Genomic DNA, 57,406 nt, shown 5'->3' on the forward strand with positions numbered 1-57,406 from the left:
CTGTAGGAGCGCGCTTGCGCGCGATGGGGGCTTGCCGCAACCCCGATCGCGCGCAAGCGCGCTCCTACAACAGCCGGGCTTCAGACGCGGTAAGGTAGGGCTCCCCCAAGGGAGCCCCGCCATGCCCAGCACCATCATCCCCTGCCTGCGCTACCGCGACGCCCATGCCGCGATTCGCTTCCTCTGCGATGCCTTCGGCTTCAGTGAGCATGCGGTCTACACCGATGAGACAAATCCCAACCTCGTCGTCCACGCCCAGCTCACCTACGGCGACGGCATGCTGATGCTCGGCTCGGTGATCGACGAAACGCCATTCGCGGAGCACATCGTGCAGCCCGACCAGATCGGCGGTCGCGAAACGCAGTGTCCTTGCGTCACCGTGGTGGACCTTAAGGCTCACTACGAACACGCCAAAGCTCACGGCGCGACGATCATCGACGACTACGAAGAGAAGGACTATGGCGGCGCGGGCTATTCTGCGCGCGACCCGGAAGGCCGTCTCTGGTACTTCGGCAGCTACGACCCGTGGTCGCCGCCCGCGGGCTAAGCCCAGCGGCGTCCGTGGTCGGCCATGTACAGGCGGATTTCGTCCTCGGCGATATCCGCCAGGGCGCGCAGGCCTTGCTTCTGCGTTGCGTCCAGCTGGCGTGGCACGCGGTCGACCACGCAAAGCGCGCCAACAGCCTGGCCATCGGGGCCACGCAAGGGGCAGCCCGCGTAAAATACGATGGGCTCATGCCCGGTAACCAGCGGGTTATCGCGAAAGCGCTCATCGGTGCGCGCGTCCTCCACGATCATGATGTCCTTGCCAAGGATCGCGTGGCCGCAGATCGCCCACTCGCGTGGGGTTTCCGTCATGGTCGTGCCGTGGTGGGACTTGAACCACTGGCGGCGCGACGTGAGCAGGGTGATGAGTGAGACCGGTGCGCCGGTAATGAGCCCGGCGAGCCAGGTAATCCGATCGAAGGCTGGCTCCGCTGGCGTATCCAGCAGCCCGGTTCGACCTACCGCGCGAAGGCGCGCCGCTTCGTCACTGGGCACCGGGTAGCCAGGCGTCCGCTCAGGGCGTAATTCGGCGGACATCGCCTGCAGCGGGTCCGCGGCAAGCGCTGTACGTTCTTCGAGCAGGGCGATGACCGCGCTCTGGCGCATGCGGCGGTGGCCACCCGGTGTCTTCCATGAGGCCAGGGCGCCACTTTCGATCCATTTCTGTGCCGTGCTGACAGATATGCCAAGCAATCGCGCGGCATCGCGCGTCGTCAGGGTCGGGTCATCCATGTGGGAGGTCGCGTGCTGGTAACTCAAGGCGGCGTACAGAGGCAGAAGGAAAGGAAACGCAAGCAATAGCAGATCGACGCTACCACAGCGGACGACGCAACGCGCTTGGCGACCGTTGCGTTTTTCGGTGGCGGTAGGGCTGCTCGTTGGATTCGCGACCGTGAGCCGGGCTATTTTGCCGGATACGCGTAACCTGGCTGCTAATCGAGGCCCAGGCGGGACGCAGAGCGACGCAGGTTTGCCCGGTCCATGCCCAGCTCGCGCGCCGCAGCGGCCCAGTTGCCGTCGTGGCGTGCCAGGGCGTCTTCGATACGCTGGCGTTCGTAGAGCTCCAGTGCCGCGCGCAGGGGCAGGGCGTCGGCCCCGCGTGGAGGCGTCTCCGGATGAGGTGCCGGCGGTGTCATCGGGCCGACCAGGTCCAGGTCACCGGTTTCGATGACAAGCACCTTGCCCCGGCCAACGCGGGCCAGGCCTTTCAGGCACGCGCGGCCGATCGTGTGTTCCAGTTCGCGGACATTGCCAGGCCATGACCAGGCAAGCAGCAACGCCTGTGCTTCATTCGCGAGGCGAACCCCCGGCAACCCCAGTCGCGCCCGGCTTTCTTCCAGGAAGCGACCAGCGAGGAGCAGGACATCGTTGCCACGCTCGCGCAGCGCAGGCACCACGAGCGGATACACGCTGAGGCGATGGTAGAAGTCTGCCCGGCACCGGCCAGCGCGCACTTCATCGGCAAGGTCGCGGTTGCTCGCGGCGATGATACGTACATCGACGCGGTGCTCGCGATCCGAGCCGACGCGTTGCAGTTGGCCGCTCTGCATGACCCGCAGCAACGCAGCCTGTGCGCCCAGGGAAAGATCGGCGACCTCATCGAGGAACAGCGTCCCGTGGTCGGCCAGTTCGAACTTGCCGCGACGATCCGTCGTAGCACCCGAGAACGCGCCACGCACATGGCCGAACAGCTCGCTTTCCAGTAGCTGCTCGGGCAGCGCCGCACAGTTCACCGCGATCAGTGGGCGGTCCGCTCGCGACGAGGCGGCATGGATCGCCTGGGCGACCAACTCCTTACCCGTGCCGGTTTCTCCGCGCACCAGCACCGTCAGGTCGCTATGTGCGACGGTGGCGATGTCTTCCGTGAGGTGACGGAACGCGGGACTGAGGCCGGTGAGCCGGCGCGCGGGCGCCTGGCCCGCCGCCAGGCGGAAGCCTTCGGCGCGCGAGCGTTCGCGCTCGGCCACGCGCTCGAGCCCGCGCATGCGATCGCTTGCCGCCACGGTGGCGCCTGCCAGGCTGGCAAAGGCGCGCAATGCTTCCAGGTCCGCCGCATCGAAGCGACCTGCTTCCAGGGCATCCAGCGTCACCAGGCCCCAGGGTTGGCCGCCCACCTGCAGCGGGCAACCCATGCAGTCGTGCACGTCGAGGTGGGGTTCGCCGGTGACCAGGCCATCGTAAGGGTCGGGGAGCGGGCTATCGGAAGGGAACAGGGTCGGGCCTTCCTGGGCGAGCAGTGCGCGGAAACGCGGGTAGTCATTCACGCGAAAGCGGCGGCCCAACGTATCCAGGCTCAGGCCATCCACGGCAAGCGGGACCAGTTCGTCCCCTTCGAGCCGGAGCAAGGCGCTAGCGTCGCAAGGCACCAGCTGGCGCATGGCCTCGAGAAGGCGCCTGAAGCGCTCGGCCTCCGGCACATCGCGCGCGAGGTCGTCGACCAGCGGAAGGAGTGAAGCGAGGATGGCGTTGGACGCAGTCATTCTGACTCCCGGCCAGGTCGAATCGACCCGAGGCTTATACGAGTCATTATGACCCGGTTGCCGGATAAGGTATTGATCCAGAAGGTCGCAGGCGGTTGGCACGTGTCGTGGATGGAAAAGGCCATCCCCAACGACAGTACAAGAAGGTCAGCCCATGCTCTCCACGGAACATAAAGCCATCATCCGCGCGACCGTGCCCCTGCTTGAGGCCGGCGGTGAGGCGCTCACCACCCATTTCTACGGGATCCTGCTCGACGAGAACCCTGAGGTGCGCCCCTACTTCAACCAGGCTAACCAGCTGACGGGTGAGCAGCCCCGCGCGCTCGCAAATGGCGTGTTGATGTATGCGAAGCACATCGATCACCTGGAGGCGCTGGGTGACCTGGTCAACGTCATCGTCAACAAACACGTCTCGTTGCGCATTCGCCGGGAGCATTACCCGATCGTCGGCGGCTGCCTGCTCCGTGCGATCCGCGAGGTTCTCGGCGCCGAGGTTGCCACCGATGCGGTCATCGATGCGTGGGCCGCAGCCTATGGCCAACTGGCAGACATCCTGGCCGGTGCCGAAGCCACGATATATGACGCGCAGGCAGATGCCCCTGGTGGCTGGCGCGATGGCCGTGCGTTCCGGCTGGTGGAGAAGACCTCCGAGAGCGAAGAGATCACGTCGTTCCGCTTCGAGCCGGTCGATGGCGGCGCGGTGTACACACACACGCCGGGCCAGTACATCGGGCTGCGCGTGATCGTGGATGGGCAGGACATGCGCCGCAACTACTCGCTCTCCGCCGCTGCCGACGGCAAGGGTTATCGCATCAGCGTGAAACGTCACCCCGGGGGCGCTGTCTCGAACTTCCTGCACGATCGCCTGCACGTTGGCGATACCCTGGAGCTGTTCCCGCCCGCGGGTCACTTTACGCTGGAAGAAAGCGAGCGTGACGTCGTACTGATCAGTGGCGGTGTCGGTATTACCCCGACCCTGGCGATGCTGGAGCAGGCGCTGGCCACGCAGCGCCCCATTCATTTCATCCATGCGGCCCGGCATGGCGGCGTGCATGCGTTCCGCGATGCGATCGACGCGTTAGCTGCGGATCACCCGAACCTCAAGCGTTACTACTGCTATGAAGCCCCGCGTGACGGTGACCCGGAGCCGCATGCGACCGGTTTCATCGACCGCGACCTCCTTGCCGCCTGGTTGCCGGCGGTCGATGCCATGGATGCTTATTTCCTCGGACCCAAGCCTTTTATGAAGAGCGTCCGCAACGCACTGCGCGACCTGGGCGTGCCGGAACACAGGGCGAAGTACGAGTTCTTCGGTCCTGCGTCCTCGCTCGACTGACCCGCCCCGCCTTGCCGGTGGTTGCCTCCAGGCCACCGGCGAGGCGATGATCTGCCCTCACGAAAAAACGGGGGGACCGAGCATGTCGTCGCATGGGCAGGATCAGCAACTCGAACGGCTGACGTTCTTTTCGGACGCGGTGTTCGCTATCGCGATCACGCTGCTGGTCATCGAGATCCAGGTTCCGGACCTGAAGGGCGGTGATGATGCCGCCTGGCTCGAGGCGCTCGGGCACCTGATACCGCACTTCCTCGGCTTCGTCCTGAGCTTCGTGGTGGTCGGTGCGCTATGGGCCGCGCACCATCGCGTCTTCGGCATGCTACAAAAGTACGGCCCCTCGCTCGTGTGGCGCAACCTGGCACTGCTGATGTCGGTGGCTTTCATGCCGTTCTCCTCGGCACTGATGAGCACGCATCCCACGGAGCGTATTCCCGAGATGTTCTACTCGCTCAACCTGTTTATCGCAGGGCTGCTGCAATGGCGGCTCTTCCGTACGGCGCTGCGTGCGCCGTTCCTGCACGAAGGCGTCGCTATCGCCGATATCACCGCGATGCGTCGCCGCACACTGGCGCTACCGCTGATGTCGACGCTGTCGTTCGCGCTTGCCTTCTGGATTCCAGGGATGAGCAACATCCCGCTTATCCTCATGCCGCTCGTCGTGGCGTGGTTTGCGCGCGGTGGGTTCCGGCGTCGCGACGTGCCCGCTCCGCAGGAAGGTTGAGATTTTTCTGCCTTGAAGCATTTTCTCAATTATTCCGAATTCCTACATAGAAACTCGAATTTTTGAGGAAAATTCCATATCCCCGTGTAGGGGTAATCCGACAAACTTTCTCTAGCGCTCGCGTAGACGGGCCCGGCTACGTGTCGCGCGGGGTGACCCGTGTCACCCCAGGCCGGCGGTCCATGGTGGGCCGTTGACTACGTAACTTTTGAGAAAGGTTGATTGGATGAACCTCAAGCTTATTTCTTCCGCCCTGCTGGTAGCAGGCCTGGCTGCTCCGGCGGCATTTGCTGAAACCGGCACCATTACCTTCACCGGTAAGATCACCAACGTGCCCTTCGCGCTGCACATGGAATCGTGCAGTGACCCGGTGGGGCTTGCGGTCCGGTTTCGTTTCGGCAGAGAGGCGGACGCCGAGCCGGGTCATCCCGGGTGGTTCAGCTTATCCGGCCCTGAAAACGTCGCGCTGGAGCTGGGGGACGAGAGCAAGGCGACCATCGCGCCTGGTCACGAACTGGAGAAGAGCGCGGTGCGTACCGGCGGCCGGTACGACTTCAACGTGCGCCTGCGCGAGACCCGGGACACGGTACGCGGTGGCACGTTCCGCCGTCCGATCACGGTTGAAGTGCGCTACCTCTGACAGCGCTATGATTCGGGATCTTCCCCGGCGTCATCGTGGTACCCCGTCATGCGTAATCCCCTCCAGGAACAGCTCCTCAAAGCCGGCCTCGTCAAGAAGGACAAGCTGGCCAAGGCCGTGCGCGAGCAGGCGAAGCAGCGTCAGGGCAAAGCGCCTGCCGCGCCGGCCGAGGATAAGGTCGATACCCGCCAGCTCCAGGCTGAGCGGGCCGAGCGCGATCGCGCGCTCGCGGCAGAGCGCAACGCCGAGGCTAAGGTGAAGGAGATTCGTGCCCAGGTCCGGCAGATCGTCGATCTGGTCAAGGTGAAGCGCGATGGCGATACGCCCTACCGCTTCAATGATGGCGAACGGATCACCAGCGTGCTGACCAGCGATGCGCAGCGAGCCCAGCTGGCGGTGGGCATGCTGGTCATCGTCCGTCACGGCGAGGGCTTCGAGATGATTCCCCGCCTGGCGGCCGACAAGATCTACACCCGGGCGCCCGACGTGATCGTGCTCGACCACGGCCGCAAGGAAGGCGACCCACTCCCGGCCGATGACGACGACGAGTTCTATAAACAGTTTGCCGTGCCTGACGACCTGATGTGGTGAGGGCGGCCCGATGACGATCCTGGTCACCGGCAGCGCGGGTCACCTGGGCGAGGCGCTGGTGCGCCAGCTGCGGGCCCAGGGACGCGAGGTCCGCGGCATCGACATCAAGCCGTCGGCCTTCACCGACCACGTGGGCTCGATCTCGGACGAAGCCTTTGTTCGCGACGCCATGGCCGGCGCCACCGGGGTGATCCACAGCGCCACCTTGCACAAGCCGCATGTCGCCACGCACAGCAAGCGCCAGTTTGTGGATACCAACGTGGCTGGCACGGTGGCCCTGTTGGAGGCGGCGCTGGCGAACGGCGTGGGCGCCTTCGTCTTCACCAGCACAACCAGTGCCTTTGGCGCGGCCCTCTCGCCCGCCCTTGGCCAGCCCGCCGCATGGATCGATGAGGACGTCGTTCCGATCCCGAAGAATATCTACGGCGCCACCAAGATCGCCGCCGAGAGCATGTGCGAACTGGTCGCCCGCAAGGATGGTTTGCCCGTGATCGTGCTACGAACGTCGCGCTTCTTTCCAGAAGATGACGACAGCGCCGGGGTTCGTGCCGAGTACAGCACACAAAACATGCAGGCGAACGAGTTGCTCTACCGCCGGACCGATATCGAAGACATCGTCGGCGCCCACCTGCTGGCCCTCGATAAGGCCCCAACGCTCCGCTTCGGCCGCTATGTCATCTCGTCCCCGCCGCCGTTCACCCGCGATGACGTCGGGGCGCTGCGCGCCGATGCCGCGGGAGTGGTGCGCCGGCTGTTTCCGGACGTCGATGCGCTATACGCCGACAAGGGTTGGAAGCTCCTGCCCTCGCTCGATCGCGTCTACGACAGCCGCCGGGCGGTCCGCGACCTGGGCTGGCAGCCGAAGCGCGATTTTGCCTTCGTCCTGGATTGCCTGCGCCGCGGCACAGAGTTCCGCAGCCCCATGGCCCTGGCAATCGGCGCCAAGGGCTACCACGATGAAGTGTTCGAAGACGGGCCTTACCCGGTTCACCGGTAGCCGTCCGCCAGCCACACAAAAAAGGCCCCCGCCGAAGCGGGGGCCTTTTCTTTCAGTGTTTTACGGCGCCGCCGGCTCGGGCCGCGGGGCCTCCAGCGACTTGTTGATGCGCAGGGCCAGCAGGGTGCAGACCACGCCCGAGAGCAGGTAGGCGCTGACCGCGATCAGGCCGAAGCGGTACGACAGGCCAAGCGCCACCAAGGGGGCGAAGGCCGCGCCGATCAGCCAGGCGAAGTCGGTGGTCAGGGCCGCACCGGTATAGCGGTAGCGCTTCTCGAAGTTAGACGTGACCGTGCCCGCCGCCTGGCCGTAGGACAGGCCGAGCAGGGCGAAGCCCAGCACCAGGAACGTATCCTGGGCGAAGCGGCCGCCATCGAGCAGGAACGGGGTCGCGACGGCAAACAGGCCGATGAGGATCGCCATGGTGCCCAGGGTGTTACGGCGCCCGAACTTGTCCGCGATGACACCCGAGGCCACCGTGGCCAGCACCGCGACGAGCGCGCCAATGATCTGTACGGTCAATACGTTATCAATGCTCTGCGAGTGGTCGATCGCGATCCAGCTAAGCGGGAACACCGTTACCAGGTGGAACAGCGCATAGCTGGCCAGGGCGGCGAAGGCACCGATAAACAGGTTGTAACCCTGCGCATGGACAAGGTCGATCGTGCCGATCGGCTCAAGCACCCACTCCTCCAGGGCCTGGGTGTATTCCTCGGTAACCACCAGGCGCAGGCGGGCGAACAGGGCGACCACGTTAATGGCGAAGGCCACGAAGAACGGGTAGCGCCAGCCCCAGTCGAGGAAATCCTCGCGGGAAAGCTGCGTATGGAGGAAGAGGAACAGGGATCCGGCGATCAGGAAGCCCACCGGCGCGCCGAGCTGGCCGAGCATGGCGAACCAGCCGCGGCGGTTCTTCGGGGCGTTCAGGGCCAGCAGGGAGGGCAGGCCATCCCACGAGCCGCCGAGCGCAATGCCCTGCAAGAACCGGAGCAGGCCGAGGATGAAGATGACGGTATAGCCGCCGGTCGTATTGGACGGCAGGAACGCGATGCAGACGGTCGAGGTGCCCAGCAGGAACAGCGAGGCCGTCAGTTTGGTGCTCCGGCCGAAATTACGCTGGATCGCCATGAAAAGCGTGGTACCAAACGGCCGGGCGATAAAGGCAAACGAGAAGATGGTGAAGGCCAGGAGGATGCCATCGACCTGGTTGAGGAACGGGAAGAAGACCGACGGAAACACCAATACGGAGGCGATGCCGTACGTGAAAAAGTCAAAGTATTCAGAGGCCCGGCCGATCACCACCCCCACGGCGATCTCATTGGGCGCCACCGGCGCATGGCTGGCCTGGTGCTGCCGGCGGACGTCGTTTTCAGCGACGTCGACGGCATGGTGAGGGGCGTGTGAAATGCTCGACATCGACCAACTCCCTAACTGTGCTTGGCTACAGCATACCCCCGGCGGGGGCGTCTGGCTTGGATCCCATGGGACAAAGTGTCCTATGGTCCTAACGTGAAATTCGGCGTATTTTTTCGGGTCCCCACGGTAGCTCCCACATGCGAATGTCCATGAAGATGTTGCGCGGATTGCTGATCCCCGCCCTGGCCCTGCTTTTGTCAGGCTGCGACGCCGTTCTTTTCTCCCCGTCCGGTGATGTCGCCCGGCAGCAGCGCGACCTGATCTTCATCTCCGTCGTCCTGATGCTGATCATCATCGTCCCGGTCATCTTCCTGATCCTGCACTTCGCCTGGAAGTACCGCGCCGGTAGCAAGGCCGCCGAGGCCGAGTACGATCCGGACTGGAACCACTCGACGGTGCTGGAGCTGATCGTCTGGTCGGCCCCGCTGATCATCATCATCGCCCTGGGCGCGATCACCTGGACCAGCACCCATAAGCTGGACCCGTACCGCCCGCTCGACCAGATCGGCCCGTCCCGCCCCGTCGCCGCCGGCACCAAGCCGCTGGTGGTCGAGGTCGTGGCGCTGGACTGGAAGTGGCTGTTCCTCTATCCGGAACAGGGCATTGCGACCGTCAACGAGATGGCCGCCCCGGTCGATCGCCCGATCGAATTCCACATCACCGCCTCGAACGTGATGAATGCCTTCTTCGTCCCCAGCCTGGCCGGCATGATCTACGCCATGCCGGGCATGGAGACCAAGCTCAACGCCGTGATGAACAAGACCGGCGATTTCGAGGGCATCTCGGCGAACTACAGCGGCGCCGGTTTCTCCGACATGCGCTTCCGCTTCCACAGCCTCTCGCAGGGCGATTTCGACGCCTGGGTGGCCAAGGCCAAGGCCAGCGGCGATGCGCTGCAGCGCGATGACTACCTGAAGCTGGAGCAGCCGAGCGAACGCGAGCCGGTGCACTACTACGGCTCGGTGGCGGGCGACCTGTACAACCGCATCCTCAACCGTTGCGTCGAAGCCAACCGCATGTGCACCAGTGACATGATGGCGCTGGACCAGGCCGGTGGGCAGGGCATCGTGGGCACGTACAACGTGACTTCGCTCGACGCCAAGACCCGCTCGCGCCTCGGCCTGAACGACGATGGTCGCCGCTACGTGGGCGCCCTGTGCGCCGCTCGCGGCACCACAGGTGAAGCCATGACGCCCGCCGGACGCCCGCTCTAAGCGGTCGCCCCCATCGATTTAAGCTTGCCGAGTCCGGTAATGAATACGCCCGATCTAGCCAAACTGATCTTCGGACGCCTCACCCTTGAGGCGATTCCGTACCACGAGCCCATCCTGCTCGCCACGTTCGCCGGCGTGGCGATCGGTGGCATCGCCTTACTGGCGGTCATCACCAAGTACAAGCTGTGGGGCTACCTCTGGAAAGAGTGGTTCACCAGCATCGATCACAAGAAGATCGGCATCATGTACATGGTGTTCGGCATCGTCATGCTGCTGCGTGGCTTCGCCGATGCGTTGATGATGCGTGCCCAGCAGGCCATTGCCTTCAACGGTAACCCCGGCTTCCTGCCACCGCACCACTACGACCAGATCTTCACCGCCCACGGCGTGATCATGATCTTCTTCGTGGCGATGCCGCTGGTTACGGGCCTGATGAACTACGTGGTGCCGCTGCAGATCGGCGCGCGCGACGTGGCCTTCCCGTTCCTGAATAACTTCAGCTTCTGGATGACGGTCGCCGGCGGCCTGCTGGTCATGGCCTCGCTGTTCGTGGGCGAATTCGCCCGCACCGGCTGGCTGGCCTACCCGCCGCTCTCCGGCCTGGCACAGAGTCCGGATGTCGGTGTCGACTACTACATATGGTCGCTACAGGTGGCCGGTGTGGGAACGACGCTCTCGGGCATCAACCTGATCGCGACCATCGTGAAGATGCGCGCGCCGGGCATGACCATGATGAAGATGCCTGTCTTCACCTGGACCTCGCTCTGCACCAACGTCCTGATCGTCGCTGCCTTCCCGGTCCTCACGGCCGTGCTGGTCCTGCTGGCGCTGGATCGTTACGCCGGTACCAACTTCTTCACGAACGACTTCGGCGGCAACGCCATGATGTACGTGAACCTGATCTGGATCTGGGGCCACCCCGAGGTCTACATCCTGGTGCTGCCGGTGTTTGGCGTGTTCTCCGAAGTGGTTTCCACCTTCAGCCAGAAGCGCCTGTTCGGCTACGCCTCCATGGTGTACGCGACCGTCGTGATCACCGTGCTGTCGTACCTGGTGTGGCTGCACCACTTCTTCACCATGGGTTCGGGCGCGAGCGTCAACTCGTTCTTCGGCATCACCACGATGATCATCTCGATCCCGACGGGCGCGAAGATCTTCAACTGGCTGTTCACGATGTACCGCGGCCGGATCAACTTCGACGTGCCGATGCTGTGGACCGTGGGTTTCATGGTCACGTTCGTGATCGGCGGCATGACCGGCGTGATGCTGGCGGTTCCGCCGGCCGACTTCCTGCTGCACAACAGCCTGTTCCTGATCGCGCATTTCCATAACGTGATCATTGGCGGCGTTATCTTCGGCCTGTTCGCCGGTATCAACTACTGGTTCCCGAAGGCGTTTGGCTTCCGCCTGGATGCGTTCTGGGGCAAATGCTCGTTCTGGTTCTGGCTGGTCGGCTTCTATGTCGCCTTCATGCCGCTGTACGTCTTGGGTTTCATGGGCGTTACCCGCCGCATGAACCACTTTGAAGATCCGTCGCTGCAGATCTGGTTCCAGATCGCCGCGCTCGGCGCGGTCCTCATCGCGCTTGGCATCGGTTCGTTCCTGGTGCAGATCTACGTCAGCATCAAGAACCGCGACAAGCTGCGCGATGTCACCGGCGATCCGTGGCATGGCCGCACGCTGGAGTGGGCGACCTCGTCGCCGCCGCCGGAATACAACTTCGCGTTCACCCCGGTCATCCATGAAGCGGATGCCTGGTGGGATATGAAGGAGCGCAACGCGGGCCGTCGCACGGAAGGTTACCTGCCGATCCACATGCCGAAGAACACGGCAGCTGGCTTCGTCATCGCCGCCTTTGCCTTCGTGTTCGGGTTCGCAATGATCTGGCACATGTTCCTGATCGCCGGCCTGTCGTTCCTTGGCATCCTGGTCAGCGCCATCACGCACACGTTCAACTACAAGCGCGACTACTACATCGACGCTGGCGTGGTGGAGCGTACCGAGACCGCCCGCACGGAAGAGCTTGCCGCCCATGTCTGATATGCACGCTACCCCGTCCGCGGCACTCGCGGAAAACCAGACGCAGTTCTGGATGACCAAGGACCACCATCCGGAAAACGGAACCCTGCTCGGGTTCTGGATCTACCTGATGAGTGACTGCCTGATCTTCGCCAGCCTGTTCGCCGTTTATGGCGTGCTGGGCCGCAGCTACGCCGGTGGCCCGTCGGGTGCGGATCTGTTCGAACTGCCGCTGGTGGCGCTCAACACCACCATGCTGCTGCTCTCCTCGATCACCTACGGCTTTGCCGTGCTGGAGATGCAGAAGAACCGCCGCGGCACGATGATGGCCTGGCTCATCATCACCGGCCTGTTCGGCCTCGCGTTCCTCGGCATTGAAATGTACGAGTTCGCGCACCTGATTCATGAAGGTGCCGGCCCGCAGCGCAGCGCGTTCCTCTCTTCGTTCTTCACCCTGGTCGGCACCCACGGCCTGCACGTCACCTTCGGTATCGTGTGGCTGGTCACGCTGCTGGTCCAGGTTGGCAAGCACGGGCTGACCGGCGCGAACAAACGCCGCATCATGTGCCTGTCCATGTTCTGGCACTTCCTCGACGTGGTCTGGATCGGTGTCTTCACCTTCGTTTACCTGATGGGAGTGCTGCCGTGAGCGCGCACGCTGAATCGCACGATCACCACGATCACGACCACCACGACGACGAAGTCGTCAGCCACAGCACGCTGGGCGGTTATCTTCTCGGCTTCTTCCTGGCCGTGGTGCTTACCGCCATTCCGTTCTGGCTTGTCATGGGCAAGGTCATCCCGGATACCCGCACGATCTCGGTGGTGCTGCTTTCGTTCGCGGCCATCCAGATCGTGGTGCACATGATCTACTTCCTGCACATGGATACGAAATCGCAGGGTGGCTGGAATATGCTGGCGCTGATCTTCACCCTGATCCTGGTGGTGATTACCCTGTCGGGTTCGATCTGGGTCATGTTCCACATGAACGCCAATATGATGCCGGGCATGTCCCATGACATGAGCCAGCAGGTGAAGAACCTGCCTTGAGCGCATCACGGGCAAATGACCACGAGACGCCGCGCCCTTCGCGCGGCGTCTTCGTTCTGGGCCTGCTCGCCCTGTTCGGCGCGGTGGTCTTCGCTGCGTTCGTGGCGCTGGGCACCTGGCAGGTCCACCGTCGTGCCTGGAAGCACGAGTTGATCGAGCGGGTCGATGCCCGCGTCCACGCCCAACCGGTGGATGCGCCCGGCCGCGGCCAGTGGGCTCTGGTTTCCGCGGAAAGCGATGAGTACCGCCGGGTCAAGCTGTCGGGCACGTTCCTGCAGGACAAAAGCGTGCGCGTGCGTGCCAGCACGGAACTGGGCCTGGGGTCGTGGCTGATGACGCCGTTGCGCCGTGATAACGGCGAGGTGGTGCTGGTCAACCGCGGCTTCGTCACGCCGAGCTGGTGTGCGGGCAAGGCGACCTGTCCCACGGGGCCGGCTGGCCACACGATGGTCACGGGCCTGCTCCGTATGACCGAGCCCAAAGGCGCGTTCCTGCAGAAGAATGACCCGGCAGGCGGGCGCTGGTTCTCGCGCGATGTGGCGGCGATCACCCTGGCCGGCGGCCTGGCCGATGCCGCGCCGTACTTCGTGGATGCCGACGCCGCGTCGGCGCCAGGCCGCACGGATGGGAGTGATGCCCCGGTGGGCGGCCTGACAGTCATTGCCTTCCCGGATAACCACCTCCAGTACGCGCTGACCTGGTACGCCCTGGCCTTGCTCACCCTGGTCGGTGCCTGGGTGGTCTGGCGCGACCAGCGCAAGCGCCGCTAAGCCGGCGTTTCAATTTTCGGCGCCCCGGACGTCTTAGGGAGATGCAGCCTCGCATCTCCCACAGCCGCACGCTCCATGACCTGCCCCTGGGCTGGTCGCCGCCCACCGCCGACATCGGTGGGCTACGCCTGATGATCGAGCATTTCCGCCGCCGTGCCACACAGCGGCACCGGTTCCCGCTCACGGAGAACCGCGTGCGCTACTTGTGGCGCACGCTGCGGGCACTGCCGCGGCAGGCCGCCTGGCTGCGGCTGGTGGGTCGTTCCCGCGATATGCGCGCGGCCGCCGAGGTGAATCCCGCGCTCTATGAGCGCTGGCAGCCGCACTACATTTCCCGTCGCTTCGACATGGTGGACCGCGCCCGGATTATCGAGGCGCACTACCGCTTCGTGTCTCGCGAGTTTCCGGAGCGGCTTCGGCTGCGCCTGCTTAAGGGCCATGACGTGCGCCTGGCGACGCTCCCTCTCGGCGATGGGCAGGTGGCTTATGTGCACGCCCGGGCCCCCGAGAGCGCGCAGTGCGGGGAGCTCGGCCTGTACCTGTTGAATGCGGACAAGGAAGTGATCTCGTCGTGCGCGCTGACCTTCGCCGGTGCGGAGGGCATCCTGGTCGGGGCGATGCGCGGTTCCTGGGCATACCTCGGGCGGGCGGCGATCACCGGCTTCACGCGCGCATCAGGTGGATTGCACCCGCGCGAGCTCTTGCTCGCCGTGGTTCGCGCCCTCGCCACGTATTACGGCGTGCCGCGTATTCGTGGCGTCTCGGTCGCGCAGCACCCGCAAGACCGCCGCGCCGGTGTCACCCTGGCCGCCTACGACCGTTTCTGGCGTCGGCATGGCGGCGTCGCGGGTGCGAGTGGCTGTTACGAGGTACCCGTGCAGGGCCTGCCCACCGGTCACACGGCTCGCGACGCGTTCCGGCGCGAGGCTTGCGAAGTGGTGCTCAAGTCGTTTCAGAAATCGTAGGAACCGGTGAGCAGCACCGTACGGCCCTGGCGGATCGGCACGAACGTATCGTCGAAATTGACCGCATAGAGCGTGCGGGCGAAGAGATTCTTCACGCCCAGGGTGAGCCGCCAGTGCTCACCGTAGCGAGTGACATTGGTTTCCACGCTGGCCTGGCCCGGGATACCGAAGTACTGGCCATTTTCCGCGCTGGTACGACCAAGGCTCCGGCTCCGGGCGAGGATGCCCGCGGCCACGCCCCAGCTTTGCAGTGGGCCGCCACCGAAGCGATAGCTACCCCATACGGCAGCCTGGTGTTTCGGCGAGCCGGTGGGCCGGGTGTCGTCGTGGTTGTGGATACGCGCCTCGGTCAGGCTGGCAAGGACATCGAAGCCCGGCGCGATGTTGCCGCTGAACTCCAGTTCCAGGCCGCGATTGGTCTGCCCTGGCCCCGGCGTGGCGAAGTAAGGGGGCTCGGGCGATACCAGGTCGATGCTGTGATCGACGTGGATCCGATAAACCGCAGCCGTTAGTCGCGCCCGCTGGTCGAAGAGATCGAACTTGCCGCCCACCTCCAACTGCCGCGAGGTCACCGCGGGTAGTGGCTGGCCATCCTTGCCCAGTAGCGGATCCGGCTGGAAGCCCACCGCGGTGTCCGCATACAACGACACGGTCGGCGCCAGTTTGTAGACCACGCCGAGCTTCGGTACCCAGCGCGATTTGCGCTGGCGGCGCGGCAAGCCATCTTCCCAGTGAGTATCCAGCTGGTAGGTGGTACGGCGTACGGCAGCGAGCACATTCCAGCGTTCGCCGATCGCGACCTGGTCCTGCAGATAGAGCCCGGCATTGGTCTGCCACGATCCACCGAGGTTCTGTACGGTGGTGACCGGCGCCACGAGCGAATTGAATTTCCCGGACATGCGTGTGCCCGTCACCAGGTTGAAGGCGATGGGGGTGGTGACGATCTGTGCATCACGATCGGTATCAGCCGATTCCAGCGTTTCGACGGTGCTGCCGCCGCCGCTGTCACCCGCATGCGTCCGGGCCACGTCGAAACCCAGCAGCACGGTGTGCGTGGTCTCACCATGGCTGAACGTCGTGCGCAGATCGTTCTGCCAGGTCCAGTAGCTTCCCTGGTAGCGGAAGCTCCGCGCTACCGGCGTCAGGTAACCCGCGAAACCTCCATTGACGTACGACCAGTTACGTCCATCGCTGCGCTGGCGCACGTACTGGCCCTGGCTATGGAAGCTCCAGTCGTTGCTGAAGTCGTGGTCGAACTCGAACACGGCTCGCGTGGTGCGGTACGTGGAATATTCGTCCGGTGTGTCGGGCAGGTCGCGATAGGGCGACGCCGTCGCCAGCGACGCGCCAAGGAGCACCGTGTGTTCAGGGCCGGGTACGCGGTTGTCCACGTACTCCAGGCCACCCATCACCCGGGTGTCCGTGCCCTGCCAGGCGAACGATGGCGCAAGGTAACCGCCCCGTCCGTTGCCATGCCCTTGTGGGGTGCGCTCACCGCTCTGACCGGCCGCGACGAGGCGATAGGTCCACGCGCCGTCATTCGACAGCTTGCCGGCGAGGTCCAGGCCCAGGCGCGCGCCATCGTATTCGCCCGCCGACCAGGTGAGCGTCCGTACGGTATCGGCTTGTGGCCGCTTCATCACGACGTTGATCGAGCCGCCGAAATTATTGTTCTGTGAGGCATCGCCGAGGATCGCTTCGGGGCCGCGCAAGACTTCGACCCGCTCGATGCCGATCAGCGGCGGCAGGTCGTCCGTGCGCGCGATGCCATTCGGCATGCCGTCCGTCATGCCATTGCCGGCATCAAACCCGCGGATCAGGAACAGCGGCGAGCCGCCGTACCCATCGACGTACTGGACACCTGCGACATAGCGGGCCACATCGCCAATGCTTACCGCCTGCTGCGAAGCGATGACCTCGCGGGTTACGACGCTGATCGACTGCGGGACATCGCTGAGGTTGGCTTCGGTGCGCGTGGCGGTGCGGGAGGTATCGGCCTTGAACCCATCATCTGCGAGGATGCCGCGGACATCCACCGTCGCCAACGGCGTGACGGCGTGCGGGTCGAAGGCGATATAGGGGTCGACCGGAGCGGGCACCGCATTGTCGGGCTGCTGCTTCTGGCGGACCACCACCGTGTGCGAGTCGTACGATTCGCGCTCGAGATCGGTACCTTCCAGCAGTTCGTCCAATGCGGCGTTGGGCGTGAGCAAGCCGCTTGCACCGGTGGAACGCCAGCTCGCGATACTGCCAGATGCGGTCAATACCTGGACGTTGGCCTGCTTACCCCAGGCGAGCAGGGCGGTCGCCATGGGCTGCGGGGCGATCGCAAACGGCAGCACGGAGCCGGACTCGCCGGCGGGCGATCCTTCCCCGGCCAGGGCAGGGTGGAGCGCTAGCATCAACGCAAGCGCGAGCGCGCCGGTGGTTACGCGCCGGCGCCCGCGAACGGTGTGCTGCAAGACCTGCGGCCCCACGACTTCGGGTTGGGTCAGCGCGGTTTTGGACCCCGCGCCATGGATGTTTGTCGCGTTAGCTCCAGGTGGTCGGCATACGTATCCACCCGGACGGGGAAGACGCGCGGCAAGGCCGCCACCCAACTGTCGATGGTATCGACCTGGACCGTGCCAGTAAACGTCAGGCGCGAAAGTACCGGGTCGGTCATGCGGACCGGGCGGCTACTGTACCGGTTCACATTCTCCAGTACCGACGACAGGGGCTCGTTGACGAACTCGAGCCGGTGTTCGCGCCAGGCGGTCGCAGTAACCGGGTCGATATCGAGGATCCGCATGGCCTTGGTCTCAGGGTCGAACGAGACTTCACGACCGGCGCCGAGTTCCACGGTGCCCCCATCACTCTGATCGGCCGAGGGCGATACGCGCACGCGGCCCTCGGTCACGGCGACGGTCACGCGGTCGCCGGTACGGCGCACGTTGAAGGCGGTACCCAGGTCACGGATACGCAGCGGACCCGCAGTCACCACGAAGGGTCGTTCGGCATGGGCGACCCGGAAGAAGGCTTCGCCGGCATCCAGGTCGATCGCGCGGATATCGTGGCCATAGCGGGCCGTGATCGACGTCGCGCCGCCCAGTTCGATACTGGAGCCATCGGGAAGATCGATATCCCTGTGCCCTGCGCGCTCGCTGGCATAGGCGCGCGGCGCTTCCGGACCATGCCGGTACGCCAGGAACAGCCCGCTGCCGATGACCACGACCGCGGCCAGGCCGGCGGCGAGGGCGAGCATGGTCCGTCGCGGCGCACGCCGGTTCGTGCTGGCGCGGGGCGCGAAGCGGGCGATGAGGTCGGCCCGCTGGTCGTCCTGCATCGCAGCTGCCGTTTCGGCCATCGCGCAGGCGCGGTCGAACGCTTCCGCGTGGCGCGGATCGGCTTCCAGCCAGGCGGTCCACTGGGCCAGGGCCTGGTCGGGGAGTGCCGGGTCGCGCAGGCGGGCCCACCATTCGGCGGCCGCGTGTTCGATCCGGTGGGCGGGGGCGAAGCTCGAAGGACTCATCAGAGGGTCTCCGCACGGTCACGGCGGTCGCGGCAATGCGCCAGGGCATGGCCAACGTGGTAGCGCACCATGCGCTCGCTCAGGTTCATTTCTTTGGCGACAGCCGCGAAATCGCGGCCATCGATCACATGCATCACGAACGCCCGGCTGGTCTTCGGGGGCAGCTCGTCCAGCGACACCCGCAAATCGCGCCACTGTTGCACGGCGGCGGCGTGCTGTTCGGGGATGGGCGTGACGTGCCAGTCATCGAGGTCGGGATCGACCGGGGCAGCGGCGCGTACGTTGCGCATCCGCAGGCGGTCGACGGCCAGGTTGGAAGCGGCGCGGAACAGAAACGCCCGGGGCGAGTCGATCTTCGTGGCGTCATCCAGGGTAAGCAGCTTCAGGTACACCTCCTGGGCAACTTCCTGGGCATCGGCGAGCGAATTCAGCCGGGCGCGCAGGAAGGCGACCAGGGCCGCGTTGTGCTCGCGGAAGAGGGCGACGACTTGATCGGCCCGTCGTCCGCGTGGCGCGCCAGTCGCCTCGGATGGATCCATCGTCTGGGGTACCGCGTTCATGAGGGGGTTCCGCGTATAGGGTCGCACGGTGCGGAACCGGCGTGCGTACGGGCAGGGACGCACGCCGGTATCCGCACCGGCGAACACCCTAGACGTCCCAGCCACGAAAAATTGAAATGGCCCCCTATTTGCCGGATTCGCCTTCGGCCGCTTGAGGGATGCGGACAGCCGGGCGGATCGGGATAGTTGGCGCCACGGCGCGCCCCGGGGCGGCGCGAACCTGGGGATACGCCATGAACTGCCGGAATGGGATGTTTGTCCTGTCGTGCCTGCTCGTGCCGGCGATCGTCGCGGCGCCGCCGCCGCCCCTGGCGCCGGAACACCCGGTGACCGATACCTATTTTGGCCGGATCGTGGTTGATCCCTACCGCTGGCTGGAAGATGCCAGTTCCCCCGACACCAGCGCCTGGCTTGAGGCGCAGGCCAGCCACGCACGTTCGACGCTGGATGGCTTGCCGGGCCGCGAGGCCTTCGCAGCTCGAGTTCGCGTCTTCAGCGACGCGGCACCGTTCTCCAACAGTTACGTCCGCCAGGCAGGTGGCAAGCTGTTTTTCGTCAAGCGCCTGCGCGGGCAAAGCCAGGGTGCACTGGTCGTGCGGCCGGCGCAGGGTGGCCGCGAGCGGACCTTGATCGATCTCGAAGCCATGGTCGGGAAAGGCCACCATGTTTCACTGATGGACTACCGGGTCAGCGAGGACGGCAAGGTCCTCGCCGCCGTCATGCAAGAGGGTGGCGCAGAAATCGGAACGGCACACTTCTATGACGTCACCACGGGCAAGGCGCGTGCGGAGACCGTGACGGGTCTCTTTACGGACATGTTCTACCTCAGCGCCGACGGCCGCTCGTTCTACTACTTGCAGCGCGAAACGTTGCCGCCCGGCACGGCCGACGTAGATCTCCTTCGCCACCTCACCGCGATGATCCATCGGTTGGGCACGTCCGCGAAGACCGACGTACGCGCTGCTGGCCAGGGTGCATCATCAGGCATCGTGGTGGCGGACTTTGCCGCGCCGATCGTCAAGCCAACTGACCACGCCGCGTGGGCCACGGCCTTCGTCGTCCCGGCGGACAGCCTGTTCATCCATGTCTGGATTCGACCTGCGAAGGGCGGTGGGGCGTGGCGCAAACTGGCCGGCACGGATGACATGGTGTCTGATGTCTATGCACGGGATGACGCGATCTATCTGGTGAGCTACCGCGATGCACCGAATGGACGCCTGCTTCGAATCACAGGACCGGCACCTGATCTCGCCCATGCCCAGGTGGTCGTACCCGAGAGCGACGATGTCATCACTACCGGGGAGCCCATAGCCCCCGGTGCCCTGGTGCCTGCCTCGGATGCCCTGTACGTGCACATCATGCGGCTTGGCCGCGGCCACATGCTGCGCGTGCCTTATGGTGACGACGCGCAGCCACAGGAGGTGCCGTTACCGGATCAACTGCAAGTCGTCAGGAGTTCCTCGAACCAGGGTGAACCCGGTGTCATGGTCCGCCTGCAGTCATGGACCGATCCCGGCGATATGTACCGTTATGACCCGGTTCGCAACTCCGTCAAAGCGACAGGCCTCACGGTGCGCAACGACATCGACCTGCGTGACCTGGTGGCCGAGGAGGTCATGGTCACAGGCAGGGATGGCACCCAGGTGCCGTTATCGATCATCTATCGGAAGGGTTTGCGTCGCGATGGCAGTGCACCCGCCTTGCTGACCGGCTACGGCGCCTACGGTGCGATCGAATTTCCATACTACGCGCGCAATATGAATGCCTGGCTCGAGAGAGGCGGTGTCTACGCTGATGCGCACGTGCGCGGCGGCGGCGAACTGGGCGAGCGCTGGCATCTCGCCGGCCAGAAAGCTACCAAGCACAACACCTGGGAAGACTTTCTGGCATGCGCCGACTATCTTGTCGAGAACGGATACACGTCGCGAAAGAGGATGGGCGCATGGTCGCAGAGTGCGGGTGGGATCCTGATCGGCCGGGCCATAACCGCGAGCCCCACGGCGTTCGCAGCCGTGGTCGATGGCGTGCCGTTGTCCGATACCCTGCGCTATGAAACCGATAGCAATGGTCCAAGCAACGTGTCCGAATTCGGAACGATAAAGACGCCGGAAGGTGCCGATGCGCTCTTCAAGATGAGTTCGTACCACCATGTGACGAAAGGCACGGTGTATCCGGCGGTGCTGGTGACGGCGGGCGCCAACGATCCGCGGGTGCCTGTCTGGCAAGGTGCGAAGATGGCCGCGATGCTGCAGGCGTCGACGCGGGGTGGCCCCGTGTTACTGCGTGTTAACCGGGATGCGGGGCACTTCGCTGACACGGCAGCGCAGGATGTGTCGGATGTTGCGGATATCGCCGCCTTCCTGCTGTGGCAGTTCGGCGATCCGGCGTTCCAACCACCGACGCCGGAACGCATCGCGACAAAGTGAGCCTTTCATAAGGGTCCTGTAAGGGCTTCGACACGTAGTGTGGGCTAGCATCTCCGTATGACTACGGGCTGGCTGCCGCATGCGTTCCACTGACGATCAAAGAGCGTTGCGGCACTTCGCCTGGTTCATGCTGATCGCGTTGGTCGTGCTTGCCGCTGGCATCGGCTTGCGGGATCCATGGCCGCCGGATGAGCCGCGCTTCGCCCTGGTAGCGAAGCAGATGCTCGAATCCGGCCAGTGGTTGTTCCCGCACCGTGGCATGGAGCTGTACTCGGATAAGCCACCGATGCTGATGTGGACGGAAGCCGCGTGGATGTGGCTCACCGGTGGCTGGCGCGGTGCCTTCCTGCTGACGTCCTTGTTCTCAGGCCTCGGCACCCTGGCGCTCACGTGGCATCTCGGCCGCCGGCTCTGGGATGCACGCACGGGGCTTTACGCTGCGGGCATCGTGCTCATGTCCATGCCGTTCGTGGAGGTCGTGCGCCACGCACAGATCGACCCACTGAACCTGTTCTGGATCACGCTGGGCAATACCGGCATTCTCCTGCACTGCCTGCGTGGTCCGAACTGGCGCATGTACTGGCTTGGCTGTTTCGCCGCCGGCCTGGGTGTTATCACGAAGGGTGTGGGCGTGATCGCCTTGTTCATGCTCTTGCCGTACGTTGTCGTGCGAGCGCGGGGATGGCCTGGCGTACTGCATACGCGCGGCGACGGCTGGCGCTGGGCCGGCGGAGTGCTGGCGTTCCTGCTGGCTATCGCGTTGTGGCTGGGGCCGATGCTCGCCACCGCGTATGGCCACCGCGCGCCGGAATATCTCGCGTACGTCAACGACATCCTGTTTCGCCAGACCGCCGAGCGCTACGCCAACTCGTGGCAGCACGAAGAAGCACCGTGGTATTTCCTCGGCGTGATCGCGATCGGATGGTTGCCGACCTGGCTGCTGGTTCCGTTCCTGGTCCCGTCATGGCGTGATGCGCTACGCCTTCGCGAGCCGCGCGTATGGATTCCGCTGGCCTGGAGCGTCCTCGTACTGATCTTTTTCTCAATCCCGCGTGGCAAGCGCGAGATCTACATCCTGCCGATGTTGCCCATGCTGGCGATCGCCATGGCGCCGTATGTGGTGGAACTCGTAAAAACGCGCTGGCTACCGCGCGTAGCCTTTTGGCTAACGATCCTCTGTGGCGCGGCGTTCGCTGCCGCTGGCACCTGGGCACTGATCGCCGCGCCCAGTGCGGCGCGGCGTATCGCCCGAGGCTACGAACTGGCGGGTCACGGGCAGGCGCTATGGGTGTACGTGATCATCGTGGGTGTGGGTTATTTCGTGGCGGCTGCCGTGTTCCGGCCGCGTCGTGGCGTGGCAGCCTTGCTGGGCGGCATGGCGCTAGGCTGGATCATCTGGCCTCTCGGCACGTATCCCCTGCTTAACGAAAACCAGTCCGCACGGGCAGTCATGGTGGCGGCCGATGAGGCGATCGGTGTGGATGGGAAGATGGGCCTGGTGGCCTGGCGCGAGGAGAACCTGCTGCAGGCAAAGCGCCCCGTCGTCGAATTCGGATTTGCCCGCGCCGCAGCGGACCAGCTCGCCGATGCACGCGCATGGCAGGCTGAGGATCCGGCGCATCGCTACATCTTCGCCAACGACGATGCGCTGGATAGCTGCGTCGTGAAGGACCACGTGCGCATCCTGGGCACGGCCAACCGCGTGGATTTCGTGCTGCTGCCCGCCGATGCAACAAAACCCGGCTGCACCCCCTTGTAGGAGCGCGCTCCTACAAAGGCGTCGCGTCAGGTCGTGGTCTTGGGCGCTTCGGCGATCGTGCGTTTGAGCATGCGCTCGTATTTTCTCTTGGTGCGGGCGGCATTGTGCGAGCGCTTCATCGATTGATGCGGAATGATGTTCTTCTCGCCGAAGCCGTCGATCATTACCAGGCGCGGGCCGCCGCGCGAATCTTCGCCGTACACCACGTTCCACGCGTGCAGGTCGGCGGCGATCGTATCGTGGCTGAGCAGGCGCGCGTAGAACGCTTCCATCTCGGCGCGGGTGCGCTCGGTGAACCCCTCGGCCTTGACCCAGTCGTGCAGGGTCGGCGCCAGTCGCCCATCCGGGGTGCGCACCTTCTCCACGACCTGGCCCAAGCCGATATCGGTCATTTCCAGGCCGACGACGCGGGCGATGGGGGAGGTCTCGTAGCCGCCTACATAGACACTGGTGACGTACTCGCGGAACTCACGCACGAAATCCTTGTAGGGGCCGCAGCGGGCGAGCCGCCGGTACCAGGGGGCCTGGTTCCATCGCGTTTCGATGGAGGCGCTGGAAATCACTTTCACAAGGAGGTTTTCGTCGTCCGGGTGCTGGTACACCTCACGGACATGGCCGGTGGCAATGGGCGTGGCGTCGGCCAGTCTGAACATCGTGGATCCTCATGGGCGCCCCGAAAGGCTGCCGGAAGTTGCTGGTAAGGCGCACAGTGTAAAGTGACCGGGCAGTAACATGCCCGTCATCACGCGGCAGCCGCGCCGCGCCCAGCCCGGAACTCCCTTGTGCGCAAGCTAATCTGGCGTTTCGTCGCCGCTGTCCTCGTCTTCCTGACCCTGGCCCGCCTGGGCTTATCCGCATGGCAGTGGACCCGAGTCCATGATGCGGGCGGTCTCTGGCCCGTGCTGCTGGGTGGCTGGCGGATCGATCTGTCCCTGCTGGCCATGGTCATCGCGGTGCCGGCCCTGCTGGCGCCGTGGCTGGGCCACCGGGCGTGGCCCACCCGTATCACCGCGTGGTGGCTTCGCCTGTGGTGGCTGCTCTATGTGCTGCTCGAGGTTTCTACGCCGCAATTTATCGTCGAGTACGACACCCGCCCGAATCGCCTGTACTTCGAGTACCTGACGAGCCCGCATGAAGTCGCGGCCATGCTGTGGAACGGCTACAAGCTCTCGGTCGGCGCGGGCCTGGTCGTCTTCGCGCTGATCGCCTGGATGGGCTTCAAGCTGCTGCCGACGCGGCGCCCGGATGCGCGCGCCGTGCGCGGCTGGATGCGCCCGGTGGCGACGGTCCTCGTCTTCTGCGTTCTGTTCCTCGCCGGGCGAGGCACGCTGCAGCATCGACCGCTCAACGCATCGCAGGTGGCCTTCACCAACGATGCCATGGTCAACACGCTGCCGTTGAACTCACTCTACAACGTGCTCAACGCGGCCTTGGCGCTCGGTAACGAACGTTCCGCCTCGGCGGTGTACGGCAAGCTACCCGATGCCGAAATGAACGCTATCGTCCGTGATACCGCAGGGTTCACCGGCGCGCCGCTCAACCCCGACTATCCCTCGTTGCACAAGCAGGTGGCCACGCGCCAGGATGGTAAGCCGCTCAACCTCGTGATCATCCTCGAGGAGAGCCTGGGGGCGCAGTTCGTCGGCAGCCTGGGTGGCGCGGGCTACACGCCGGAGCTCGACAAGCTTTCCAACGATGGCTGGTGGCTGGAACGCACGTACGCCACGGGTACGCGCAGCGCGCGCGGGCTCGAGGCGGTCACCACGGGTTTCCTGCCTACGCCGGCCGAAGCCGTGCTGAAGCTGCCGCGTAGCCAGCGCGATTTCTTCACGCTGGGCGCCTTGCTCGATACCTTCGGTTACCACACGCGCTTCCTCTACGGCGGCGAAGCGCACTTCGACAACATGCGTTCGTTCTTCTTCGGCAACGGCTTCAACGAAGTGGTCGACAGCGCCAGCTTCAAGACCAAGCCGGGCTTTGTCGGCTCATGGGGCGCCTCCGACGAAGATATGTTCAATGAGCTGCACCAGCGCCTGCTCGACGATGGCGACAAGCCGACGCTGACTGTCGCGTTCTCGGTGTCGAACCACACGCCGTGGGAATACCCGGCGGGACGCATCACGCCCGAGGGCGAACCGGCCAGCAACGCCAATGCCGTGCGCTACGCCGATTGGTCGATCGGCCAGTTCTTCGCGAAGGCAAAGACGTCGCCGTACTGGAGCCACACCGTTTTCCTGATCGTGGCCGACCACGATGCACGGGTGTTCGGTGCCAGCCTGGTGCCCGTGCGGCATTTCCACATCCCGGCGCTGATCCTGGGCGCGGGCGTGCCGGTGAAGAAAGACGAGCACATCGTGAGCCAGGTCGACCTGGCGCCGACCCTGCTTTCGCTGATCGGCATCAGCAGCGAGCACCCGATGCTCGGTGCCGACCTGACCCAGCGTTATCCCGACCGCGCGATCATGCAGTACGGCGACAACTACGGTTACCTGAAGGGCGATACCTTGCTGGTCCTTCGCCCGAACCAGCCGCCGACGCAATACCACTACGGCGTGGAAGGCGAGAAACTCGATCCGCAGGCCGTGGACCCGCAACTGGAAAAGGTCGCCCTGGCCCACGCCCTGTGGCCCAGCTGGGCGTATAGCCACCAGCGCTACCGCCTCGCGCCGAAGTCCGCTGACGCGCACCCCTGAACCTGCCACGGTCATCGGTGGCCTACAATCCGCCGATGACCGCAGCGCTTGCCCACGCCCTCCGCCTGCTCGCCGAACACGGCGATGCGCGGCCATGGCTGGCGCAGGCGCGCCGCGATGGCTCGCTCATGGCCGTGGCGCTGTCGCACGCGGCCACCGGTGAGGGCGAACACGGCGCGTACGATCAACCGCATGCCTTCGAGGTATTCATCCGCGCCGGAGGCAACCCGCCCCTGTATGCCGAGGTAAGCGCGGCGCTGGCCCGCCTCTACGAACAACTCGGCGCGCGCTGCCTGCTCGATATCGGCGTGGGCGACGGCATGGCCCTGTTGCCCGCGCTAGGACAGACCCGGCGGGCGCCGGCCACCGTGGATGTCGTGGAGCCCTCTGGCGGCTTGCTCGATACGCTGCGGCCGCGCCTGCCGGCCGGCAAAGCCTGGCAACTCACCCTTCAGGCGTTCCTTGCCCAGCTGGCGCCAGAGCGGCGCTGGGATCTCGCCCAATCCACCTTCGCGCTGCAATCGATCCCACCGGGGGAGCGACTCACCGCACTCAAGCGGCTACGCCGCCATGTCACTCGCCTGGCGATCGTGGAGTTCGACGTGCCGTTGTTCGCCAACGCCGGCGAGCGCTTCAGCTCGCTGGCGGCCCGTTACGAGCGCGCTGCGCGCGAATACGGCGAGGATGCGCCGCTGGTCGCCGGCGGCTTCCTCGCCCCGATGTTGCTTGGCCAGTTACGCGCCACCACGCCGTCGAACTGGGAGCAGCCGATCAGCGCGTGGCAGGAGGAACTCGTGCGCGCAGGCTACCGCGTGGCCTCAACCAGCCACGTGCACGACTACAGCTGGGCGCCGGCCTGGCTTATCGTCGCCAAGGCCTGAGGCCTAGCCCTCGCTGGGCAACGCGCGGACGATGGCCTCCTCGAGCGACGCTTGCGAATAGGGCTTGGCGAGGCGGGGCCGCTCGAGCCGCACGCCGGCTGGCAGGTCGGCGTAGCCGGTGGCGATGATCACCGGCAGCGATGGCGAGCGATCGCGCAGCTGCATGGCGAGTTGAGCGCCGGTCATATGCGGCATGGCGTGATCCGTCACCACGACATCCACGGGATGATCCACCAGCAGGCGCAAAGCCTCCGCGCCTGATCTCGCCGTTACGACGTCATAGCCGAGGTCCTCGAGCATTTCCACCGTGGTATCACGGACGAGGTCATCGTCATCCACCATCATGATGCTGAGCCGCTTCGTTCCCGTACCCGGCCGCCTGGATAGCGGTTCCTCCGCACGCGGGATGTCCATAGACGCCGTCGCTGCCATCGCCGGCAGCCAGATCTCCGCCGTCGTACCCGCATCCGGCTGGCTGCGCAGTACCAGCATGCCGCCGAGCTGTTCGGCCAGACCGTGCACCATGGACAGGCCGAGCCCGGTGCCCTTACCGACACCTTTCGTGGTGAAGAAGGGTTCGGTCGCGCGTTTCAGCGTGTGCTCGTCCATGCCCGCACCCGAATCGGACAGCGCCAGCCGTACATAATGACCCGCCGGGAGGCGTTCATCGGTGAGATTGACCCACGCCTCGCTCGTCGTGATGACGATGGTTCCTACGCCATCCATCGCGTCGCGAGCATTGGCCGCCAGGTTGAGCAGTGCCGATTCCAACTGGCTCGCATCGGCTTCCACGGCGGGAAGGCCCTTCGCGAAATGGGTTTCAACCGTGATCGTGCTACCGAGTGAGCGCCGCATCCCCTCGGCCATACCGTCGATAAGCACGCGGAGGTCCACCCGTTCCGCCTTCAGGTCCTGGCGGCGTGCGAAGGCGAGCATGCGGCGGGTGAGCGAGCTGCCACGCTCTGCCCCGGCGCGGGCGTTATCGACCAGGCGGAGCAGCATCGGATCCTGCGGTATGCGCTCGCGCAGCAGCTCCAGGCTGCCCTGGACCGCCATGAGCAGGTTGTTGAAATCGTGTGCGATGCCACCGGTGAGACTGCCCAGTGCCTCCATTTTCTGTTCTTCGGCACGCACGTATTCCGTGGTTTCCACGACGATGGCGATCACCCCGCCGGGCATGCCGCTCTCGTCGAGCACCGGCGAGTAATCGAGATTCATCCACACCGACTCAGGCTTGTTATGCCGCTGCAAGGTCAGGCGTTGGTTCTTATATGCAAGCGTGCCGCCGGCCAGGCCCACGCGCATCACGTTGTCATTGAAATCCGCGATCTCGTCCCAGCCCTGCCGCACCTCAGAACCCAGCAGCTGCGGGTGGCGTCCGCCCGCGAACACGGAGTAGGCATCGTTGTAAATCATGATGCCCTTCTCACCCCACAGGAGCACGATGGGAACCGGCGAAAGCAGTAGCAGGCTGGTCGCGGTGCGCAGGCTTTGCGGCCAGGTCGCCAGCGGGCCCAGTTCCGTCGTTTCCCAGTGGAACGCGCGAATCAACGCGCCGAGTTCGCCGCCACCGTCGAGCCAGGCGAGATCGCGATTCACGGCAGGTGGAAAAGCGTCGGTCATCAGTACGGCCGGTGGGTCAGCGGCTAAAATGTAACCACGGCAAATGTGATGACAGCCGCAAGACCCGGCCTAGGGCGTGCGATGGCGCGCTTCGTCGAGCTTCAGGCAGAGCGTGCGCACGCTGGGCAGGATCGATGGCGAAGGCAGTGCCAGCGTCGGCGCATCAATGACCATGACGTTACCGTAGCGGGCGGCGGCCAGCGCGCCTGCCTGTTTCCACGGCGCGAGGGAGTCGCCCTCGCCACCCGCCGTCATGATCACGTCCGGCTGGCGTGCCAGCACGGCTTCGCGGCCGACGGTCGGTGCAGCCTGGGTGAGGTCGTTGAAGATGCTTTCGCCACCGCACAGGTCGAGCGCGTCCGAGATCATCTGCGCGCGTCCCACCGTCATCAACGGCCGGTCCCAGATCTGGAAGAACACTTTCAGTCGCTTCTTGCCGATGAAGGCGCTGCGCAATCCGTCCAGGGCCCGGGTAAACGCGAGAGCGTTGGCGTTCGCCACCGCCTCGGTACCGGCGAGTTGACCGAACCGCCGCGTGGCCGCGGGAATATCGACCAGTCGCGTCGTTTCCGCGTAATAAATGGGGATGCCGAGGCGCGCGAGCTTATCCACCTGCGCGGCGGGCGTGCCGCTTTTCCATACCATGATCAAGTCGGGCCGCAGCGCCACGATACGCTCGAGATCGAGCATCGTGGCATCGCCGACCACGGGGATGTGGCGCGCTGCATCGGGGTGCTCGCTAAAGCGCGAGGTGCCAACAACGAAGCTGCCCGCGCCCGCGGCGTACAGTGTATCGGTGATGTTCGGCGCCAGGCTGACGATCCGGTGCGCCGGTGCAGGCAAGGTGACCGTGCGTCCCGCATCGTCCGTCACGCGGATGGCGGCGTTGGCCGCCCCGGTGGCCAACAGGGCGAGCAGAACGAGGGAACGCATCATGGTCGGGTATCCGTAAGGCGCGCGGCGCGGAAGAACACCTCGCCATCGATCGTGATGCCGCGGATCGGGTGATGGAACGCGGCGGTAAGGTGGGCGGGTGTCACCACGGTGTCCTTCGTGCCGGCGAGCGCGCCGCCATGGCCGTCCAGCAGTACCGCATGCGTCGCATGCTGCATGGCGAGGTTGATGTCATGAACGGTAAATACCACGGCGTGACCGGCGCGCGATGCGAGGACCAGCTCATGCAGCGTCTTCATCTGGTGGTGCAGGTCAAGCGACGACAAGGGCTCGTCCAGCAGCATCACGTCGACGTCCTGCGCGAACAGCGCTGCGATGTTCACGCGCTGGCGCTCGCCGCCCGATAGCGTGGTGATGTCACGCTCAGCGAGACTTTCGAGCTCGAAACGCGACAAGGCCGCGCGCACGGTGCTCATGTCTTCATCGCCCCACGCCCAGAACGGCAGACGCGGGTGGCGCGCGGCGGTCACGGCTTCCATCACGGTCAGGCTGAAGGCATCGACCACCGATTGCGGCAAGAAACCGCGCCGCCTCGCGAGGTCGAGCGGCTTCCAGCTCGCCACGTCTCGACCCTCGAGCAGCACGCGGCCGCCCTCGGCAGCGCGCAGGCCGGCCAGTGTGCGCAGCAGCGTGGATTTGCCGGCACCGTTGGGGCCGAGCACACACCACACCTGGCCCGGCTCGATGCGCAGGTCCAGCGCATCGACCAGCTGGCGGTCGCGAACGGCCAGGCGCAGGCGCTCGGTGGCGAGCATGGCGCTCACCGGCGCCGGACCAGCAGGAACAGGAAGGTAGGCACGCCGATGATCGCCATGACCGCGCCCACCGGCAACTGGATCGGGTCGGCCACGATGCGTGAGATGGCATCGGCGATCACCACCAGCATGCCGCCACAGAGGGCACTGGCGGGGATCAGCACGCGCTGGTCGTTGCCGACCAGGCGGCGCAGCGCATGGGGCACCACCAGGCCGACGAAGCCGACGGTTCCCGCCGTGGTCACGGCAACCGCCGTGGCCAGCGACGCGATGGCGAAGATGGCGGATTTGACCGCGTTGGGCCGCACGCCCAGGGCGCTTGCCGATTCTTCGCCACGTGCGAGCAGGTTCAACTGCCGGCCAAGTGGCGCTACTGCGAGGAGTCCCGCAAGCATCGACAGAAGGGGAGGCCACGGGCTGGCCACGCCGCTGAGATCGCCCATCATCCAGAAGAGCATGCCGCGCAGGTTCCGGTCCGGGGCAAGGACCAGCATCATGCTGACGATGGCACCGAAGCCGGAGGCGAGCATGACGCCGATCAGGATCAGGTCCGTGGCGTCATCGCGGTGGGCGGTGCGCCGGCGGCCAATCAGGTCGCGGTGGGCGAGCACGAAGACGGCCACGCAGGCGAACAGCGCACCCAGGGCGGCGCCGCCTGCGGTGACCATCGCACCGGCGCCGGCCAGCATGGCGCCCAGCGCACCCACGGCGGCGCCCCCTGACAGACCCAGGGTGTAAGGATCGGCCAGGGGATTTCGGACGAGGATCTGCATCAGGCAGCCAGAGAGCGCGAGCAGGCCACCGACCCCGTACGCGGCCAGGGCACGCGGAATGCGCAGCTCGTGCACGATGCTGCGCATGGGGGTGTCGGCCGCGCCAATGAGGCCAGCCCAGGAGGCCCTGAGCGTGGATCCGTCGCCGCCAACCAACACCGAGGCCAGGACCACGAGCGCGGAGAGTACGAGCAGGGCCGCCCACAGGCGTAGGGCAGCCCCGAATGTGGCCATCCGCGGAACCCGCGTTGTAGCTGCGCTTCGCACCCGGCGACGCTCCCGCCAAATAGCTCGGCAGGATAACAGTGACGCCACCCCCGCCGACAGGCGGGGACCCCGGGCCGACCGGCCTGGCAGGTCAGGGCGCGGCCCTCACCGGGACCGTGCTATTTCGAAAGCCGGCGCGCGCGTCTGCGGTGACCATGCGACGTACGCCGGGCTGCCGCGCGCTAACACTGCTGGGGGCATCGATGTTCGCGATCGTCGTTTCACTGGGGGTGCTCCTGCTCGCCTGCCTCAGCCTCTACCTGGGTGCATGGATTTCGCGGCACCTTCCCGAGGAGCACCGGGTCTACGAGGCGCAGAAGTCGGCCCAGTTCGGGATCAGCATGATGGCCACGCTCGCGGCCCTGGTCCTGGGTTTCATGGTGACTTCCGCGCGGGCGACCTTCGACCGCGCTAACGACGATATCGTCGGCGTCGCCACCTCGACCCTGCTGCTTGATCGCGCGTTCTCAGGCTATGGATCAGAAACGGCGCCGATCCGGGAAGACCTGCGTGCCTTCCTCGCCCGCGCCACCGCGCGCGTGGCGCCCGATGGCGAGATGGAAAAGATCGTCTTCCGACTGCCGCAGACCAGCCTCAGCATCATCACCCGGTTGCAGCAGAAGATTCTCGACCTGCGTCCGACGACCGAAGCGCAGTGGTGGTTCCAGCATCGCGCCCTTGAATGCTCGGCCGAACTGGCGCGCGAACGCATCCTCACCTCCGAGCATGAGAAGTCCTCGGAACCGCTGCCCCTGCTCGTCGTGGTGACCGCGTGGATCGTCCTGATCTTCCTCGGCATGGGCGCGTTCGCCATGCACAACGCCTCGGTACGCATCGTGCTGTTCTGCGCGGCACTGGCCTTCTCAGGCTCGATCTTCCTGGTCATGGAGCTTGAGGCGCCGTACACGGGTCTATTGCGAGTCTCCGGAATGCCACTTCAGCAAGCCGCCATGGAACTTGGGTCGCCGTGAAAACCTCGCAAAATATTGTCGTATCGCACCACTGCGTGAAGTGATAAACCATGCGTCGCGGGGAGGCTGGAATGGGAGCCAGCAATACGTATGGAGCGATACATGAAGCACATCAAACGAGCAGCGAAGGCATTTTTCATCGCCACGTTTTTACTGGTTGGCATGGGGGCATATGCCGATGACACGCCAGACCACGTCACGGATCAACAGCTCTCCGATGCAAAATGCGCTATCGGCATGGAGAAGTTCCTGCCGGGCGATTATTTCTATTGTCTGGGCGCGCAGAACTACGGTACCCAGCACACGGAAGCCGCGCAGCGATTCTTCAAGGAAGCGGCGGGCTGGGCGAGCAAACCCGCGCAGTACGTCCTCGGCATCATGGCGCTCAATGGTGACCACCAGCCGATGGATCGGCCATTGGCCTACGCATGGTTCACCCTGGCCGCAGAACGCGATACGCCCCGCTTCGTACAGCCACGTGATGCATTGAAGGCGACGCTCAAGCCAAATGAGCTGCGCCGGGCCGACGCGTACCTGGCGGACATGCGCCGTACTTATGCGGATGCGGTTGCCGCGCCCCGCGCTGAAACGCGTTACCACGATGGGATGGCCGCATTGAAAACCAGCGGTGGCAATAGCTACTGCATGGCCGGGTCACAGGACTTCCGCGACCTCGCGAACGGTAAGGCACCGCCTTCGTGCCCACCGACGACCACCGTCGTGCAGTTCATCGACAAACAGGCGGATAACGTCTTCGAGGACTGGACCGGACATGTGACGGTAGGCGCATTGCAGGCGGCATCACTTCCCGACCCGGTACACTGACAGGGGTGTCGAAATCGGCGACCGCCGTTCGACGTCTGGGATAGAGGGATGTCCTCTGCTCACACAACGAGGTGGAAACCATGGGTACTGTCACGCTGCACCGCGTCCTCCGCACCACGCCCGAGCGCCTGTTCAAGGCCTTCACCGATGCCGATGCGCTGCCCAAGTGGCTGCCGCCGCACGGTTTTACCTGCAAGGTGCACCACCTGGACGCGCAGGTGGGTGGCACCTTCAAGATGTCGTTCACGAATTTCACGAGCGGCAACAGCCATGCTTTCGGCGGCAAGTACCTCGAGGTCGTGCCCGGCGAGCGCCTGCGCTACACCGATGTCTTCGATGATCCGAACCTTCCAGGCCAGATGATCACCACCGTGGTGATCACGAAGCTGGCCATGGGCGTCGACCTGCACATCACCCAGGAGGGCATCCCTGACGCGATCCCGGTGGAGATGTGCTACCTCGGCTGGCAGGAATCGCTACAGCTGCTGACGCTGCTGGTGGAGCCCGAAATTCCGGGGTGACAACGTCGGCGAGGTGCGCGGAGAGGCAGGACAGCCGGCGGCTTGCTTGCGGTAAACTGGCTTCCAATAGCCTGCGGGGTTGCCTATGCCGGCGCCGCAGGCGGTAGCCAGGGGATCACGCGTAGTGAGCATGAGTGTTGGGGAGAGCGGCCGCGGTGGATAAGGGAAGCCGGGAAACCAACCGGGTCGCCGCGGTCTTCATCACCTTGATCGTGTTGCTCACGTTGGCGGCGTTGTACGCCCCGCGTGCCTGGCGGGCTGTGGAGAGCCGCAAGGCGGTCACCTCCGTGAAGCCCTTCACGCCAGCCGTCGCGCTTTGGTTGAGCACGGCCGACCACCGGTTGAAGCTGGCCCCCCAGACCGATATCCCTCTGTTCGCCCGCGGCACGGAAGACGCCGATATCGTTGTCGATACCGACACACGGCATCAGGTCATGGACGGCTTTGGCGCGTCGATGACGGATGCGTCGGCGTGGCTGATCAAGAACCGGATGAGTGCCTCGCAACGGCACGCATTGCTGGAAGAGCTGTACGGCGAACCTCCCGACTTGAACATGAATATGATGCGCTTGACCATCGGCGCATCAGACTTCTCGTTGAACGTGTACACGCTGGACGACATGCCGTTCGGCGAAACCGATCCGCAGATGCGCCACTTCAACCTCGCGCCAAACCTGGATTACCTGATTCCGGTGGTGAAGCAGGCGCTGGCGATTAATCCGGGCATGCTCATCGTGGCCTCATCGTGGACCGCACCGGCTTGGATGAAGGAGAACGAGAACCTGATCGGCGGCGAGCTCCAGGAGCAGTATCACGGCGCATATGCCGACTACCTCACGCGTTACGTCGACGCTTACCGCGGCCAGGGCATTCCGATCTTCGCCCTGACCTTGCAGAACGAGCCGCTCTACTCACCCGTGAGCTACCCCGGGATGATCATGGATCCGGCCACACGTATTAGCGTGATCAAGTCGTTGGGCCCCAAGCTGGCCAGCCGGACGCCAAGGACGCGAATTCTTGAATGGGACCACAACTGGGCGGTTCCTGCGCAACCGCTGGCCGTACTGGCCGACCCCGGCGCCGCACGCTATGTCGATGGAGTCGCGTGGCACTGCTACGAAGGCAGTCCGTTCGAGCAAGGCAAGGTGCACCGCGCTCATCCCGATAAAGACACCTACATCACCGAGTGCACCGGTGGCGATTGGCCACTGGATATGAACGGCGAGCTGTTGTGGTTCTCACGCAACCTGCTGGTCACCGGCACGCGGCAGTGGGCCCGTGGCGTCATTTACTGGAACCTCGCGCTCGATGAAAACCACGGTCCGCAGTTCGGCGGTTGCCGTCTGTGCAAAGGCTTGATCACGATCGATTCGCAGACCGGTGAAGTGACGCGTAACGACGAGTATTACGCCATCGCTCACTTCAGTCGATTCGTGCTGCCTGGCGCGGTTCGTGTTCGCTCTACCGATACGGATGCCGACAAGGGTCTTGCCAATGTCGTGTTCCAGAATGATTACGACGGATCGATCGTCATGGTGGTGGTGAATATCAACACGAAAGCGCGGCGTTTTTCCGTGGCACAAGGGAAGATCCGTTTCGACTACACGATGCCAGCGGAAAGCGTGGGAACGTTCGTGTGGAACCAGGCGCCAGCGGCAGCGTGGGTACGGCGCGCACTGCAATGGCTGAATGTGAAATCCCCCTCAGTTCCCGCTAACTAGCGCAGTCAGGCGAACACCTGCTACCTGCAATGACGTGTTCGCCTGAGCTGCCACGTCATGATTAGTCAGCCCAGATGCCCTTGAGCGGCCCCACCTTGATGCCGTTGATAAGGCAGTGGTTGGGATTTTTCGGCAGCGGATCCTTCTCCACCGTGCCCCCAAGGTTGATCACCAACGTCGTCGTGGATGTCCAATAGGTGTCGTAGCCACGTGTGCGATCGGAGGCGATGAGCTGGTCGACATCCGACTTCTTGAAGTTGCCGCAGAGTACGGACACACGTTCCAGTTTTCCGTTGCTGTCGCTCTCTTCCTTTTTATAGTTTTCATCCGTATTGGCTGCGCCACTGCGAACCATCAGCCAGCCCTTAGGCGCGGGGTCGCCCGCAAAGGCGGAGAGGGATGAGCCCAGCAGGCAAGCCATAGCAACGCTCTTGAGAAGCAGGTTCTTCATGGGGTGACCTCGATGTCGTGTCGTGCGTGGCCATGCGGGGGAGACAGTCTCCTTGGGCGATGGCTGGCCAACGCATCGTCCATGCGCCCGTCGCTAGGTTCGCCGGCACGGGGTGAGCGTCACATCGGGTGATGCCTGATATCGGAGGTGAATCGTGCTGAGAACGTGTCTAAGAGCCATGGCGTGTTCTAGTCCCGTAGGGTCCGGAAGGCCGGGTTAGTCATCACGACGTGCGTATCTGGAAAGGCGCCACAGGATCAACGCAAACATGAGCGGAATAAATGCCGCGTAGGCGTCCTGACCTCTTGCCACGCCGGTGCCATACGGAAACCAGATACCCGGAACCCCGAGGGCATTTACCTCGGTGGCAAAGAGGCCAATGCCCACAAGGACTGCGGCGAAAGCTGCAACATAGTCGGGCCATTTCATCGAGCGCGCCACGCCTTGGCCGATGACCCACAGATAGAGCGCCGCAAGCGCGATACGTGCGCCAGCGACGAGGACATCAGTGGCAACGACGACGCCATGCGCCGTGTTGACCCATGGCCTGCCAAGGCACGCGGAAACCACATAAGCCGTCGTGAGCACGGTCACTGCATTGTGCAGCCAAGGATGGCGCGTGAGGCCGAACCAGTCGCGCCATGCCAGCACCCACGATGCAAGCACCAGCGGCCTCAACAGTACGGTGACTGCAATGTCATAGTTACGCAGGCTCCAGTAAGGCGTCCAATAGAAAAGCACCTGGTTAACGCGGAGCAGGGCAAGAAGGATCAGCGCGATCGCCAGCCAGGCATGCGTAGGGTGGTCCCGGCTTTTGATCAGGGCCGTTAACATGATCGCAAGCAACACAAACGCAACGGGTTCGGCGGCATCGACGACGTAGCCCTTGAACGTCTGTAGCCACTGCACCTGGTGCAGCCGTTCAATGCTTTCCGTATCGCCCAGCATGGGGGCGACGTGGATGCCTCCACTTTCATCGCCGGCATCGATGGGATCCATCCAGACGCGGAAAGCGAGATGATAGGTCCGCACGCCCGCAGTAACCGATGAAGGCATCGCGAACACCACAGGTCGAACGCTGTAGACCGATGGCGTCTTGCCTGCGAAGTCGCCCGGGCCTCCGACGCGCGTTCCGTTCACGAAAAGCTCGTACGTCGAATCGAGCAGGGTGGGGCCTGCCAGGGCGAGCGGTTTGCCCCCAGCGTTTTCCACAGTGACATCCAGCCGATACCACGCATAACCGGTGTAGTGGGCATGCCCGCGCTGGCTCCATCCAGTGACATAACCCGGCAGCCCGACATCGCCGTCGTGTGACCCCGGAGCGGGTGTGAGATCGACGGTCTCCCAGGCGCCGTCGTCATAGGTCGGCAAAGACCACCTGGGGTCGTCACCGACATGGAACCGCCATGGTCCGTTCAAGGGAGCGACGGAATCACCCAATGCAATGTGGGTGGCCGGTGTGGCCTCGGTGGCGGCAAGGCTTGGTGCGATGAAGGCTGTCAGAAAGAGGTAGAAGACACGCAGGACAGGCGAGCATCGCATCACATCACATCGCTCCGGGAGGCACTCCGCGTAACGTGGCACACGGCATGTCGGGCTATCAAGTCCCGCTACTCGAGCAGGATCTACGTGTCTTTGATGACACAAATCTTTTCAAGCCGTGACTGAAACGCATGAAGAGGGATTTGGCCGAACTGCAATTAAGGCAAATCAATCGATGGAATTCACATCGTTGCCGAATATGTCTATAGGTGTCGCACTAAATGAATGAGCAATTCAGATCGTAGCCCGCGTTTCACTTCAGGCGCTACGCTAAAGCCTCCCATCAACGTGTCGGAGGCTTTATGCGTACTTTCTATCGTTCTTCCTTTCTGGCTGCCGGTCTTGCTTGCATGTTCTTCATGAGCGTGGCGGTGGCAGCGAGCCCGCAGCACCAGGGTTCCGCACGACAGGCGGAGCCGCCGACCAAGTGCGATAACCCGGCGAAGTGCTCCATCCAGCGGCCTTAAGCGGCGCGGCTTTCTGGGCTCACCGCTCCTGCGATGCCGGAGCGGTGAGCGATGGGCTCCGCCGCAGGGCGCGTGCGCCGATCCAGAGGGCGATGGACAGCATCAACGACAGAAGCACCTGGACCCGCAGGGTCGCCGGGTCAAGCAGATCGTTGGCCGTGATGGCCAGGGCGACGCTCGCGACCATGCCACCCACGGCCGTGCCGTGCCAGTCGTGCCGCCAGGCGAGCCCGATGACGGGCACCATCAATGCCAACTGGGCAGCGAGGCGGACGCCATCGTGGTGGGTCGCCATGGCGAGCCAGACCAGAGCCATCAACACGGGAAGCACCCAGCACAGGGTGTCGCGCAGGAGCGGGCTGCGCCAGACGACCGTGGAGGTCAGCGGCGCACCCTGCAGTCGACGGAAGCGTTCGCGCAGGGCGAGGATCAGCGGGGTCAGGGTGAGCGCACCCAGATAGGCGCCCAGCAAGTAAGCGAAGAAGTAGTCTGCCGGCACGATGTCAGGCCATTTGCCGGGCGTGTGCTGCAAGGCCAGGATCAGGCGGACCGTGGTGGACAACGCGGTGATCATCGCGGTGCCCAAGGCTGCCCACAGGATCATGGACATGCGCACATCGCCTCTCGCGTCGTAGAGCGACCAGCGCCGACGCATGGGTTTTAGCAGGGCCATCCAGAGCACGACCATCGGTACGGCCTGGGCCACGGCCCAGGGCGCGCCGAACCTTGGGGCGCAAAGCAAAGCATTCTCGAGGAGGGGCAGGCCTTCGCCGAGGACCAGCGCCGGCCAGAAACGCACCGGCAGCAACAGCAGGCAAGCAAGGCGCAGGCCTGCCGTGCATAGCCACTGGGGGAAGGAGAAATAAAGGGTCAGCTCGTAGCACGCGGCATATACCGCGGCGATGGCCAGGTGCTGGCCCCAACGGGACCAGTGGAAGGTGTGGGCCATCCTTTGGGTTGTCGTGCTTCCCTTCACGCCTGTTCCTGAGCCCGGAAAGAAGATATGCGGCCGAGCATGCCACGATTCAGGCGCAGATACTTTCGGTTGCGTGCGAACTAGCCCCTACATTTCGGGTATTCGCCGAAAATGCGCCACGTTGTCGCCTTCTGCACCAAGGCCGGCCTTGGGCCCCGTGAGCTCCTACCCTCACGTCCTGTCGAAGGCGGCAAGCAGGTTGGATGCCTAGCTACGAAGAGATGCTCCCCGTCGAATCGTCCACACGCGGAGGGCGACGAATACGAACGCTGCCAGTGTTGCCGCGGCGCACCCGAAAAGCTCAGAAGTATTCGGTGTAATCAGCTGTTTGATTCCAGCTGCCCCGACCATTGAGTACTCATCGTCGACGAAGAGCATTCCCCCAAATTCGCGACTCGGGATGATGCCGCCTATCTCCGAGGCATAGCGCCATTGCAGGAAGACAATGAAATGGAGGAGCGCTAGAGGAGCCAGCGAAAAAATCAAGGACATAGCGTTCACCCACAGGGACATCCGACCCTTGAATGGTTGTGGCAGACCGAGCATCAACGATAAGCCGCCAGCATCCTGAAGAAGCGCCGCGCCCGGCGTGATAAGGCGCTGTCGAAGATAGATCAATGAGACTGTGCAGACTAGGTAGCCTAGTCCGACTGCCCAAGGCGACAGTTTGAGTTGGTCAAGCCAACCGATTGCAGGAAGCCACTCCTTGATCGATAAGGGAGTTCCTCCTGATGCATCGGTCATTAGTTGCTTTAGTTCGGCTAGGCGGTTGGTCTCGTAGGCGCTGTACTGATCCCTGGTGAGGGTTGCATAGGGATTGCCGTCACCGCCAGCTTGAAGGGCATTAACGAAATCGGCAAAGCCTTCATTGGTTCTGCGTCTGTCATTCTCGCTCTGCGCGAGGAAATCAGTGATGAATTCCGGATGGATGCACATCCAGCTATTCGGGAAACTCTTCATCAGGACTTTCAGTACACGAATAAATGCGATCTTGCGATCGCTTATCGAGGCAGTGAAAGAGATATCGCTCAGAGTGGCCACACTGAACGGGCGCTCGAGCAAACCCGTTCTTTTTGCGGCCTGCTCCGTACTTTCGAGCGCCCATAGCGCCTCAACGAGCGGCGTTCTAACTCCCGACACTCCACCCGTAACCGAATCGTGAGGCGGTGCGGTTTCCTGCAAAGGTCCGGCGTTATCGGTGGATATCTCTGGGGAGGTTCCGGACATTCCGCCATCAGAAGGCACGCCGTTCTGCGCCTTGGTCGACGACTCATAGTCTTCGACACTAGTCGGATCATCCCCGGTTTTTCCCTGATATCGACAATAACTATCCCATGTGAAATCGTCGCGATCTCCAACGCGCCGCAGCGCCATGAGCGCGCCTTCAAAATCCCGCCAAAACTGATCGTAGTTTCGTATGGCCTCCCCATACGAGTCATCGATTAAGACTGGCGGTTGAAGCTGCAGTCGCGCGGGCTGCTTTCCGACACCGACTTCATTGGCAAGAAATTCATGAATAGCGTGTAGCTGCGGAAGTTCGGCAAGGCGACCGCGAATGGCGTTGGAGCTTCTGGGGTCATATAAATGTGCTGTGCTCGCGAGCAAATTCAGGGCAACGCACAAAAAGAGCACTACGGTAAGGATAGCTGTCGCTGTAAAGCGCCACTGAGGCGATACATCCCAGGATGCGATATCTGCAGGCAGATCGGTGCCGGTGTTGTCATTCACGTCGACGATCTCTCGCGGGCGGCTAGGGCCGCGTCTGATCTTAAACGTGCGGCGCCACTACAGTCAGCTAAGCCGATCGGTTGTAGGTCATAGCCCGCTGGCCCTCAACCTAAGGGCATAGGTATTTTTACGGACATATATCTATGGCGGGACGGACAGGAGTTGCCGATACCGCGCCGCGCGGACTGGCGGCGCTCATCTCATGTCGCGGATGACCAGGCGTCGCGGTAGATCGCGACGCCTGGCTAGGCGACTTCAGTCCAGCGGGCGGACCCAGATATTCCGGAAGCTGATCGGCTTGGAGTGATCGCCGTGCGCTTGCAGCTTGATCGGCGCCTCGGTGTACGGCTTGTAGGTGGGCTTACCGATATAGAACGTTTCACCGGTCAGTTCCGTATGGTTCTGAACGAGCACGCCGTTATGGAACAGCGTGACATACGCCGGCGATTTCACCGAGCCATCGGCGGCGAACACCGGTGCAGTCCAGACGATGTCGTAGGTCTGCCATTCACCCGGCGGACGCATGGCGTTGACCAGCGGCGCAGCCTGCTTATAAACGCTGCCCGCCTGGCCGTTGACGTAGGTGGGGTTATTGAACGAATCCATGATCTGGACTTCGTAGCCCTCGTCGCCAGGACCCGTCGAAGCGACGAAAACACCGCTGTTGCCGCGCCCCTGCCCTTCGCCGGTGATGTCTTTGGGTACCTGCCATTCGAGGTGCAGCTGATAGTTCTTGAACTTCTGTTTGGTCTGGATGTTGCCCGACGTCTTGTCGACGGTGAGCACGCCATCATGGACATTCCAGTGGGCAGCCGAATGATCCTTGGAGGCTTCCCATTGGGAGATGTCCTTGCCGTTGAACAACACCACGGCATCGGAGGGCGGCGCGCTGTTCGGGTTGCCCGGCGTGACGACCTTCGGCACCGGTGTCCACTGCTCGGTGGCCTTCGGATCCTTGGGATCGGTCTGCGCCCACGCGGCCGACGTACCGGCAGCGAGGACGAAAAGCGTGGCGGCACCTGTGCGAAGGAGGTTCATACCGTGCATATCTTGAAGGCCTCTGCAAACGATTCGAAGGAGTCGGGCCGCGCCGGCATGAACTCGTGCGCGATGAAGCCCTGGTAGTTCAGATCGGCGATCGCCTTGGCGATAGCGTGGTAGTTCAGTTCCTGCGTGCCGTCGATTTCGTGCCGGCCAGGAACGCCGCCGGTGTGGAAATGACCGATCCACTGGATGTTGTCGCGGATGGTGCGGATCACGTCGCCTTCCATGATCTGCATGTGATAGATGTCGTAGAGCAGCTTGACGTTAGGCGAACCGATACCCTTCATCACTTCGACACCGAACTTCGTGCTGTCGCCCTGGTAGCCGTGGTGGTCGACCTTGCTGTTCAGTAGCTCGACGCACACGGTGACACCGTTCTCGGCGGCGAGCGGAGCGATTTTTGACAACCCCGCGACGCAGTTGTCGAGTGCCTGGCGATCATCGATACCCGCCTTGCGATTACCGAACATCGTGATCACGTTGGGCACGCCGGCCTTCTTGGCGAGCGGAATCGTGGTTTCCAGCTCTTTCAGCAGCGCGGCGTGATTGGCCGGATCGTTGAAGCCCATCTCGATGAAGTTCTCGCGCTTGGCGGGATAACCCATCGATACGGTAAGGCCGCTGTCGATCACCGTGGACCATTCGTCCATGTAGAGCAGATCGACACCGACGAAGCCGAGAGCCTTAAGACGCTTGCACAGCTCCGGCAAAGGCGCCTTCGAGGTCCACCGGCTCAACGATTGCTTGAGACGTCCGGGGCCGGCTTTGCCCGAAGCACCCTTGCCGGGAAGCGTCTCGGCGGAGGCGATCAGCGGTGCGGCGCCAAACGCCGCCGCAGCGGTCGCGAGATGGCCCAGCGCCGCACGGCGGCCGATGTCAGGAGTGTTATCCGGCGTGGTCATTCGAGCCCCAGGATGGTTCGGTTGAAGGCGCGGTCACTGCCGCTCGCGGCGAAGTCGTCGAAGGCACGCTCGGTGACCTTGATGATGTGGTCGCGGATGAAGGGTGCGCCTTCCTTCGCGCCCTGCTGTCCATCCTTGATGCAGCATTCCCACTCGAGCACGGCCCAACCGGGGTAGTCGTACTGCGCGAGCTTGCTGAAGATCGCGCCGAAGTCGATCTGGCCATCGCCAAGCGAACGGAAGCGACCGGGGCGGTCGATCCAGTTCTGGTAGCCGCCATACACACCCGAGCGTCCATTGGGCCGGAACTCGGCATCCTTCACGTGGAAGGCGCGGATGCGCGCGTGGTAGTTATCGATGAACTGCAGGTAGTCCATCTGCTGCAAGACCATGTGGCTCGGATCGAACAGGATGTTGGCGCGCGGATGATGGTCGACCGCATCGAGGAACCGCTCGAAGGTGACGCCATCGTGCAGGTCCTCACCCGGGTGCAGCTCGTAGCAGACGTCGACGCCCGCCTCGTCGAAGGCATCGAGGATCGGCTTCCAGCGCTTGCCGAGTTCCGCGAAGGCCTCTTCCACAAGGCCTGCCGGCCGCTGCGGCCAAGGGTAGAACATCTGCCATGCCAGCGCGCCGGAGAACGTGGCGTGCGCGGTCAGGCCGAGGTGTTGGCTCGCCTTGGCCGCCAGCTTGAGCTGCTCCACTGCCCACGCCTGGCGCTCCTTGGGGTGGCCACGCAGCGCAGGCGGGGCAAAGGCATCGAACAGGGGATCGTACGCCGGGTGCGATGCGACCAGCTGCCCTTGCAGGTGCGTGGACAGTTCGGTCACTGCCAGCCCGTGCTCGGCGAGCATCCCCGCGATATCGTCGCAATACGTCTTGCTCGCCGCGGCCTGCTCGAGATCGAACAGGCGTGCATCGTTGGACGGGATCTGCACGCCGACAAAGCCGAGCGATGCCGCCCAGCGGGCGATCTCCGGCAGCGTATTGAACGGCGCCTCATCCGATGCGAACTGGGCGAGGAAGATGCCTGGGCCTTTCAATGTCTTCATGTCAGATCTTCAGTTCGGCCTCGACGGCCCATGCCTTGCCGTTGCCGGCCTGCGACAGCGGGATATCCGCCTTCCACGCGGCGGGGACGGGGTCGTACTGCAGCACCTGCGTACAACCCGGCTGTGAGAGAAAGAAGCCCAGCATCGTGAGTTTCTTGCTCATCATGACGAAGTCGGCCGCGGGTGACAGCGTGGAACCCTTCGGCGCGGCCACTGCTTCCGCGTGCAGCTTCGTGACCAGTGCCGTGCGCTGGGCCGGATCGAGCTGGAGGAAGGGCTTGCCACCCGCCTTGTCGAAGGCGGCAAGGGCGGTCAGGTAACGCGCCTGGTCTGCCTTGTTGTAGACGGCCTTGAACAGCTGGTCCATGAACAGCGGTACGCCCGCGTCGACCGCGCCCGGGGTGTCGGTGCGTGGAATCACGATATCCGACACGGCGCCGACCAGGCTGTACTGGGCCGGATTGAAGAACTCGGGCTTGGCACCCGGGGCTTTCGATGCGGCATGCGCATCGAACACGGCCAACAACGACGGAGCCGCAAGGGCGCCGACGGCCAGCGCGGACATGCTTTTCAACCATTCGCGACGATTCATGGCGATATCCTCAGAGGTTGCCGCGCTTGAGTTCTTCCACGGCGTGGTTGGCCGCACGTGCGGTCAGCGCCATGTAAGTGAGGGACGGGTTCTGGCAGCCGGACGAGGCCATGGCCGAGCCGTCGGTCACATAGACGTTCTTGCAGGCATGCATCTGGTTCCAGCCGTTGAGCACCGAAGTCTTCGGATCCCGGCCCATGCGCGCGGTACCCATCTCATGGATGCCGGCACCGACGTTGGCCTTCATCGTGAAGTGGTTCACGTCGCGATAACCCGCACCGGTGAGCATCTCCATCGCGTCGTCGATGATGGCCTTGCCCATCATCTTTTCGTTTTCCTGGTGCGCGGCATCGAAGTTCAGCACGGGCAAGCCGTACTTGTCCTTGTGGTTGCGATCCAGCGTCACGAAGTTCTTATGGGAGGGCAGCATCTCGCCGAAGCCCATCATCGAGACGTACCACGGGCCTGGTTCCTGGGCGGCCTGTTTGAGGTCCTGTCCCAGCAACTGTTCCTGGACGAGACGGGTCCAGTCCTGACGGCCCGCGCCGCCCTGGAAGCCGAAACCACGCAGGTACTTCTGCTTGTCGGTGCCGATGTTGCGATAACGGGGAATGTAGAAGCCGGTGGGGCGGCGGCCGGAGTAGTAGCGGTCTTCATGGCCTTCGACCATGGCGCGCGCGCCGGTGCCGAACATGTGATCCATGATGTTGTGACCGAGCTCACCGCTATCGTTGCCAAACCCGTTGGGGAAGCGGCTCGAGGTCGAATTCATCAGGATGTGCGCGGTGCCGAAGGTCGACGCACACATGAAGATCACTTTCGCGAAGTACTCGGTCTGCTGCCCGGTCTCCGCATCGAGCACGCGCACGCCGGTGGCCTTGCCCTTGTCGTTGTCGTAGATCAGCTCGTACACGATGGCGTTGGTCACCATCGTCATGTTGCCCGTGCGCTCGGCGGAGGGCAGGGTGGACGAGTTGCTGCTGAAGTAACCACCGAACGGACAGCCGCGCATGCACAGGTTGCGATACTGGCAGGTGCCGCGTTGCGGGCTCTGGTCGTGCTTGAGCGGTGCCGAGAGGTTGGCAGTGCGGCCGATGATGAGCTTGCGGTTGAACTTGCTGTCCAGCTTGCCCTGGAAATCCTTCTCGACGCAGTTGAGGTCCATGGGCGGCAGGAAATCACCATCCGGCAGCTGGGCCAGGTGATCGTTGTTGCCGCTGACGCCGATGAAGTGCTCTACGTGGTCGTACCACGGAGCGATGTCTTCATAGCGGATCGGCCAATCCGCGCCCACGCCTTCCTTGCCGTTGGCCTCGAAGTCCATCTGGCTAAGGCGATAGCTCTGGCGGCCCCACATCAGCGAGCGTCCGCCGACGTGGTAGCCACGGAACCAGTCGAACGGCTTGGTTTCTTCGTACGGGTTGTCGATGTCGTCGACGAACCAGTGCTTGGTCGACTGGGTGATGCCGTAGAACGACGGGCGCGTATGCTTCGGCCAGCGTGCGAGATCGTGCTGGGTCGGCTCATCACCGTACGGCAGCTCCCACGGCGCCTTCATGGCGGTCGGGTAATCGAGATGCTTGACCATCGGGCCGCGATCGAGCACGAGCGTCTTCACGCCCTTTTCGGTCAGCTCTTTGGCAGCCCAGCCACCGCTGACGCCGGTACCGACGACGATGGCGTCGAATGTGTTCTTTTCCATGCGTGTTCCTTAGCGAAGCGGCTGCAGGTAGGCGAAGTCGACGCGGGCGGCATCGAGCGAACTCATGCGGGCGAAGGGGCCCTCCTGTTCGACGAAGCAGTGCTTCAGTCCGGAGGCGTCCGCCGCGGCCATGATCGGCTTGTAATCGAGTGTGCCGCGGCCAAGCTCTGCACCGGGGTAATCCTTGGCGTTGCCGGGTAGGAAATCCTTCGCATGCATCAGCGGGATGCGGCCCGGGTTGGCCTTGAAGTAATCGGTGGGATTCTTGCCGCCCGCGTGGACCCAGCCGCAATCCAGTTCGAACTGCACGAGCTTGTGATCGGTTTCCGCGAGCAGTACGTCGTAGAACACCTTGCCGCCGCCCACATCGGTGAACTCGGCATGGTGGTTGTGATACGCGTACTGCAGGCCCGCCGCCTTGGCCTTCTCGCCGAGGCGGTTGGCGTACTCGGCCGTGCGCTTGGCATCATCGAGCGTATAGGTCAGGTCGCCGCTACCGCCTTTTTCCTTCTGCATGATCGCGGGCAGCATGCTGCTGACGATGTACTTCGAACCCAAGGTGTGGGCAGCGGGAACGCCTTTGTCGAAACCGAGGCTATCGAAATGCATGCTGGGGCACGCCAGGCCAGCTTCCTTCAGCTGGTCACGCAGGGTTTCGGCCGTGCTGGTGACGATCGCTTCGATTTCCGTGTAACCGATGGACTTCAGCGTCTTGAGCGTACCGACCGGGTCCTTCTGGTAAGCGTCGAGCACCATGTAGAGCTGGATGCCCATGCTTTTGCCCTTGGCCGCGGCGGCGAGGAGTTTGGAAGGGGCAGCAAGGCCCAGGCCCAACGCCGTGCCGCACAGCGCGGAGCGCGTGAGGAATTGCCTGCGAGTCACCATGAACGGTTTTCCTTCAATCAGTTGGCTTGGGTCACGGGCGCACGCGCCGCTACCTTGCGATCCTTGAACATCACGACGAACAAGACGAAAACGAAAGCGGCGAAGGCACCGGCGATCAGCCAGATCGATGTCCAGTCGTGGGCGGCGTCACCCTTGGTATAGGCCTGGACGACCGCGCCGGAAAGCCACGAGCCGACGAACATGCCCAGGCCATAGGTCAGGAAGGTGATCAGGCCCTGGGTCGCTGCGCGCAGGGAGGGCGGCGCTTCACGGTCGATGTAGATCTGGCCCACCACGAAGAAGAAGTCGAAGCAGATGCCGTGCAAGACAATGCCGATCCAGAACATCCACATCATGCTGCCGGCATCGCCGTAAGCGAATGCGGCGTAACGCACCACCCAGGCGAGCATACCGACGGCGAGCATCCACTTGACGCCCAGGCGCCGGAAGAACCAGGGGATGAGCAACATGCAGAACAGTTCGGACATCTGCCCACCGGTCATCTTGCCGGCGGCATTGACCACGCCTACCTCATTGAGGAACAGGTTGGTGAACGCGTAATAGAACTGCAGGGGGATGCAAATCAGGAACGAGGCAAGGGCGAACACGGCCATCGAACGATCGCGAAGCAGGTGCAGGGATTCCAGCGGCAACGCATGCTTCATCTCGAAGCGCGTGTTGCGTGCAAGCGGCGGCGTCGGGGGCAGGGTGAAGCAGTAACCCGCCATCACCACCGACAGCCCGGCCGCGAGGAGCAGGGGCGATGCGGTGGCTTCCACGCCCCATGCACCGACGATCAGGCCCATGATGATCCAGCCGATGGTGCCGAACACGCGGATCGCGCCAAATTCCTGCTCGGGGTCGCTGATGTGGCGCATGGCCAGCGAGGCGGTCAACGCCAGCGTTGGCATGTAGCAGAGGCTGTACGCCAGCAGGGCGGCGTAGACCAGGCCGAACGAGGTCTGTTGCGCGGCGACCACGAGCAACACCGCACCGATGATGTGCAGCAGGGTAAGGACGCGGCGCGTATCGAAGAGGCGATCGGCGAGCAAGCCGACGAAAAGGGGCGAAATGATCGCGCCGATGGCCGTAGTGCCGGCGACGGCACCGATTTCCGTGCCGGTGAAATGCAGCGTCTTGCCGAGCCAGGTGCCGACCGTGACGTACCACGCGCCCCAGATCGCGAACTCAAACAGCATCATCACTCTAAGGCGCCATTTCATCCGCGTTTCCTCGTGGTACGTGTGGGTTCGAGAGGGTCTTCGACCAGTTGCCAGATACCGCCGGCGGCATGGCTCTTGAGCATCGCGTCGATCACCAGGCTGTTGCGGTAACCATCGGCGAAGGTGGGCAACGCGGCAGGCTTCTTGCCGGGTGTGGCGCCGCTACGGATCCATGCATAGGCATCGGCGATGACGTTACGGAACGCATCGGCCCAGGCTTCGGGATGGCCCGCGGGCAGGTGGGCGTAACCGCGTGCGGCGGGATCGAGCAGGGACGGATCGCGCGTCAGCACCGTGTTCGGCTTGGCGTGGTTACCGATCCAGAGTTCGTTGGGCTGTTCCTGGCGCCAGGCCAGCGAGGCCTCGCGGCCATTCACTTCCAGGCGCAGGTCGTTCTTGTGGCCAGGAAGCACCTGGCCGACGGTGACGCAGCCGCGCGCCCCGTTGTCGAAACGCAGCAGCACGGTGGCGAGGTCTTCGCTGGTGATCTTGCGCTTCTGCGCGGCTTTCTTCGCCGCGCCGGCGAAGGCTTTGGCCGACGTGGCCGGTACTTCGCGCACGGGCACGACGGTGTGCAGATCGGACAGCACGGCGGTGATACGCGCGCCGGTGACGTGTTCGGCCAGGTCGCACCAGTGTGAACCGATGTCGCCGAGCGCCGAGCTGGCCCCGCCGAGCTTGGGATCGAGGCGCCATGTGTACGCGCGCTCGTCGGTGAGCCAGTCCTGCAGGTAACAACCATGCACGAACACGCTCGCTCCGATCTTGCCCTTTGCGATCATCGCCCGTGCCTGTTGCACGAGCGGATAGCCGCGGTAGTTGAAGGTGACGACGTGGGCGAGGTTAGCGTCGCGGGCGGCTTCGTAGAGCTCTCGCGCTTCCTGCATGGTGGCGGCAAGCGGCTTGTCGGAGATGACATGCTTGCCCGCGCGCAGCGCGGCGAGTGAAACCTCGCGGTGCAGGTGGTTCGGCGTGGTGTTGTGGATCACCTGCACGGCAGGATCAGCCAGCAGGTCCTGATAATTGCCGAAGGCCCGTCCCACGCCCAGTTCGCGGGCCCGCTTCTGTGCGGAGGCAAGGCTGGAGCCAGCAATGCCGACGATCTGGACATCGCCCAGGCGGCGCACGGCGTCGAGGTGATGCGCGGCGATGAAGCCGGGGCCGACGAGCCCCATGCCAAGTGATTTCATCGGTTTACCGTCCTGGCGCTTGTCGTGGTCGACTGGCCTGCCATTTATCCCCCGATGTACCTCCGCCCGCAAATGTATTCGATTACATTTTCAGGGCATCGGCGCTGGATCGTGTCGCATGTACGGAAAGGTGTAGCCCCATGGGCCGCGCTGTCGCAGGGCGGCCCGAACATGCAAAGATATGTAACAGATGGATAAACGCCTACGCAACGATTTCATGTAATCCATTACATTGCGCTGCACAAAAGAGGGAGATGGATCGCGTGAGTTCGGAGGGTGGAAAGCGCAAGAAGAAAGGCGTTCCGCCGAATGCTGCGGCGCAGCCTGTACGCGTGCGCACGGTCAAGGAGATCGCCGCGATCGCGAATGTATCGGTCGCGACCGTATCGCGCGCACTGCAGCGTCCCGAGATCGTTAGCGAAGAAACGCGCCGACGCATCCACGAGGTGGTGAAGCGCCTGGGCTATACGCCGAACGCGCTGGCCCGCAACCTCCGCACCGCGCGCACGCGGCTGATCGTCGCCCTCGTGCCCGACATCTCCAATCCGTTCTTCTCGGAAGTGATCCGTGGCATCGAGCAGGTGGCCTACGAGACCGGCTATTCGGTCCTGCTGGGCGAAACGCAGAGCGACCTGGTCCGCGAGCAGGCGTATGCCGACATGGTCGCTGCACGCCAGGCGGACGGCATTGTCACCATGTTCCATCGCATACCGAACATTCCCTTCGAAGGCCGGCTGCCGGTCGTGAACGCCTGCGAATACGTCAAGGACAGCGCGATCTCGAGCGTCTACATCGACAACGTCGCCGCGGCCACCAACGCCGTGAATTACCTTGTGACCCTGGGCCACCGTGAGATCGCCTTCATCGCCGGCCCTGCATCGAGCCCGATCTGCGTGGATCGCGAGCAGGGCTACCATCTCGCGCTCGAGCGCGCCGGGCTCACGTTCAATCCAGCGCTGACCGCCGTGGGCGACTTCTCGATCGAGGCGGGGGAACGCGCCATCGAGCTGTTCCTTTCGCAGGGCCATCCGTTTAGCGCTGTGTTCTGTTCCAACGACGAGATGGCCATCGGTGCGATGCGTGCGTTGATCTCGCGTGGGCTACGCGTGCCGGAAGACGTCTCCATCGTCGGCTTCGACGATATCCGCTTCTCGCGCTATACCTCGCCGTCGCTGACTACCGTGGCGCAGCCAAAGAACGCGTTGGGGCGCGAAGCCATGACCATGCTGATCGAGTTGCTCAACGACCCCGAGGTGCCGCCGCGGAAGCGGGTGTTGTCGGCGGAACTGGTCGTGCGCGGGTCGACAGGGCCGCGATAGGGCGCCGCGCAGCCTGGCCCGCCGCATGTCAGCGGGCGGGGAAGCGTCCCGTACGCAGCGGATCGAGCAAGCCCTTCAAGCCGTTGTGGTCGAGCTCGAGTGCCAGGGTGAGCAACGTGCCTAGCTGGCCCTGCGGAAACCCCTTACGGGCGTACCAGGCCAGATAGGCACCGGGGAGGTCGGCAATGAGCCTCCCCTTGTATTTCCCGTAAGGCATGGCGACGGTCACCAGGCTCTTGAGGTCTTCGGGTTTCAGAGGGTCCAGCCTGCTCGGTAATCGCGGCGCAGGAACTGGTTGGCCGACGGAATGTTGGTGACCTGCATGTTCTGCGCATCGTACTCGATGCGGTGGCCCGCACGCAGGGCGACGATGCCGAGCAGCATCACCTCCGTCAGCTGCGCCGCATACTCGAACGGCGAGCTGGTCTTCCCCTTGCCCTTACAGGCATCGACCCAGTTCATTTCGTGCGAGGTCGTGATGCGCGTGTACTTCTGTGGCGGTGTACCCACCGACTCCTGCAAGGACTGCGGCAGCAGGCGCGGATTATCGCCGTAGGTTTCATGCACAAGCTTGCCCTTGGAACCCACGTAGAGCGTGCCACCGTCGTGCATCTGGCCAGCACCCAGTGCCTCCAGATCGGGCGGCAGCAGGTTGCCGTCGTACCAGGTGAGCCGCACCGGCGGCTTGTCGCCACGGGCCGGGAAGTCGTAGTACGTCATCGTGCCCGTGGGGTACGAGGCGTTGTTGAACGGCGTCGAGACCGTTTCCACGGAGGTCGGGAAACCAAGGTCCAGCGACCAGAACGGCGAATCGATGAGGTGCGCACCCATGTCGCCGAGGGCGCCCATGCCCCAGTCGACCCAGCCGCGCCAGTTGAACGGGTGATAGAGCGGGTGGTAGTCGATTTCCGGGCCCGGGCCGAGGAAGAGGTCCCATTCCAGCCCCTGCGGCTTCGGATAGTTACCGGCCATGGCGTTGGCGAGGCGCGCGTTCACGGCATCCATGTCCCAGCTGGTGGCGGACGGCGCGGGCACGGTTTGCGGGCGTGGAACACCCTGCGGCCAGTAGCCCAGCGGGCGGTTCGTCCATGCGTGCACCTCGCGCACCTCGCCGATGGCGCCGGCATCGATGTATTCGTGGATCAGGCGGGTGTCGTCGGTCGAATGGCCCTGGTTGCCCATCTGTGTCGCGAGTTTCGGGTTTTCCCGCGCCTTTCGCGCCATTTCGCGGGCTTCGAAGACCGACCACGTCAGCGGCTTCTGCACGTACACGTGCTTGCCAAGCGCCATCGCCGCGCTGGCGATCGTTGCGTGCAGGTGATCCGGCGTGGCGATGACCACGGCGTCGATGTCCTTCCGTTCCTCGAGCATCCGGCGGAAATCGGTGTAACGCTTGATCGAGTCGTACTTCTTCGCAAGCTGCTTCGTCAGCGCGATCTGCTGCTGGATCTCGAGGCGCTTCTTCGCGGTCGTGGCCTTGTCCAGGCGCGCCTGCGCGTTCGCCACGCCATCGAACATCTTGTGGAAGTTTCGGTCGGTGTAGCCCCAATCCACGTCGCACAGGGCGACGATGTTCTCGCTGGCCAGGGCGCGGATGTTGTTGCCGCCCATGCCGCCGACGCCAACGCCGGCGATGTTCAGGCGATCGCTGGGGGCCGTATGGCCCACCCCGCCCAGCACATGGCGGGGCACGATCAACAAGCCGGTGGCGGCGATGGCCGAGCCGGTGAGGAAGTTGCGGCGGGAGAGTTTGATATTCCCCAGCGTGTCGCTGGGTGCCTCCCCAGTGGCGGCGGCTTGCTTCTCGTTATCGAGCTTCGATGTGTCCGACATATGCGCTGCGATCTCCGTGTGGCTAGCAGGAAGCGGTCGGGACGAAGCCCGAGCCCAGGAAGGCAGCTAGGGTTCATATCGCATATCGCCCGGAGATTCAATCGATCCAATTGCAGGGGTGTGATGGCATCGACCGCGCGTCGCGCGGTGTTCCATGTGCGGATATGGACCCCTAAGCGTCAGAAACGAATGGGATAGTTACGACAAGACGGCGAGGGAAAGCGCTGGCACCATGCTCAATGCCGGGCAGGGCAACATCACTTCAATCCATGTCTGATAGGAGTACCGCGATGCCTACGATCACCACACCGGACGGCGTACAGATCTTCTACAAGGACTGGGGATCCGGTCAGCCGATCGTCTTCAGCCATGGCTGGCCCCTGTCGGCGGACGACTGGGATGCCCAGATGATGTTCTTCCTTCACCGCGGCTACCGGGTGATCGCCCATGACCGGCGCGGGCACGGTCGGTCCGAGCAGGTCGCCACGGGCAACGACATGGATCATTGGGTCGCCGACCTCGCTGCACTGACCGAACACCTCGGTCTCCGCGACGCCATCCACATCGGGCACTCCACCGGCGGCGGCGAGGTGGCGCGCTACGTGGCTCGGCACCAGGACCGGGTCGCCAAGGCAGTGCTGGTGGCCTCGTTGACGCCGAACATGTTGAAAACCGACGCGAATCCTGGCGGTCACCCGCAGGAATGGTTCGACGAGGTCAGGGCAGGCATGCTCGGCAACCGGTCTGCGTTTTACCGGGCCGTCCCGGAGGGGCCGTTCTATGGATTCAACCGCCCGGGGGCCAAGCCGTCTGAACCGGTGATCGCCAACTGGTGGCGCCAGGGCATGGCCGGCGGCGCCCACGCCCACTACGAGACCGTCGCCTCCTGGCTGGAGGACTACACCGACGATCTGAAGAAGATCACGGTGCCGGTCCTGGTCATGCATGGCGAAGATGATCAGATCGTACCGTTCGCGAGTGCGGTACCGCGTGCGGTCGACTTGCTTGCGAAGGGATCGTTGAAGGCGTACCCGGGATTCCCGCACGGCATGCTGACCACCCATGCGGATGTCCTGAATCCCGACCTTCTTGCGTTCATCAAGGCCTGACGGGACATCCGCCGCGCGCAAAAGCGAAGATCATTCGGGTGACTGCCGCCGGTAGTAGGCGCGAGCATCGCCGCTTTCCACGCTAACAGCGCGGACCTTTCCGTGTGCATCGCGGTGAAACTCAAGCTGCATGAGGGGCATCGAATCGGAATCCGGATCGACGAAGCGCGTCGGCGACAAGGCCTTAAGCCGGTGCACGTCAGCGTCACCGGGCACGCGCAACGATGCCTCGCCGTGGGACATCATGATCTGAAACGAATCGGCATCAAAGTCATCGGCGAGCCGGCCGCGCACATCCATAGGCACGCTGTCATCCAGGCGATAGGTGCCCTGGTAGTCCGCATAGGAGACATCCGCAGGATCGAGTGCGACAGCATGTAGCACTGGATCGACACCCTGACCGATCATATCGGACAACGCATGCCGGATTTCCAGACGAAGACGCGCACCGTTCGGGCTGTTGGTAAGGATCACGAAGCCGTCGCCTGTCTGCAGATAACCCTCCATCCAGGCGCGGTAGTTGTCGTTGGAGCCACTGTGGAAGAAGACCCGCCCGTCACCCGATCCCATGAGTTCCGGTCCCAGTCCCTGGGGGCTGGGCGAGACGGCGCTCATCATTTGTGTGGCAAGGGTGCGCGAGAGAAACCCGTTATGCCCCTGATAACTTTCGATCAGCATGGCGACCATGCCACCGAGCTCGTTCGCGTTCGTCCACAGCCCCGATGCGGCTTGCTCGGGAAACGTCTGCCAGCCGCGAGGCAACGCGATGAGCTTGCCTTGCTCATCGTGGGCTTTAGCGATATTGCCCCGCGCGGCGGACAATGGACTCTCAAACGTGCTGCGCTGCATGTGCAGTGGATCGAGCAGCCAGGTGCGAGCTGCCGTGGCAAATCGGTGTGGGTCACATCTTCGAGTAGCTGCTGCTCCACCTCGATGCCCCCGCCGGAGTAAGCGTAGCGCGAGCCTGGCGGATGGATGAGCCGAACGGCATGGTGTTTCGCCGGTGGCAGGCCATCCAGCGTCTGCAGCAAGGTCGGCACGTGCTCCTGAGGCAGGAAATCAGGAAAGCCGCCCACGTTGAACCCGGAGGTATGCGACATCAGCATGCGCAAGGTGACGTCGGGATGGGGCGTGTCCTTGGTGGCCGGAACATGCCAGCTCGTCAGGTAAGTATCGATGTTGCGGTCAAGGTCCAACTTGCCTGCCTGCACCATGCGCAAGATCATCACGGCCGTCGCTACCTTGCTGATCTAGCCAGCTGAAAACAGCGTATCGCCATCCACTTTGTCACTCGTGCCAGCTTCCTTGAGCCCGTACCCTTTCACCTGCCAGACCTTGCCATGACGCAGCACCGCGACGGCCACGCCGGGTACGTGGTAATACGCCATGCGGTCACGCAGCGACCAGTGAGGCACGGGTTGGCCTGCGTCCGCGATAGCGGGGCGCAGATGGTTTTCCCAGGAAGAGCTGTCGGTAGCTACCCCAGCAGCCGAAGCGAGTGGAACCGAGAAAGCAACGAATGCGAGGGTCGCCAGTTGAGAGACAAAGCGAGGTGTCTGGTGCGGCACTAACTTGATCAACATGCGGCAACTCTCCAGTCCGTCGAGGTTTGGCCAGGTCGGCAAACGATGGTGGATCGCGTACCGGTTTGACTATAGCTTTCCGATGCCCCGGCGTGCAGCAGGACGTCCTGGAGGCGTCGTGGCCGCGGCCGCGTTAATCTTGCGGACTGGTGCAGGCAGCGTAACGGGCGCCTTCCACCTGCGTCACCTCGCCGTGGCCTTCGACCGTGACGCTGCCTGTGTAGTGCTTGGCGCTGTCGAAATCCACATGTGCCGAAGCCACCGCTCCCCCCTTGCAGGTGAGCTTCCATGCCAGCGAGGTACTTCGGCGTTGCTGGTCGGTAGCGGCGCACTCGCCCTCCGCCGGCGTCCACGCGGCGAACGTGGTCCAGGGGTCGGCACCTTCATCCACGCAATGCCAATGCACTTCCGGTGCACCTGCCTTGCCGTTGGCCACGTGCCGGACCAGGATCTTCCACAGGCCGGGCATGGCGCCGAAGTCACCGGGATCCGCGCGGACAGGTGTGGCCGCACTCATGGCAAGTGCACACGCGGCGGCAAGCGGGGGCAGCAGCAAACGCTTCATCATCATTGGACTCCTTGCAACACGAAAACCCTGCCCGCTTGCGCGGGCAGGGTCGGTATCGAGTGGACCGTGAGCGATCAGTCAGCGATCGCGGCAGTGTCGCGGACATCCTTCCGGGTGAAGTTGAACATGTCCATGAGGTTGCCGATGGCCGGCGCGTTCACCGGGACATACGGATGATCCCTGAACGACACCGGGTTAGGCAGATTGTCGCGGCTGCGGCCGGAGATCTGGTCCTTCAGGTTCCAGTTGGCCTCGACGAATTTGTCGAACGAGACATGGTCGTAGTACGTGTGCACGACCTTGCCGCCGACGGAGTACTTCGACACCACCAGCAGCGGGATGCGCGTGCCGTCGCCGAAGAAGTCGATCGGCTGGATGTAGCCAGAATCGTAGTAGCCACCACCTTCATCGAAGGTCACCATGATTACGGTGTCGTCCCATACCTTCGGGTTGGCCTTGGCCATATCGACGATCTTGCGCACATACCCTTCGAACAGGTCCAGCTTCGACGAGGCCGGGTGACCATCGAGGATGCCATCCGGCTTGGCGATGGAAACGGCCGGCAGCGTGTTGTTCTGGATGTCGTCGTACAGGTCGTTGATATCCTGGTTCTTGGCGCGCAGTTCCGGGTCGGTCATGACCTGGGTGGAATACAGGAAGGGATCGCAGATGTTGCAGAAGGTGCCTGCCTCACCGTCTTCCTTGCCGCCACCGAAGCCCTCGCCGTAGTACTTCCAGGAGACCTTGTGCTTCTCCAGCAGTAGCGCCAGGTTTTCCTGCGTGGTCGGCGGGATGGTGAACTGGTCGGGGCCCAGCGGAGCCGGCGTGCCGTCACCCATGTAGCCTGGGTTGTAGTTGTTCACCAGGTAGTAGGCCTTGGCCTTGCAGTCCGTGCCCTTGAACGTCAGGTACGGCAGCGAGCGCAGGTAGTTCTTGATCTGCTTCACGCCCGGCTGGCTTTCGTCAGCGCACTCGACGTACGAACCACCGCCGTAGCCGTCCTGCACCCACCAGTTGTTGGTACCGAACTGCGCATCCGGGTTCTCGATCTGGTTTTCCGGCGGGGTGGCCGGGTTACCGTTGGCATCGGCGTAGTAGATCAAGGTGCCGAAGCCAAGCATGATGTGGTTGGCACCCGTGCCGCCCATCACCGACTGGTGGAAGTTGTCGCTCAGCGCATACTTCTGTGCCAGCTCCTTGAAGTAAGGCGCATCGCCCTGGGCCATGTTCAGGAACTGCATGGCGGTGGAGCCTTCACCGGTGGTCTGGTCGTTAAAGTTCGCCGGCAGCGGATCGCCGTTGTTGCCCGCGCCCATGGTGGTTTCGACCCAGGGGAACAGATCGTTGCGACAACCGCTCGGGTTGGCGGCAGTGGCTGCCTTGGTGTCGCAATCGAGCTGCTGCCACATCTGGAAGAAGCGATGCACGGGGCTGTTGGCGTAGGCGTCGTAGCTGATCGACGCATGCATGTCGACCGGCGCGTTGACGAGCTTCGCCGGGAAACGGGTGTCGACTACGCCGTTGGGCAGGCCTGTGCCACCGGCAGCGAGCATGTCATAGGCGTCATCAGGCAGGGCCGGTTCAAGGGCCTGCGCCTGTGCTGCGGAAGCGAAGGGTGCCGCGGTGGGAGCGCCACCGGTGTTCATCTGCGGAAGCGTCTTGTACTTGCCGGCCTTCTTCGGCGACATGTCGAACTTGCCGGTGCTCGAGGCCATGAACTGCGTAGCAAGGTCCACGTTCGGACCCGGCGTGCCGTCGGCATTGACGATGCCCTTGGACAGCAGGTTATCCACCGACTGCCCCTTCGGCGCGGTGTAGGTGCCATAGACGTGGTCGAACGTGCGGTTTTCGCCGATCAGCAGGATCACGTGCTTGATCGGGGTGACGGTGTTGGCGCTGTTGTCCTGGCCGTGCGTCGGCTTGTGCAGCACAACGACGCCGCCGGGAAGGCCAGCCTGGTTCTTGAAGGGAGCCACGGGCACATTCTTGCGGAACTGCGCATCGTGGTCGGGCGGAGTGGTGTCCTGGGCGCTGACGATGCCGGCGAGGCCGACGGAAAGCGCACCAAGCAACAGCGGCGAAAGCCGCGTGCGGCGCAACCAAGTAACCATTTGCGAATTTCTCCCTACTGGAAGTCTTCCCCCTGATGCTTATCGACTGAGGTTGTGGATGACCCGTCGACCGCCGAGAGCATCTGCCCCGCATGTGACGAATTGTTGGCATGGTGGCGACAATGCGCGAGGGCGTGATGACGT

The 57,406-nt window shown here is 63.8% G+C and carries 49 protein-coding genes and 1 pseudogene; 22 read left to right on the forward strand and 28 right to left on the reverse strand.

Annotated features, from left to right (window positions below; genetic code table 11):
• Window positions 1–121 precede the first annotated feature (121 nt).
• Window positions 122–547, forward strand: a complete 426-nt coding sequence (locus VGN46_RS02520; protein WP_331640283.1) for a VOC family protein — start codon at window positions 122–124, stop codon at window positions 545–547.
• On the opposite strand, the gene VGN46_RS02525 is transcribed toward VGN46_RS02520, so the two are convergent.
• A complete protein-coding gene (locus tag VGN46_RS02525; RefSeq protein WP_331640285.1) occupies window positions 544–1,278 on the reverse strand; it encodes a helix-turn-helix domain-containing protein in 735 nt (244 codons plus the stop codon). The two genes, VGN46_RS02520 and VGN46_RS02525, sit on opposite strands and share 4 nt — an antisense overlap.
• 200 nt (window positions 1,279–1,478) lie before the next feature.
• Window positions 1,479–3,026: a nitric oxide reductase transcriptional regulator NorR gene (gene norR / locus VGN46_RS02530; RefSeq protein ID WP_331640287.1), complete on the reverse strand. Its 1,548-nt coding sequence runs from the start codon at window positions 3,024–3,026 to the stop codon at window positions 1,479–1,481.
• 154 nt (window positions 3,027–3,180) lie between these two features.
• Here norR and hmpA point away from each other — a divergent pair, with 154 nt between their 5' ends.
• The 5 genes from hmpA to VGN46_RS02555 all read left to right on the forward strand — a co-directional run bounded on the left by hmpA (window position 3,181) and on the right by VGN46_RS02555 (window position 7,311).
• Window positions 3,181–4,362, forward strand: coding sequence for an NO-inducible flavohemoprotein (gene hmpA, locus VGN46_RS02535; RefSeq protein WP_331640289.1), 1,182 nt, complete (start codon window positions 3,181–3,183; stop codon window positions 4,360–4,362).
• Between the two features lie 82 nt (window positions 4,363–4,444).
• Window positions 4,445–5,083 (forward strand): TMEM175 family protein, encoded by a 639-nt coding sequence (locus VGN46_RS02540; RefSeq protein WP_331640291.1) that lies wholly within the window; start codon window positions 4,445–4,447, stop codon window positions 5,081–5,083.
• 226 nt (window positions 5,084–5,309) lie between these two features.
• Window positions 5,310–5,723 carry a hypothetical protein gene (locus VGN46_RS02545; protein ID WP_331640293.1) on the forward strand — a complete coding sequence of 138 codons (414 nt, stop codon included), beginning with the start codon at window positions 5,310–5,312 and terminating at the stop codon, window positions 5,721–5,723.
• Window positions 5,724–5,771: 48 nt separating this feature from the next.
• Window positions 5,772–6,314 carry a DUF2058 domain-containing protein gene (locus VGN46_RS02550; protein WP_331640295.1) on the forward strand — a complete coding sequence of 181 codons (543 nt, stop codon included), beginning with the start codon at window positions 5,772–5,774 and terminating at the stop codon, window positions 6,312–6,314.
• Between the two features lie 10 nt (window positions 6,315–6,324).
• Window positions 6,325–7,311: an NAD(P)-dependent oxidoreductase gene (locus tag VGN46_RS02555; RefSeq protein WP_331640297.1), complete on the forward strand. Its 987-nt coding sequence runs from the start codon at window positions 6,325–6,327 to the stop codon at window positions 7,309–7,311.
• A gap of 60 nt (window positions 7,312–7,371) precedes the next feature.
• Here the strand turns inward: VGN46_RS02555 and VGN46_RS02560 are convergent, their stop codons facing one another.
• Window positions 7,372–8,727, reverse strand: a complete 1,356-nt coding sequence (locus VGN46_RS02560) for an MFS transporter (RefSeq protein WP_331640299.1) — start codon at window positions 8,725–8,727, stop codon at window positions 7,372–7,374.
• A gap of 137 nt (window positions 8,728–8,864) precedes the next feature.
• On the opposite strand from VGN46_RS02560, the gene cyoA reads away from it, so the two are divergent.
• The 6 genes from cyoA to VGN46_RS02590 all read left to right on the forward strand — a co-directional run bounded on the left by cyoA (window position 8,865) and on the right by VGN46_RS02590 (window position 14,745).
• Window positions 8,865–9,941, forward strand: a complete 1,077-nt coding sequence (gene cyoA, locus VGN46_RS02565) for a ubiquinol oxidase subunit II (protein WP_331640301.1) — start codon at window positions 8,865–8,867, stop codon at window positions 9,939–9,941.
• Between the two features lie 66 nt (window positions 9,942–10,007).
• A complete protein-coding gene (cyoB, locus tag VGN46_RS02570; RefSeq protein WP_331640405.1) occupies window positions 10,008–11,981 on the forward strand; it encodes a cytochrome o ubiquinol oxidase subunit I in 1,974 nt (657 codons plus the stop codon).
• Between the two features lies 1 nt (window position 11,982).
• Window positions 11,983–12,609, forward strand: a complete 627-nt coding sequence (gene cyoC / locus VGN46_RS02575; RefSeq protein ID WP_331640407.1) for a cytochrome o ubiquinol oxidase subunit III — start codon at window positions 11,983–11,985, stop codon at window positions 12,607–12,609.
• Window positions 12,606–13,010 (forward strand): cytochrome o ubiquinol oxidase subunit IV, encoded by a 405-nt coding sequence (gene cyoD / locus VGN46_RS02580; RefSeq protein ID WP_331640303.1) that lies wholly within the window; start codon window positions 12,606–12,608, stop codon window positions 13,008–13,010. Before cyoC ends, cyoD begins: the two co-directional genes overlap by 4 nt.
• A complete protein-coding gene (locus VGN46_RS02585) occupies window positions 13,007–13,780 on the forward strand; it encodes an SURF1 family protein (protein WP_331640305.1) in 774 nt (257 codons plus the stop codon). The genes cyoD and VGN46_RS02585 overlap by 4 nt, the downstream gene beginning before the upstream one ends.
• Before the next feature lie 41 nt (window positions 13,781–13,821).
• Window positions 13,822–14,745, forward strand: coding sequence for a DUF535 family protein (locus VGN46_RS02590; protein ID WP_331640307.1), 924 nt, complete (start codon window positions 13,822–13,824; stop codon window positions 14,743–14,745).
• Here VGN46_RS02590 and VGN46_RS02595 read toward each other — a convergent pair.
• The 3 genes from VGN46_RS02595 to VGN46_RS02605 form a co-directional block, all read right to left on the reverse strand.
• Window positions 14,733–17,147 carry a TonB-dependent receptor gene (locus VGN46_RS02595; protein WP_331640309.1) on the reverse strand — a complete coding sequence of 805 codons (2,415 nt, stop codon included), beginning with the start codon at window positions 17,145–17,147 and terminating at the stop codon, window positions 14,733–14,735. The two genes, VGN46_RS02590 and VGN46_RS02595, sit on opposite strands and share 13 nt — an antisense overlap.
• Window positions 17,148–17,236: 89 nt before the next feature.
• Complete coding sequence (locus VGN46_RS02600; protein WP_331640311.1) at window positions 17,237–18,256, reverse strand: FecR family protein; 1,020 nt, start codon at window positions 18,254–18,256, stop codon at window positions 17,237–17,239.
• Entirely contained in the window at window positions 18,256–18,816 is a 561-nt protein-coding gene (locus VGN46_RS02605) for an RNA polymerase sigma factor (protein WP_331640313.1), read from the reverse strand. The genes VGN46_RS02600 and VGN46_RS02605 overlap by 1 nt, the downstream gene beginning before the upstream one ends.
• 233 nt (window positions 18,817–19,049) lie before the next feature.
• Here VGN46_RS02605 and VGN46_RS02610 point away from each other — a divergent pair, with 233 nt between their 5' ends.
• Both VGN46_RS02610 and VGN46_RS02615 read left to right on the forward strand, forming a co-directional pair.
• Window positions 19,050–21,242 (forward strand): prolyl oligopeptidase family serine peptidase, encoded by a 2,193-nt coding sequence (locus VGN46_RS02610; RefSeq protein ID WP_331640314.1) that lies wholly within the window; start codon window positions 19,050–19,052, stop codon window positions 21,240–21,242.
• Window positions 21,243–21,321: 79 nt separating this feature from the next.
• Window positions 21,322–23,001 (forward strand): glycosyltransferase family 39 protein, encoded by a 1,680-nt coding sequence (locus VGN46_RS02615; protein ID WP_331640316.1) that lies wholly within the window; start codon window positions 21,322–21,324, stop codon window positions 22,999–23,001.
• Between the two features lie 26 nt (window positions 23,002–23,027).
• On the opposite strand, the gene VGN46_RS02620 is transcribed toward VGN46_RS02615, so the two are convergent.
• Window positions 23,028–23,654, reverse strand: coding sequence for a YrbL family protein (locus VGN46_RS02620; protein WP_331640318.1), 627 nt, complete (start codon window positions 23,652–23,654; stop codon window positions 23,028–23,030).
• Between the two features lie 129 nt (window positions 23,655–23,783).
• On the opposite strand from VGN46_RS02620, the gene VGN46_RS02625 reads away from it, so the two are divergent.
• Window positions 23,784–25,694, forward strand: a complete 1,911-nt coding sequence (locus VGN46_RS02625; protein WP_331640320.1) for an LTA synthase family protein — start codon at window positions 23,784–23,786, stop codon at window positions 25,692–25,694.
• A 35-nt stretch (window positions 25,695–25,729) separates the two neighbouring features.
• Complete coding sequence (locus VGN46_RS02630; RefSeq protein ID WP_331640322.1) at window positions 25,730–26,575, forward strand: class I SAM-dependent methyltransferase; 846 nt, start codon at window positions 25,730–25,732, stop codon at window positions 26,573–26,575.
• Between the two features lie 3 nt (window positions 26,576–26,578).
• Here the strand turns inward: VGN46_RS02630 and VGN46_RS02635 are convergent, their stop codons facing one another.
• From VGN46_RS02635 to VGN46_RS02650, 4 genes are all read right to left on the reverse strand, one after another.
• Entirely contained in the window at window positions 26,579–28,198 is a 1,620-nt protein-coding gene (locus VGN46_RS02635; RefSeq protein ID WP_331640324.1) for a response regulator, read from the reverse strand.
• 69 nt (window positions 28,199–28,267) lie between these two features.
• Entirely contained in the window at window positions 28,268–29,134 is an 867-nt protein-coding gene (locus tag VGN46_RS02640; RefSeq protein WP_331640326.1) for a cobalamin-binding protein, read from the reverse strand.
• Window positions 29,131–29,907 carry an ABC transporter ATP-binding protein gene (locus tag VGN46_RS02645; RefSeq protein WP_331640328.1) on the reverse strand — a complete coding sequence of 259 codons (777 nt, stop codon included), beginning with the start codon at window positions 29,905–29,907 and terminating at the stop codon, window positions 29,131–29,133. Before VGN46_RS02645 ends, VGN46_RS02640 begins: the two co-directional genes overlap by 4 nt.
• Window positions 29,908–29,912: 5 nt before the next feature.
• A complete protein-coding gene (locus VGN46_RS02650) occupies window positions 29,913–30,914 on the reverse strand; it encodes an iron ABC transporter permease (protein WP_331640330.1) in 1,002 nt (333 codons plus the stop codon).
• 236 nt (window positions 30,915–31,150) lie between these two features.
• Between VGN46_RS02650 and VGN46_RS02655 the strand changes: the two genes are divergently transcribed.
• From VGN46_RS02655 to VGN46_RS02670, 4 genes are all read left to right on the forward strand, one after another.
• Window positions 31,151–31,918 (forward strand): hypothetical protein, encoded by a 768-nt coding sequence (locus VGN46_RS02655; RefSeq protein WP_331640332.1) that lies wholly within the window; start codon window positions 31,151–31,153, stop codon window positions 31,916–31,918.
• A 102-nt stretch (window positions 31,919–32,020) separates the two neighbouring features.
• Window positions 32,021–32,743, forward strand: a complete 723-nt coding sequence (locus tag VGN46_RS02660; RefSeq protein ID WP_331640334.1) for an SEL1-like repeat protein — start codon at window positions 32,021–32,023, stop codon at window positions 32,741–32,743.
• Between the two features lie 80 nt (window positions 32,744–32,823).
• Complete coding sequence (locus VGN46_RS02665) at window positions 32,824–33,264, forward strand: SRPBCC family protein (protein ID WP_331640336.1); 441 nt, start codon at window positions 32,824–32,826, stop codon at window positions 33,262–33,264.
• A 155-nt stretch (window positions 33,265–33,419) separates the two neighbouring features.
• The gene (locus VGN46_RS02670) at window positions 33,420–34,985 is read left to right on the forward strand and encodes a glycoside hydrolase family 30 protein (RefSeq protein WP_331640338.1); all 1,566 of its coding nucleotides are present in this window, start codon (window positions 33,420–33,422) and stop codon (window positions 34,983–34,985) included.
• 61 nt (window positions 34,986–35,046) lie between these two features.
• Here VGN46_RS02670 and VGN46_RS02675 read toward each other — a convergent pair whose 3' ends face one another.
• From VGN46_RS02675 to VGN46_RS02730, 12 genes are all read right to left on the reverse strand, one after another.
• Window positions 35,047–35,436, reverse strand: coding sequence for a hypothetical protein (locus VGN46_RS02675; RefSeq protein ID WP_331640340.1), 390 nt, complete (start codon window positions 35,434–35,436; stop codon window positions 35,047–35,049).
• A gap of 216 nt (window positions 35,437–35,652) precedes the next feature.
• Complete coding sequence (locus VGN46_RS02680) at window positions 35,653–37,020, reverse strand: hypothetical protein (protein WP_331640342.1); 1,368 nt, start codon at window positions 37,018–37,020, stop codon at window positions 35,653–35,655.
• Window positions 37,021–37,464: 444 nt separating this feature from the next.
• A complete protein-coding gene (locus VGN46_RS02685) occupies window positions 37,465–38,394 on the reverse strand; it encodes an MASE1 domain-containing protein (protein WP_331640345.1) in 930 nt (309 codons plus the stop codon).
• A gap of 234 nt (window positions 38,395–38,628) precedes the next feature.
• On the reverse strand, window positions 38,629–40,149 hold the full coding sequence (locus VGN46_RS02690; protein ID WP_331640346.1) for a hypothetical protein: 1,521 nt from the start codon (window positions 40,147–40,149) through the stop codon (window positions 38,629–38,631).
• Window positions 40,150–40,404: 255 nt separating this feature from the next.
• The gene (locus VGN46_RS02695; RefSeq protein ID WP_331640348.1) at window positions 40,405–41,187 is read right to left on the reverse strand and encodes a DUF1080 domain-containing protein; all 783 of its coding nucleotides are present in this window, start codon (window positions 41,185–41,187) and stop codon (window positions 40,405–40,407) included.
• Window positions 41,184–42,095, reverse strand: coding sequence for a hydroxypyruvate isomerase family protein (locus tag VGN46_RS02700; RefSeq protein WP_331640350.1), 912 nt, complete (start codon window positions 42,093–42,095; stop codon window positions 41,184–41,186). The genes VGN46_RS02695 and VGN46_RS02700 overlap by 4 nt, the downstream gene beginning before the upstream one ends.
• Window positions 42,092–43,147 carry a sugar phosphate isomerase/epimerase gene (locus tag VGN46_RS02705; RefSeq protein WP_331640352.1) on the reverse strand — a complete coding sequence of 352 codons (1,056 nt, stop codon included), beginning with the start codon at window positions 43,145–43,147 and terminating at the stop codon, window positions 42,092–42,094. Before VGN46_RS02705 ends, VGN46_RS02700 begins: the two co-directional genes overlap by 4 nt.
• 1 nt (window position 43,148) lies before the next feature.
• Complete coding sequence (locus tag VGN46_RS02710; RefSeq protein WP_331640354.1) at window positions 43,149–43,739, reverse strand: gluconate 2-dehydrogenase subunit 3 family protein; 591 nt, start codon at window positions 43,737–43,739, stop codon at window positions 43,149–43,151.
• Window positions 43,740–43,749: 10 nt separating this feature from the next.
• On the reverse strand, window positions 43,750–45,441 hold the full coding sequence (locus VGN46_RS02715; RefSeq protein WP_331640356.1) for a GMC family oxidoreductase: 1,692 nt from the start codon (window positions 45,439–45,441) through the stop codon (window positions 43,750–43,752).
• Window positions 45,442–45,450: 9 nt separating this feature from the next.
• Entirely contained in the window at window positions 45,451–46,326 is an 876-nt protein-coding gene (locus tag VGN46_RS02720; protein WP_331640358.1) for a sugar phosphate isomerase/epimerase, read from the reverse strand.
• Window positions 46,327–46,343: 17 nt separating this feature from the next.
• Window positions 46,344–47,549, reverse strand: a complete 1,206-nt coding sequence (locus VGN46_RS02725) for a nucleoside permease (RefSeq protein WP_331640360.1) — start codon at window positions 47,547–47,549, stop codon at window positions 46,344–46,346.
• Complete coding sequence (locus VGN46_RS02730; protein WP_331640362.1) at window positions 47,546–48,739, reverse strand: Gfo/Idh/MocA family oxidoreductase; 1,194 nt, start codon at window positions 48,737–48,739, stop codon at window positions 47,546–47,548. The genes VGN46_RS02725 and VGN46_RS02730 overlap by 4 nt, the downstream gene beginning before the upstream one ends.
• 263 nt (window positions 48,740–49,002) lie before the next feature.
• Here VGN46_RS02730 and VGN46_RS02735 point away from each other — a divergent pair, with 263 nt between their 5' ends.
• Window positions 49,003–50,058: a LacI family DNA-binding transcriptional regulator gene (locus tag VGN46_RS02735; RefSeq protein WP_331640364.1), complete on the forward strand. Its 1,056-nt coding sequence runs from the start codon at window positions 49,003–49,005 to the stop codon at window positions 50,056–50,058.
• A gap of 28 nt (window positions 50,059–50,086) precedes the next feature.
• On the opposite strand, the gene VGN46_RS02740 is transcribed toward VGN46_RS02735, so the two are convergent.
• Both VGN46_RS02740 and VGN46_RS02745 read right to left on the reverse strand, forming a co-directional pair.
• The gene (locus VGN46_RS02740) at window positions 50,087–50,314 is read right to left on the reverse strand and encodes a DUF3820 family protein (protein ID WP_331640409.1); all 228 of its coding nucleotides are present in this window, start codon (window positions 50,312–50,314) and stop codon (window positions 50,087–50,089) included.
• The gene (locus VGN46_RS02745; RefSeq protein ID WP_331640366.1) at window positions 50,311–51,891 is read right to left on the reverse strand and encodes a Gfo/Idh/MocA family protein; all 1,581 of its coding nucleotides are present in this window, start codon (window positions 51,889–51,891) and stop codon (window positions 50,311–50,313) included. Before VGN46_RS02745 ends, VGN46_RS02740 begins: the two co-directional genes overlap by 4 nt.
• 290 nt (window positions 51,892–52,181) lie before the next feature.
• Between VGN46_RS02745 and VGN46_RS02750 the strand changes: the two genes are divergently transcribed.
• Complete coding sequence (locus VGN46_RS02750; protein WP_331640368.1) at window positions 52,182–53,000, forward strand: alpha/beta hydrolase; 819 nt, start codon at window positions 52,182–52,184, stop codon at window positions 52,998–53,000.
• Between the two features lie 30 nt (window positions 53,001–53,030).
• On the opposite strand, the pseudogene VGN46_RS20315 reads toward VGN46_RS02750, so the two are convergent.
• The 3 genes and pseudogenes from VGN46_RS20315 to VGN46_RS02770 form a co-directional block, all read right to left on the reverse strand.
• A pseudogene (locus VGN46_RS20315) lies at window positions 53,031–54,583 on the reverse strand (serine hydrolase domain-containing protein).
• A 133-nt stretch (window positions 54,584–54,716) separates the two neighbouring features.
• On the reverse strand, window positions 54,717–55,151 hold the full coding sequence (locus tag VGN46_RS02765; RefSeq protein ID WP_331640370.1) for a DUF3617 domain-containing protein: 435 nt from the start codon (window positions 55,149–55,151) through the stop codon (window positions 54,717–54,719).
• Window positions 55,152–55,225: 74 nt separating this feature from the next.
• Window positions 55,226–57,262: an alkaline phosphatase family protein gene (locus VGN46_RS02770; protein WP_331640372.1), complete on the reverse strand. Its 2,037-nt coding sequence runs from the start codon at window positions 57,260–57,262 to the stop codon at window positions 55,226–55,228.
• Window positions 57,263–57,406 lie beyond the last annotated feature (144 nt).

This window comes from Luteibacter sp. (genome assembly GCF_036500425.1).
In the GTDB taxonomy this organism is placed as follows: Bacteria; Pseudomonadota; Gammaproteobacteria; order Xanthomonadales; family Rhodanobacteraceae; genus Luteibacter.

What these genes read in the sequence shown, in the direction of transcription:
- VGN46_RS02695 (WP_331640348.1), bottom strand. Translation starts at nt 41,187, where the DNA reads ATGAACCTCCTTCGCACAGGTGCCGCCACGCTTTTCGTCCTCGCTGCC.
- VGN46_RS02560 (WP_331640299.1), bottom strand. Translation starts at nt 8,727, where the DNA reads ATGTCGAGCATTTCACACGCCCCTCACCATGCCGTCGACGTCGCTGAA.
- hmpA (WP_331640289.1), top strand. Translation starts at nt 3,181, where the DNA reads ATGCTCTCCACGGAACATAAAGCCATCATCCGCGCGACCGTGCCCCTG.
- VGN46_RS02765 (WP_331640370.1), bottom strand. Translation starts at nt 55,151, where the DNA reads ATGATGAAGCGTTTGCTGCTGCCCCCGCTTGCCGCCGCGTGTGCACTT.
- VGN46_RS02705 (WP_331640352.1), bottom strand. Translation starts at nt 43,147, where the DNA reads ATGAAGACATTGAAAGGCCCAGGCATCTTCCTCGCCCAGTTCGCATCG.
- VGN46_RS02590 (WP_331640307.1), top strand. Translation starts at nt 13,822, where the DNA reads ATGCAGCCTCGCATCTCCCACAGCCGCACGCTCCATGACCTGCCCCTG.
- VGN46_RS02715 (WP_331640356.1), bottom strand. Translation starts at nt 45,441, where the DNA reads ATGGAAAAGAACACATTCGACGCCATCGTCGTCGGTACCGGCGTCAGC.
- VGN46_RS02675 (WP_331640340.1), bottom strand. Translation starts at nt 35,436, where the DNA reads ATGAAGAACCTGCTTCTCAAGAGCGTTGCTATGGCTTGCCTGCTGGGC.
- VGN46_RS02750 (WP_331640368.1), top strand. Translation starts at nt 52,182, where the DNA reads ATGCCTACGATCACCACACCGGACGGCGTACAGATCTTCTACAAGGAC.
- VGN46_RS02605 (WP_331640313.1), bottom strand. Translation starts at nt 18,816, where the DNA reads ATGAACGCGGTACCCCAGACGATGGATCCATCCGAGGCGACTGGCGCG.
- VGN46_RS02610 (WP_331640314.1), top strand. Translation starts at nt 19,050, where the DNA reads ATGAACTGCCGGAATGGGATGTTTGTCCTGTCGTGCCTGCTCGTGCCG.
- VGN46_RS02655 (WP_331640332.1), top strand. Translation starts at nt 31,151, where the DNA reads ATGTTCGCGATCGTCGTTTCACTGGGGGTGCTCCTGCTCGCCTGCCTC.
- VGN46_RS02725 (WP_331640360.1), bottom strand. Translation starts at nt 47,549, where the DNA reads ATGAAATGGCGCCTTAGAGTGATGATGCTGTTTGAGTTCGCGATCTGG.
- VGN46_RS02595 (WP_331640309.1), bottom strand. Translation starts at nt 17,147, where the DNA reads ATGCTAGCGCTCCACCCTGCCCTGGCCGGGGAAGGATCGCCCGCCGGC.
- VGN46_RS02700 (WP_331640350.1), bottom strand. Translation starts at nt 42,095, where the DNA reads ATGACCACGCCGGATAACACTCCTGACATCGGCCGCCGTGCGGCGCTG.
- VGN46_RS02640 (WP_331640326.1), bottom strand. Translation starts at nt 29,134, where the DNA reads ATGATGCGTTCCCTCGTTCTGCTCGCCCTGTTGGCCACCGGGGCGGCC.
- VGN46_RS02770 (WP_331640372.1), bottom strand. Translation starts at nt 57,262, where the DNA reads ATGGTTACTTGGTTGCGCCGCACGCGGCTTTCGCCGCTGTTGCTTGGT.
- cyoA (WP_331640301.1), top strand. Translation starts at nt 8,865, where the DNA reads ATGCGAATGTCCATGAAGATGTTGCGCGGATTGCTGATCCCCGCCCTG.
- VGN46_RS02720 (WP_331640358.1), bottom strand. Translation starts at nt 46,326, where the DNA reads ATGGTGACTCGCAGGCAATTCCTCACGCGCTCCGCGCTGTGCGGCACG.
- VGN46_RS02555 (WP_331640297.1), top strand. Translation starts at nt 6,325, where the DNA reads ATGACGATCCTGGTCACCGGCAGCGCGGGTCACCTGGGCGAGGCGCTG.
- VGN46_RS02615 (WP_331640316.1), top strand. Translation starts at nt 21,322, where the DNA reads ATGCGTTCCACTGACGATCAAAGAGCGTTGCGGCACTTCGCCTGGTTC.
- VGN46_RS02685 (WP_331640345.1), bottom strand. Translation starts at nt 38,394, where the DNA reads ATGGCCCACACCTTCCACTGGTCCCGTTGGGGCCAGCACCTGGCCATC.
- VGN46_RS02525 (WP_331640285.1), bottom strand. Translation starts at nt 1,278, where the DNA reads ATGGATGACCCGACCCTGACGACGCGCGATGCCGCGCGATTGCTTGGC.
- VGN46_RS02660 (WP_331640334.1), top strand. Translation starts at nt 32,021, where the DNA reads ATGAAGCACATCAAACGAGCAGCGAAGGCATTTTTCATCGCCACGTTT.
- VGN46_RS02650 (WP_331640330.1), bottom strand. Translation starts at nt 30,914, where the DNA reads ATGGCCACATTCGGGGCTGCCCTACGCCTGTGGGCGGCCCTGCTCGTA.
- VGN46_RS02665 (WP_331640336.1), top strand. Translation starts at nt 32,824, where the DNA reads ATGGGTACTGTCACGCTGCACCGCGTCCTCCGCACCACGCCCGAGCGC.
- VGN46_RS02645 (WP_331640328.1), bottom strand. Translation starts at nt 29,907, where the DNA reads ATGCTCGCCACCGAGCGCCTGCGCCTGGCCGTTCGCGACCGCCAGCTG.
- VGN46_RS02620 (WP_331640318.1), bottom strand. Translation starts at nt 23,654, where the DNA reads ATGTTCAGACTGGCCGACGCCACGCCCATTGCCACCGGCCATGTCCGT.
- VGN46_RS02745 (WP_331640366.1), bottom strand. Translation starts at nt 51,891, where the DNA reads ATGTCGGACACATCGAAGCTCGATAACGAGAAGCAAGCCGCCGCCACT.
- VGN46_RS02635 (WP_331640324.1), bottom strand. Translation starts at nt 28,198, where the DNA reads ATGACCGACGCTTTTCCACCTGCCGTGAATCGCGATCTCGCCTGGCTC.
- VGN46_RS02545 (WP_331640293.1), top strand. Translation starts at nt 5,310, where the DNA reads ATGAACCTCAAGCTTATTTCTTCCGCCCTGCTGGTAGCAGGCCTGGCT.
- cyoC (WP_331640407.1), top strand. Translation starts at nt 11,983, where the DNA reads ATGCACGCTACCCCGTCCGCGGCACTCGCGGAAAACCAGACGCAGTTC.
- VGN46_RS02520 (WP_331640283.1), top strand. Translation starts at nt 122, where the DNA reads ATGCCCAGCACCATCATCCCCTGCCTGCGCTACCGCGACGCCCATGCC.
- VGN46_RS02600 (WP_331640311.1), bottom strand. Translation starts at nt 18,256, where the DNA reads ATGAGTCCTTCGAGCTTCGCCCCCGCCCACCGGATCGAACACGCGGCC.
- VGN46_RS02630 (WP_331640322.1), top strand. Translation starts at nt 25,730, where the DNA reads ATGACCGCAGCGCTTGCCCACGCCCTCCGCCTGCTCGCCGAACACGGC.
- VGN46_RS02540 (WP_331640291.1), top strand. Translation starts at nt 4,445, where the DNA reads ATGTCGTCGCATGGGCAGGATCAGCAACTCGAACGGCTGACGTTCTTT.
- VGN46_RS02730 (WP_331640362.1), bottom strand. Translation starts at nt 48,739, where the DNA reads ATGAAATCACTTGGCATGGGGCTCGTCGGCCCCGGCTTCATCGCCGCG.
- VGN46_RS02710 (WP_331640354.1), bottom strand. Translation starts at nt 43,739, where the DNA reads ATGAATCGTCGCGAATGGTTGAAAAGCATGTCCGCGCTGGCCGTCGGC.
- norR (WP_331640287.1), bottom strand. Translation starts at nt 3,026, where the DNA reads ATGACTGCGTCCAACGCCATCCTCGCTTCACTCCTTCCGCTGGTCGAC.
- VGN46_RS02550 (WP_331640295.1), top strand. Translation starts at nt 5,772, where the DNA reads ATGCGTAATCCCCTCCAGGAACAGCTCCTCAAAGCCGGCCTCGTCAAG.